This window comes from Streptomyces sp. NPDC001157, assembly GCF_053598255.1.
Window position 1 is genome coordinate 414,026 of record NZ_JBSFJW010000006.1, and the last position, 45,540, is coordinate 459,565.

46 protein-coding genes and 2 pseudogenes are annotated in these 45,540 nt (G+C 70.5%); 26 read left to right on the forward strand and 22 right to left on the reverse strand.

All coding sequences use genetic code 11. The features are described from left to right. Positions 1-626 precede the first annotated feature (626 nt). Positions 627-863 carry a hypothetical protein gene (locus ACWDAG_RS14505; protein WP_450695924.1) on the reverse strand — a complete coding sequence of 79 codons (237 nt, stop codon included), beginning with the start codon at positions 861-863 and terminating at the stop codon, positions 627-629. Between ACWDAG_RS14505 and pstS the strand changes: the two genes are divergently transcribed. Further along, positions 838-1,764, forward strand: coding sequence for a phosphate ABC transporter substrate-binding protein PstS (gene pstS, locus ACWDAG_RS14510; protein ID WP_450695925.1), 927 nt, complete (start codon positions 838-840; stop codon positions 1,762-1,764). The two genes, ACWDAG_RS14505 and pstS, sit on opposite strands and share 26 nt — an antisense overlap. 20 nt (positions 1,765-1,784) lie before the next feature. Here pstS and ACWDAG_RS14515 read toward each other — a convergent pair whose 3' ends face one another. After that, complete coding sequence (locus ACWDAG_RS14515; RefSeq protein ID WP_450695926.1) at positions 1,785-2,351, reverse strand: TetR/AcrR family transcriptional regulator; 567 nt, start codon at positions 2,349-2,351, stop codon at positions 1,785-1,787. Positions 2,352-2,437: 86 nt separating this feature from the next. On the opposite strand from ACWDAG_RS14515, the gene ACWDAG_RS14520 reads away from it, so the two are divergent. The 3 genes from ACWDAG_RS14520 to ACWDAG_RS14530 are packed head-to-tail and all read left to right on the forward strand — an operon-like array spanning position 2,438 to position 3,890. Further along, positions 2,438-3,361 carry an SDR family oxidoreductase gene (locus ACWDAG_RS14520; RefSeq protein ID WP_450695927.1) on the forward strand — a complete coding sequence of 308 codons (924 nt, stop codon included), beginning with the start codon at positions 2,438-2,440 and terminating at the stop codon, positions 3,359-3,361. Positions 3,362-3,396: 35 nt separating this feature from the next. Further along, on the forward strand, positions 3,397-3,621 hold the full coding sequence (locus ACWDAG_RS14525; RefSeq protein WP_450695928.1) for an alpha/beta fold hydrolase: 225 nt from the start codon (positions 3,397-3,399) through the stop codon (positions 3,619-3,621). A gap of 2 nt (positions 3,622-3,623) precedes the next feature. Then, on the forward strand, positions 3,624-3,890 hold the full coding sequence (locus ACWDAG_RS14530; protein ID WP_450695929.1) for a hypothetical protein: 267 nt from the start codon (positions 3,624-3,626) through the stop codon (positions 3,888-3,890). Between the two features lie 153 nt (positions 3,891-4,043). Here the strand turns inward: ACWDAG_RS14530 and ACWDAG_RS14535 are convergent, their stop codons facing one another. Then, complete coding sequence (locus ACWDAG_RS14535) at positions 4,044-4,919, reverse strand: phosphotransferase family protein (protein WP_450695981.1); 876 nt, start codon at positions 4,917-4,919, stop codon at positions 4,044-4,046. A gap of 323 nt (positions 4,920-5,242) precedes the next feature. Further along, complete coding sequence (locus ACWDAG_RS14540; RefSeq protein WP_450695930.1) at positions 5,243-5,944, reverse strand: hypothetical protein; 702 nt, start codon at positions 5,942-5,944, stop codon at positions 5,243-5,245. 37 nt (positions 5,945-5,981) lie between these two features. On the opposite strand from ACWDAG_RS14540, the gene ACWDAG_RS14545 reads away from it, so the two are divergent. Then, entirely contained in the window at positions 5,982-6,491 is a 510-nt protein-coding gene (locus ACWDAG_RS14545) for a CGNR zinc finger domain-containing protein (RefSeq protein WP_450695931.1), read from the forward strand. 19 nt (positions 6,492-6,510) lie between these two features. Here ACWDAG_RS14545 and ACWDAG_RS14550 read toward each other — a convergent pair whose 3' ends face one another. Then, on the reverse strand, positions 6,511-7,332 hold the full coding sequence (locus ACWDAG_RS14550) for an NAD(P)H-binding protein (protein WP_450695932.1): 822 nt from the start codon (positions 7,330-7,332) through the stop codon (positions 6,511-6,513). Between the two features lie 87 nt (positions 7,333-7,419). On the opposite strand from ACWDAG_RS14550, the gene ACWDAG_RS14555 reads away from it, so the two are divergent. Then, entirely contained in the window at positions 7,420-7,842 is a 423-nt protein-coding gene (locus tag ACWDAG_RS14555) for a winged helix-turn-helix transcriptional regulator (RefSeq protein WP_450695933.1), read from the forward strand. 9 nt (positions 7,843-7,851) lie between these two features. On the opposite strand, the gene ACWDAG_RS14560 is transcribed toward ACWDAG_RS14555, so the two are convergent. After that, positions 7,852-8,454, reverse strand: a complete 603-nt coding sequence (locus ACWDAG_RS14560; RefSeq protein ID WP_450695934.1) for a methyltransferase family protein — start codon at positions 8,452-8,454, stop codon at positions 7,852-7,854. A gap of 96 nt (positions 8,455-8,550) precedes the next feature. Further along, complete coding sequence (locus tag ACWDAG_RS14565; protein WP_450695935.1) at positions 8,551-9,222, reverse strand: enoyl-CoA hydratase-related protein; 672 nt, start codon at positions 9,220-9,222, stop codon at positions 8,551-8,553. Positions 9,223-9,365: 143 nt separating this feature from the next. On the opposite strand from ACWDAG_RS14565, the gene ACWDAG_RS14570 reads away from it, so the two are divergent. The 4 genes from ACWDAG_RS14570 to ACWDAG_RS14585 all read left to right on the forward strand — a co-directional run bounded on the left by ACWDAG_RS14570 (position 9,366) and on the right by ACWDAG_RS14585 (position 13,910). Beyond that, entirely contained in the window at positions 9,366-10,202 is an 837-nt protein-coding gene (locus ACWDAG_RS14570; RefSeq protein WP_450695936.1) for a DUF2182 domain-containing protein, read from the forward strand. Between the two features lie 209 nt (positions 10,203-10,411). After that, a complete protein-coding gene (locus tag ACWDAG_RS14575; protein WP_450695937.1) occupies positions 10,412-11,602 on the forward strand; it encodes a permease in 1,191 nt (396 codons plus the stop codon). Between the two features lie 118 nt (positions 11,603-11,720). Then, positions 11,721-12,956 (forward strand): alpha/beta hydrolase family protein, encoded by a 1,236-nt coding sequence (locus ACWDAG_RS14580; protein WP_450695938.1) that lies wholly within the window; start codon positions 11,721-11,723, stop codon positions 12,954-12,956. A gap of 132 nt (positions 12,957-13,088) precedes the next feature. Then, entirely contained in the window at positions 13,089-13,910 is an 822-nt protein-coding gene (locus tag ACWDAG_RS14585) for an SAM-dependent methyltransferase (RefSeq protein WP_450695939.1), read from the forward strand. 22 nt (positions 13,911-13,932) lie between these two features. Here the strand turns inward: ACWDAG_RS14585 and ACWDAG_RS14590 are convergent, their stop codons facing one another. The 3 genes from ACWDAG_RS14590 to ACWDAG_RS14600 all read right to left on the reverse strand — a co-directional run bounded on the left by ACWDAG_RS14590 (position 13,933) and on the right by ACWDAG_RS14600 (position 17,104). Continuing rightward, positions 13,933-14,889 carry a hypothetical protein gene (locus ACWDAG_RS14590; protein WP_450695940.1) on the reverse strand — a complete coding sequence of 319 codons (957 nt, stop codon included), beginning with the start codon at positions 14,887-14,889 and terminating at the stop codon, positions 13,933-13,935. 139 nt (positions 14,890-15,028) lie between these two features. After that, positions 15,029-16,027 carry a type I glyceraldehyde-3-phosphate dehydrogenase gene (gene gap, locus ACWDAG_RS14595; RefSeq protein ID WP_266951612.1) on the reverse strand — a complete coding sequence of 333 codons (999 nt, stop codon included), beginning with the start codon at positions 16,025-16,027 and terminating at the stop codon, positions 15,029-15,031. 120 nt (positions 16,028-16,147) lie between these two features. Then, positions 16,148-17,104, reverse strand: coding sequence for a GlxA family transcriptional regulator (locus ACWDAG_RS14600; RefSeq protein ID WP_450695941.1), 957 nt, complete (start codon positions 17,102-17,104; stop codon positions 16,148-16,150). A gap of 260 nt (positions 17,105-17,364) precedes the next feature. Between ACWDAG_RS14600 and ACWDAG_RS14605 the strand changes: the two genes are divergently transcribed. Beyond that, on the forward strand, positions 17,365-17,532 hold the full coding sequence (locus ACWDAG_RS14605; RefSeq protein ID WP_450695942.1) for a hypothetical protein: 168 nt from the start codon (positions 17,365-17,367) through the stop codon (positions 17,530-17,532). A 21-nt stretch (positions 17,533-17,553) separates the two neighbouring features. Here the strand turns inward: ACWDAG_RS14605 and ACWDAG_RS14610 are convergent, their stop codons facing one another. Next, the gene (locus ACWDAG_RS14610; protein ID WP_450695943.1) at positions 17,554-18,549 is read right to left on the reverse strand and encodes a Gfo/Idh/MocA family protein; all 996 of its coding nucleotides are present in this window, start codon (positions 18,547-18,549) and stop codon (positions 17,554-17,556) included. Positions 18,550-18,632: 83 nt separating this feature from the next. On the opposite strand from ACWDAG_RS14610, the gene rox reads away from it, so the two are divergent. Further along, positions 18,633-20,060, forward strand: coding sequence for a rifampin monooxygenase (gene rox / locus ACWDAG_RS14615; protein ID WP_450695944.1), 1,428 nt, complete (start codon positions 18,633-18,635; stop codon positions 20,058-20,060). A 478-nt stretch (positions 20,061-20,538) separates the two neighbouring features. After that, on the forward strand, positions 20,539-22,716 hold the full coding sequence (locus ACWDAG_RS14620; protein WP_450695945.1) for an MMPL family transporter: 2,178 nt from the start codon (positions 20,539-20,541) through the stop codon (positions 22,714-22,716). A gap of 52 nt (positions 22,717-22,768) precedes the next feature. On the opposite strand, the gene ACWDAG_RS14625 is transcribed toward ACWDAG_RS14620, so the two are convergent. Further along, entirely contained in the window at positions 22,769-23,749 is a 981-nt protein-coding gene (locus ACWDAG_RS14625; RefSeq protein WP_450695946.1) for a threonine ammonia-lyase, read from the reverse strand. Between the two features lie 117 nt (positions 23,750-23,866). Here ACWDAG_RS14625 and ACWDAG_RS14630 point away from each other — a divergent pair. Next, a pseudogene (locus ACWDAG_RS14630) lies at positions 23,867-24,313 on the forward strand (MmyB family transcriptional regulator); the annotation flags it as partial. A gap of 26 nt (positions 24,314-24,339) precedes the next feature. Here ACWDAG_RS14630 and rph read toward each other — a convergent pair. The 4 genes from rph to ACWDAG_RS14650 all read right to left on the reverse strand — a co-directional run bounded on the left by rph (position 24,340) and on the right by ACWDAG_RS14650 (position 29,371). After that, positions 24,340-26,937: a rifamycin-inactivating phosphotransferase gene (rph, locus tag ACWDAG_RS14635; RefSeq protein WP_450695947.1), complete on the reverse strand. Its 2,598-nt coding sequence runs from the start codon at positions 26,935-26,937 to the stop codon at positions 24,340-24,342. Between the two features lie 876 nt (positions 26,938-27,813). Next, positions 27,814-28,236, reverse strand: a complete 423-nt coding sequence (locus ACWDAG_RS14640; protein ID WP_450695948.1) for an arsenate reductase ArsC — start codon at positions 28,234-28,236, stop codon at positions 27,814-27,816. 26 nt (positions 28,237-28,262) lie between these two features. Next, positions 28,263-29,000 carry an aquaporin gene (locus ACWDAG_RS14645; RefSeq protein ID WP_450695949.1) on the reverse strand — a complete coding sequence of 246 codons (738 nt, stop codon included), beginning with the start codon at positions 28,998-29,000 and terminating at the stop codon, positions 28,263-28,265. Beyond that, a complete protein-coding gene (locus ACWDAG_RS14650) occupies positions 28,997-29,371 on the reverse strand; it encodes an ArsR/SmtB family transcription factor (RefSeq protein WP_450695950.1) in 375 nt (124 codons plus the stop codon). The genes ACWDAG_RS14645 and ACWDAG_RS14650 overlap by 4 nt, the downstream gene beginning before the upstream one ends. Before the next feature lie 104 nt (positions 29,372-29,475). Here ACWDAG_RS14650 and arsM point away from each other — a divergent pair, with 104 nt between their 5' ends. Beyond that, on the forward strand, positions 29,476-30,372 hold the full coding sequence (gene arsM, locus ACWDAG_RS14655) for an arsenite methyltransferase (protein WP_450695951.1): 897 nt from the start codon (positions 29,476-29,478) through the stop codon (positions 30,370-30,372). 79 nt (positions 30,373-30,451) lie between these two features. On the opposite strand, the gene ACWDAG_RS14660 is transcribed toward arsM, so the two are convergent. The 3 genes from ACWDAG_RS14660 to htpG all read right to left on the reverse strand — a co-directional run bounded on the left by ACWDAG_RS14660 (position 30,452) and on the right by htpG (position 34,112). Next, positions 30,452-31,426 (reverse strand): sugar kinase, encoded by a 975-nt coding sequence (locus ACWDAG_RS14660; protein ID WP_450695952.1) that lies wholly within the window; start codon positions 31,424-31,426, stop codon positions 30,452-30,454. Then, complete coding sequence (locus ACWDAG_RS14665) at positions 31,423-32,043, reverse strand: bifunctional 4-hydroxy-2-oxoglutarate aldolase/2-dehydro-3-deoxy-phosphogluconate aldolase (protein WP_450695953.1); 621 nt, start codon at positions 32,041-32,043, stop codon at positions 31,423-31,425. Before ACWDAG_RS14665 ends, ACWDAG_RS14660 begins: the two co-directional genes overlap by 4 nt. Positions 32,044-32,207: 164 nt before the next feature. Then, positions 32,208-34,112, reverse strand: coding sequence for a molecular chaperone HtpG (gene htpG / locus ACWDAG_RS14670; protein WP_450695954.1), 1,905 nt, complete (start codon positions 34,110-34,112; stop codon positions 32,208-32,210). Positions 34,113-34,321: 209 nt separating this feature from the next. Between htpG and ACWDAG_RS14675 the strand changes: the two genes are divergently transcribed. From ACWDAG_RS14675 to ACWDAG_RS14710, 8 genes are all read left to right on the forward strand, one after another. After that, on the forward strand, positions 34,322-35,680 hold the full coding sequence (locus tag ACWDAG_RS14675; RefSeq protein ID WP_450695955.1) for an RICIN domain-containing protein: 1,359 nt from the start codon (positions 34,322-34,324) through the stop codon (positions 35,678-35,680). A gap of 71 nt (positions 35,681-35,751) precedes the next feature. Next, positions 35,752-36,918, forward strand: a complete 1,167-nt coding sequence (locus ACWDAG_RS14680; RefSeq protein ID WP_450695956.1) for a sensor histidine kinase — start codon at positions 35,752-35,754, stop codon at positions 36,916-36,918. Then, complete coding sequence (locus ACWDAG_RS14685) at positions 36,915-37,574, forward strand: response regulator (RefSeq protein WP_450695957.1); 660 nt, start codon at positions 36,915-36,917, stop codon at positions 37,572-37,574. The genes ACWDAG_RS14680 and ACWDAG_RS14685 overlap by 4 nt, the downstream gene beginning before the upstream one ends. A 114-nt stretch (positions 37,575-37,688) precedes the next feature. After that, entirely contained in the window at positions 37,689-38,327 is a 639-nt protein-coding gene (locus ACWDAG_RS14690) for a GOLPH3/VPS74 family protein (RefSeq protein ID WP_450695958.1), read from the forward strand. Between the two features lie 30 nt (positions 38,328-38,357). Continuing rightward, positions 38,358-39,914 carry a carboxylesterase/lipase family protein gene (locus ACWDAG_RS14695; RefSeq protein ID WP_450695959.1) on the forward strand — a complete coding sequence of 519 codons (1,557 nt, stop codon included), beginning with the start codon at positions 38,358-38,360 and terminating at the stop codon, positions 39,912-39,914. Between the two features lie 388 nt (positions 39,915-40,302). After that, complete coding sequence (locus ACWDAG_RS14700) at positions 40,303-40,431, forward strand: hypothetical protein (protein WP_450695960.1); 129 nt, start codon at positions 40,303-40,305, stop codon at positions 40,429-40,431. A 135-nt stretch (positions 40,432-40,566) separates the two neighbouring features. Then, complete coding sequence (locus tag ACWDAG_RS14705) at positions 40,567-41,937, forward strand: pentapeptide repeat-containing protein (RefSeq protein ID WP_450695961.1); 1,371 nt, start codon at positions 40,567-40,569, stop codon at positions 41,935-41,937. 132 nt (positions 41,938-42,069) lie between these two features. Beyond that, complete coding sequence (locus tag ACWDAG_RS14710; RefSeq protein ID WP_450695962.1) at positions 42,070-42,465, forward strand: VOC family protein; 396 nt, start codon at positions 42,070-42,072, stop codon at positions 42,463-42,465. Positions 42,466-42,475: 10 nt separating this feature from the next. Here ACWDAG_RS14710 and ACWDAG_RS14715 read toward each other — a convergent pair. Both ACWDAG_RS14715 and ACWDAG_RS14720 read right to left on the reverse strand, forming a co-directional pair. After that, a pseudogene (locus tag ACWDAG_RS14715) lies at positions 42,476-42,614 on the reverse strand (IS982 family transposase); the annotation flags it as partial. Between the two features lie 194 nt (positions 42,615-42,808). After that, a complete protein-coding gene (locus tag ACWDAG_RS14720) occupies positions 42,809-43,219 on the reverse strand; it encodes a VOC family protein (RefSeq protein WP_099933139.1) in 411 nt (136 codons plus the stop codon). Between the two features lie 39 nt (positions 43,220-43,258). On the opposite strand from ACWDAG_RS14720, the gene ACWDAG_RS14725 reads away from it, so the two are divergent. After that, a complete protein-coding gene (locus ACWDAG_RS14725; RefSeq protein ID WP_450695963.1) occupies positions 43,259-43,513 on the forward strand; it encodes a hypothetical protein in 255 nt (84 codons plus the stop codon). Here the strand turns inward: ACWDAG_RS14725 and ACWDAG_RS14730 are convergent. Beyond that, positions 43,495-44,163, reverse strand: coding sequence for a type III effector protein (locus ACWDAG_RS14730; RefSeq protein ID WP_450695964.1), 669 nt, complete (start codon positions 44,161-44,163; stop codon positions 43,495-43,497). The two genes, ACWDAG_RS14725 and ACWDAG_RS14730, sit on opposite strands and share 19 nt — an antisense overlap. Positions 44,164-44,292: 129 nt before the next feature. On the opposite strand from ACWDAG_RS14730, the gene ACWDAG_RS14735 reads away from it, so the two are divergent. Continuing rightward, complete coding sequence (locus ACWDAG_RS14735; RefSeq protein ID WP_450695965.1) at positions 44,293-44,724, forward strand: Hsp20/alpha crystallin family protein; 432 nt, start codon at positions 44,293-44,295, stop codon at positions 44,722-44,724. Between the two features lie 221 nt (positions 44,725-44,945). Next, positions 44,946-45,380, forward strand: coding sequence for a DUF2267 domain-containing protein (locus tag ACWDAG_RS14740; RefSeq protein WP_450695966.1), 435 nt, complete (start codon positions 44,946-44,948; stop codon positions 45,378-45,380). The last annotated feature ends 160 nt before the right edge of the window (positions 45,381-45,540 follow it).

The following is a 45,540-nucleotide window of genomic DNA, read 5'->3' on the forward strand; positions in this document are numbered from 1 at the left end:
GGCTGCTGAGGATGGGCAGGCTGCTCCGGATACGCAGGCTTCCCCGGATGTTCCGGATAGGCGGGCGGTGCCGGGGACGGCGGGTGCGGGGTGGTGAGGTCCTGGGCGTAGGCGGTTCCCGCGTTCGACAGCGCGGCAGCGCCAAGTGCGGCAGCCATGACAGCTGGCGTCAGAACGGATCGCCATCGCGGCGATTTCGTCATCTTCTCCACTCTCCTCGACTCGGTTCGGGGCTTCGTGACGGCCGGTCAGTACCAAGAGCCGGATAGTGGAATGATCAGAAAATCGGAGACATGAATAACGCTCTGGCGGCCATAAGCCACCGGATGGTGTAGCGCGGGAGGCCAGTTGGCCCGGTGGCCGCGAGAGTTCGAGCCGGGACGGATTCATGAGCCGCCACATTCAGAAGCCGGCGGTCGCCACTCCACCCGATCCGCACCTCGGCGGCATGACACCGCCCCCGCAATCAGCTCCAGCCCGAGGAGACCATTACCGAAGATGTCCGCTTTGGTGCGTATAGTTCCTCGAAGGTGCGGGCCGTGACCGCCACCTGACCCACGGTCATCAACCCCTCCGCTGCGCCGATTCCGGCCGCCCACAGGCAAGGAGCACCGAAGAGTGAAGCCTCAGCGGAAGAGCAGGCTGCGCACGCTCGCGGTCGGCTCGGCGGTTGTCTCCGGCGCCTTGCTCCTGACGGCCTGCGGCTCCAGCGACAGCTCCGGGACGTCCAGCGGATCGTCCAGGACCGCCGCGCCGACCACCACGGCCGCCAGCGGCGTCAAGTGCGGCAAGGCGGCCCATGTGTCGGCTTCCGGCTCGACTGCGCAGGAGTTCGCGATGAAGTTCTGGATCAAGAACTTCACGCGAGCCTGCCCCGGCACTCGGATCAGCTACGAGGGCAACGGCTCCGGCGCCGGCCAGACCGATTTCCTGCAGGGCAAAACCGCCTTCGCGGGTTCCGACTCCGCACTGAGCGCCGCCCAGTTCACCCAGTCCAAGAGCGTCTGTTCCAACGGCGGCCAGGCCGTCCACCTACCGACACTCGGCGGCCCGATCGCCATCGCTTACAACCTGCCGGGAGTCAGGAAACTGATCCTGGACGCCTCCACGCTCGCCAAGGTCTTCGACTCCCGGATCACGAAGTGGAACGATCCGGCGATCGCGAAACTCAACCCCGCCGCCAAGCTGCCGTCGACGTCGATCCGGGCGTCTCACCGCTCCGACTCCTCCGGCACGACGGACAACTTCACCTCCTACCTGAGCGCCGCCGCACCGAGCTCCTGGCCGCACGGGCACAGCAAGGAGTGGCAGGCCCAGGGCGGCCAGTCGGCCAAGAAGTCCTCGGGCCTCGTCGATCAGGTGAAGAAGACGGTGGGTTCGATCGGCTATGTCGAGCTGTCGTACGCGATCGCCCGAGGCATTCCCACGGTCTCGATCGACACCGGCGCCAAGACTCCCGTCGACGCCAGTGTTTTCACGGCCTCCAAGGCGATCTCGACGGCCAAGATCGTCGGCACCGGTGACGACCTCGTGCTCAAGCTCGACTACGCGACCAAGACCCCGGGCGCGTACCCGATCGACATGGTCACGTACGAGATCGTCTGCAACAAGGGCAACAAGCCGGCCACGTGGCCCGCAACGAAGGCGTTCCTGACGTACATCGCCGGCGTGCAGGGCCAGCAGGACCTGAGCTTCGAGGGCTACGCGACGCTGCCGGCCACCATCGTGAACCAGGTGCGCAGCAAGATCAACGGTCTGTCCTGACCCGACGAGACCGTCAGGCTTCAGCCGCCCGCGGTCACGGCCTTGAGCTCTTTCAGTGACTCCCGCATGAACTGCGCCATCGCGCATTCCTCGGCCGCCTCTACCCAGCGCTCGAAGCCGATCTTGAAGACGGCGACCCCCGCTTCGGCGGTCAGGCTTGCGGCCGGCTCCGGCACGCCGCGTCGGCCCAGGGCATCGGCGAGGGCGGCCGCCAGTGAGGCGAGCTTGATCAGCTCGCGCTCCTGGAGTACGGCGTTCGCCACGATGACGGCGTGTCGCCGCCGGGAGTGTCCGTGGCGGCCGACGAACACGGCGGAGACCGCTTCGAGGCCCGCCGCGACCGCGTCGATCGGGGGCGCGGACTGCGGAGCCTCGGCGACCGCGTTCACAAACAGCTCCTGCAACGCACTGGAACCGCCGAACAGCACCTCGCGCTTGTCGGCGTAGTGCCGGAAGAAGGTCCGCTCGGTGAGGCCGGCCCGTTTGGCGATCTCCGCCACCGTGGTCTGTTCGTAGCCGCGCTCGCCGTAGAGCTCCAACGCCGCTTCCGCCAGGCGTTCGCGCGCGTTCGGCTCCCATCTACCCATGAGCAGATCCTACGTGATGACAGCCCCTGACATCACATGCTAGCGTCGATGACAGTCACTGACATCGACAGTTTTGGGGCTCTCCCATGCGCATCTTCGTAACCGGCGCGTCCGGCTGGATCGGCTCCGCCCTCGTTCCCGAACTCCTGGACGCCGGGCATCAGGTCGTCGGGCTCGCCCGATCCGACGCCTCTGCCGCCGCTCTCACCGCCGCCGGGGCGGACGTGGTCCGCGGCACCGTCGACGACCTCGACGTCCTGGCCGGCGCCGCCGCCGCGTCGGACGGGGTGGTCCACCTCGCCTTCAAGCACGACCTGGCCTTCTCCGGCGACTTCCAGGCCGCCGCCGAAGCGGACCGCCGCGCCGTCGACACCCTCGGCGAGGCGCTGTCCGGCACCGACCGTCCCTTTGTCCTCGCCTCCGGGCTGGCCGGCCTCAAGCCGGGGCAGGTGTCGACCGAGCGGGACATGCCCGCGGTCGAGGGCTCGCCGGTGTCCATACGTTCGGCCACCGCCTCGGCGGTGCTCGCGCTTGCCTCGCGCGGAGTGCGCTCATCCGTGGTGCGGCTGTCTCCGACCTGCCACGGCGACGGAGACAACGGGTTCATGGCGACCCTGGTCGCCATCGCCCGGGAAAAGGGGGTCTCCGGCCATGTCGGCGACGGCGCCAACCGCTGGCCGGCCGTCCACCGTCTCGATGCCGCACGGCTGTTCCGCCTGGCAGTCGAGAAGGCCCCCGCGGGCGCGGTGCTGCACGGTGTCGCGGAGGAAGGCGTCCCGATCCGCGACATCGCCGAGGTGATCGGCCGTCACCTCGATGTGCCGGTGTCCTCGGTTGCCCCCGAGGCCGCGGTGGAACACTTCGCCTGGCTGGGCGGCTTCCTGGCACTCGACGTCCCGGCGTCCAGCACCCGGACCCGCGAACTGCTGAACTGGCAGCCCACCGGCCCCGGCCTCCTCGATGACCTCGACAAGGGCCACTATTTCCACGCCCCCGCCACCGCCTCCTGACCAAGCGGCCGTACAACCGGGCCGGGGACTCGACGATGTTGCTGCGCTACGGCCATGCCGAGACGTTCGCGGCCCACGGACGCCGCGTGATCATGCCGGATCTCCGTGGGCACGGGCAGAGCGCCAAGCCTGATGACGCTGCCTGCCGTCCGCCCGACGTACTGGCCGAGGACGGCCTCGCGCTCCTCGGCTCCTCGGCCATCTCGCGCTGGACGACTACGACCTCGGGGGATATTCACTCGGGGCACGCGTGGTGGTGAGGATGCTGGTGCGCGGTGCGACACCGGGTCGGGCGGTGGTCGCAGGCCAAGGGCTGCGTCAGGTGCTCGGCCTCGGCGGGGCGGAATCATTTCTGCGGCGGGTGTTCGCCGGGCCGGGTTCGTTCGAGCCGGGCACGCCGGAGGAGCAGGCCGGGCAGTGGCTCCGGTCCGGTGGCGCGGATCCGGTCGCCCTGCTGCACGTACTGGATTCGGTCGTCGCCACGCCGATGGACCGCTCGGCCGCATCCAGGCGCCGACGCTGGTGGTGATCGGCGCCGATGACGAACGCGCCGCCCCATCCGACCAGTTGGCCGCGGCGCTGCCGCTTGGCACCGGCGCGGTGATCCTGTAGTTCCTCGCTGACCATTGAGCGGCATACCCGACGGGAGGACGGGCAGAACGGGGCGGGATGCCAAGGGCGTTCAGGTGCGGATCAGTTCCAGCGCCTGTTTCAGGTTGTGCTCGGCGATGCCCGCCATGGACGACCGGTCGGGGAAGTCGCCGTCGAGGAGCCGCAGCGGTCCCGCCGTCAGCGAGAGCCGCTGGGCCAGCAGGTAGAGCGCGAGCCGGTCCTCGTCCAGTCCGTCGGCCGTCAACGTCCCGTAGGCGTCGTGCAGGCGGATCCGCAGAAAGACGTGCTCCCACTCGACATCGAAGTACATGGTGCCCTCGATGTCGATCAACACCGGGTTTCCGTCCGGGTCCACCAGCACATGATCCGCGCCCAGTTCGCCGTGTACGACCGCGTACTGCGAGCGTGGCCGGACCGCCGCCGCCAGGCCCAGCAGCCGCTCCTCCAGTCGCTCGCGGGCTGCTGCGATCCGCGGGTCTCGCGATGCCGCCTCGGCGAGGTCCCGCAGGGCCCGCTCCAGTACGACGCCCTCGCACGACGTCCCGCGTGACGTTCCGCCTGCTTCGATTACGGCCACCTTCCCGTAGCCGGGAGCCCGATGACGGCGCATCGCCTCCAACGCCTCCCCCAGGCGGGTCATGACCGGGGCAGCCGCTCCGGGATCGCGTGCGAGCAGTTCCTCCAGGCTCTCGCCCGGGACGTCCTCGACGATCGCCAGGTCGGCAGGACAGTGGGCACCGTCGCGGTCGACCAGTCGGATCGCCGGGACGCGGACGCCGAGCGCGTCCAGCCGCGCGTGCGCAGCCTCGAACAGGTCGAGTCCGAGACCGGGTGAGAACGGGTCGGTGAGGTCCTCGTCGCCCTCGGCCGTCGGCCAGTAGTTCTCGGCGTCGTCCCACAGGTAGGCGATCGCCGTCGTTGCGTCGTCCATCACCAGGCGGTACACGCCCTTCTTGCTGCCGCCCGCGATCCGCTGGGTGGCCTCCAGCCGCCGCCCGGCGCCGAGCGCGTCCCGCGCCGCACTCGCCAACTGCTCCCGCGTCGCCGCCCCGAGCCCCACGTCCTGAACCGCCCCTTCGTCACGACAATCCGCGCACCTTACGCGAGCAGGGATGCGCGGGCGACGGGTTTGTTTCGCCGGCGGTGGCCGCGGACCTGCCGAGGCACCGACCGGGCAGAAGTACGATCCCTCAACACCGGTTTGCGGCTTCCTGTTCGGCGAGTTCGGCCCCTCTGATTCCGGCCCCTCGGTGACGAGTTGGAGCCGGATCAGAGCGCGCGTAGCAGCCAGGTCAGTTTCAGTTCGCGGGCGGTCAGGCGGGCCGTCTCGCGGAGCTGGTCGGCCTCGGCTCCGGGGGGCAGTTCGCCGGCGAGGGTGAGGGCCGCCGCTGCGGTCTGCGGACGGGCACCGAGGGATGCCCGCAGGTAGTAGGAGCGACGCAGCAGCGTGATGCCCTGCTCGGGATCCTGCTCCAGGAGTTGGGCGCCGATGTGGCGGGTGGCGTACGACTCGAGCAGCGCGTCATCCCGTTCCCGGGCCTGAGCCAGCGCCTGTCGGTAGGCCGGTCCGGCCGCGTCGGGATCGTCGTCGATGTTCTCCGTGAGCACCCCGAGCCAGAACGTTGACCAACCGGCCAGTCGTGCGTCGGCCGTGGCGGCGGTGAAGGCCTCCCGGGCCTGTTGCAGATCTTCGGAGCGTGGGTTCAGGTCGAACAGCAACCGGGCGTAGCGCACCTGTGCATCGAGATATCCGGCGAGCACCGGGTCGTACGGTACGAGCGCCTCGACCGCCTCTTCGGCCGCCGCGGCGCCCTCCAGCCGCCACCAGTGGCGGTCCACCAGGATCTCGGCCCGCTCCGCGCGTGCGTCGGTGGGCAGCACGGAGAGCGCCTCGTCCCACCGGCCCATGCGGTGCAGCATTCGCGCGACGGCGACTCCACGATCCATCATGTAGGCGGCATCAGTAGTCATGGTGCCTACTCTTCAAGCAGGGGAGGTAGGTGGTCAAGTGCGTTACGTCGACTACATCGGGAATCTGACGCGGCTGGCGGTCGAGATCGTCAACGGCGACGTTCCGAGCGGGCTGCGCCAGGAGATGTTCCGCCAGCACCGGATCGCGGAGCCGGACGACCGGCGCCTCGCTGCCTTCCTGCCCGGACTGCGCGATGCCGTGGAGGCCGCCTCCCAGGGTGGGCCGATCGCCTCCGTGAACACCCTGTTGGAACGGCACCCACCGCTGATCCGGGTCGACGACCACGACGGGGAAGGCGCTGCGCACCTGCACTTCGCTCCGGACGGCGAGGATGCCGTGAGCTGGCTGGGGCGGAGCTGCGCCGCCGCTCTCGCGCACGTCGTCTGCGGGGACCCGGCGGTGACGATCGGCCGCTGCCGTGCCGCTGCCTGCGGCCGCTTCTACGTCGACGACTCCCGCAACCGCACCCGGCGCTTCTGCTCGAACGCCTGCGCAAGCCGGACCACCGTCGCCGCCTACCGCGCGCGCCGCAAGGCCACGGGCTGAGCAAAAGTGGCGCTTGTCGCTAAAGGCTTGCTTCCGGTCTTGTGGCGGTTGTGGCTGCGGCGGCCGTGGTCAGTGGGTCGCGGGCCGGGCGGCCGAGGAGGTCCGTGAGGTCGGGGGTGGTGCCGTTCAGGAAGCCGTGCCGGATGGCCGTGGCTATCGAGGCGAGCATGGGTGGCTGGAACGGCAGCAGCCCCGGTGTCTCGTCAAGGAGTCTGCGCCGGTATTCGCCCAGGCTGATGGCACGGTGCGGGACCCCGAGCCGTTCCGCCACCTGCCCCGCCGTGACCGGCGTGCCGACCAGGTCGTAGACGCGACCGCTGTGCGGTGCCGGATCCGACGCGACGATCGCCGCGGCATCGGCGAGATCCTCTCGCGCGACGGCGGCCAGGGCGCCGTCCCCGAACGCCGTCTCCACACCGTTGCCCGCCCACATGAGCAGACCGCCGAAGAGTTCGGCGTAGAGACCGTTGCGCAGGATGGTCCACGGCAGACCGCTTGCCCGGACAAGGCGTTCGGTCGCCCGGTGCGCGAGGGCGAAACCGAGGTGGTCGCCGGCCCCGGTCAGGCTCGTGTAGACGATGTGCTGGACGCCGTCCCGGACGGCGGCGTCGAGCACTGCCCCATGCCGTCCGACGACCTGGTCGTCCTCGCCGTAACCGGCGGAGATCAGCACCAGGGTCGACACACCGGCGAGGTCGAGGCCCCCATGGTCGTCGAAGTCGAGGCGTCGCATCCCCGCGCCCGGCGTGCGGCTGCCGCCGCTCGCGAGGACACCACGAGCACGCAGGGCCGCAAGAGTGGCCGCGCCGAGGTTCCCGTTCGCTCCGGTCACCAAGATCATGTCAGTCACAGTCTTCCGTCGTGGTTCTCATCCGTAACTAAGCTTGATCCTTGACCGCACAACCACCGCCCACAAGAAGGCAGTTCGATGTCACTCACGCACACCGGGGTAACCACGACCCCTGCCGACCTCGAGCCCTGCGGGCGCGAGGACCACCCCGACTGCGGCATCCGCGACGTCCTGGACCGCATCGGGGACAAGTGGTCGGTGCTCGTGATCGTCGAACTCGCGGGTGGTCCGCGGCGGTTCCGCGAACTGCAGCGCGCCATCGACGGCATCTCCCAGCGCATGCTCACCCTCACCGTGCGCAGGCTCGAACGCGACGGCCTCGTACTGCGCACCGTCTACCCGAGTGTCCCGGCCCAGGTCGACTACCGTCTGACCGAGACGGGGACCGGCCTGACCCACTTGGTCAAGGCGCTCGCCGACTGGTCCCTCGCACATCGTGCCGTCATCGCCGACGCACGGCACGCGTACGACCGGGCCCACCCCGACCACGACATCCGCTGACGAGAGCCGTCATCGGCGCATGTGAGGGATCAGCGCCGGGACCCGCGCCCGGTAGGCGTCGTAGGAAGTGCCGAACTGGCCGGCCATGAGGCCGTCTTCGATCCGGACGCGGCGCAGCAGCCACGGTATGGAGACCACCATCAAGGCGATCCAGACTCCGAAGCCGCACGCGAGCATGGAGCCCAGGATCAGGGCGAGGAGGCCGGTGTAGATGGGGTGGCGGACCAGCCGGTAGGGCCCGTCGGTGCGCAGCTCGTGGTGGTCCCGGACCATCGGGACGCCGGCCCACATCGTGCCCAGGACCCATCGGGCCCACAGCAGCAACGCGGTGGAGGCGACGGCGAGCAGAGCGCCCAGGAGGGCGAGTTCGGGCTGCCAGAACTGGAGATGGCGCCAGAAATCCCGCGAGTGACGGAGCAGCGTGGACAAGGCAAGGGCGCCCGCGATCAGGAGAATCCGGCGAGGCAACGCACGCCGAAGCCCGTGCACCCAGCCGCGCAGGCCGGCCTGGCGCTTCACGCCGAAGTAGACGGCGCCGACGATCCAGGCCGCGACGAAGACCAGGACGCAGACACCGGTGAGAGCCACGAGCGCCGAGTGGAGTGAACCCATGCCTCAAGCCTGCTCCGCGCACCCAGTGGATCACCACCACCCACGGGTCGATGGAGAGACCTCCACCCACGGGCTGAGGCGGCTGAGCCCGTGCGGTCAGCCCAGGGGGTTGGCCGTGTCGCGCAGGGCGGCGAGGGCTGGTGCGTACATACGGGTCCTGATGGTGGCGAGGGTGTCGCCCGCCTTGGCGGTCAGGGGCTGGGCGAGGGCGAGGGCCGTCGTCCGTACGGCGTCCTCGGCGACGGCGTGGTCGACGATGCCGGCGGCCAGGGCGTCGTGGCCGCCGTAGCGGCGGGCGGTGACCATGGCCTCGTGGGCGGTCCGCGGCGCGAGGCGGGACTGGATGAGGGCGGACATGCCGGGCGTGAAGGGGATGTTGATGTCGGCCTCGGGCAGGCACCAGAAGCCACGGTCGGCGCGCATCACACGGAAGTCGTGGGCCAGGGAGAACATGGCTCCGGCGGCGAAGGTGTGCCCCTGCAGCGCGGCCACGGTGACCACCGGCAGGGACAGCAGCCGGGCGAAGAGCGCGTGCACGGAGACGACGTAGTCCTGGTGCTGGTCTGTGTGCGCGAACAGCCAGTCCAGGTCGAGGCCGTTGGAGTAGAACTTGCCCGTGGCAGCGGTCACCAGCGCGCGGGGCCCCTCCGCCTTCTCCACCTCGTCCAGGGCGGCGTCGACGGCGGAGATCCAGTCGGGGTGGAAGCGGTTCTCGCCGTCGCCGAGGTCGAGGACGTAGACGTCGTCGTGGCGGTCGAGTACGGGCATGGCGGCTCCCTCGGGCACTCACCTTTACTACCGACAGGTAACTTATGCCGTGTGCCGTAGAACCTGCAAGGGCCGGCACGACGGGCGCTGGCGCCTCCGACGGCGGCGTGCTCTCCTGGAAGTGCCTGCAGAAGAGCACGCCGATGCCTCACATCCGCACTTCCGCCCTCGCATCCGCCCGGTCACCCGCGCCGACCGGACCGGGCGGAGGCCTGCTGCCGACGCGGGATCTGGCGGTCGCCTGGCTTCTGGTCGTCCTGATCACCATCCCCGCCTGGGCGCTGACCATCGGGCAGGCCCGGGACATGGGGGTCGAGCCCGGCACGATGGGGATGGCGCTGCCGCTGTTCCTGCTGCTGTGGGTGACGATGATGGCGGCCATGATGCTGCCGTCCATGGCACCGGTGGCCATCACCTGGGTGAGGGGCATCGGCCGGCAGTCCTCCGGCTGGACGCGAGCCGTGCGCACCGTCGAGTTCGTCGGCGGGTATCTGTTGGTGTGGACCGCGTTCGGACTGCTCGCCTACGCGGCCCTGGCCCTCACCGGCCGCCTGGTGGACGACCATCCGACCGCCGGACGCTGGATCGGCTCGGTGGCGTTCCTGCTTGCCGGCCTGTATCAGCTCGGCCCCCTCAAGTACGTCTGTCTGCGGCACTGCCGCGACCCCCTGAGCCACCTGGTGCGCTACTCCGGATTCCGCCGGCCGGCCCGAGACCTTCGGGTGGGCGTCCATCACGGCACGTACTGCGTCGGCTGCTGCGCGGGGCTGATGGTCGTCCTGATCCCGCTCGGCGTGATGAACGTGGCGGCGATGGCCGGGCTGGCCGTGGTGATCTTCGTCGAGAAACTGTGGTCCCGTGGTCCGCTGCTCGTGCGGGCCGTGGGTGTCGCCTTCCTCGTGCTCGCCGTACTCGCCTTGTTCCAGGACTGGCTGCTGCCGGGGCTGCACGGGTCGATGCCGTCGACGGACGGCATGTGACTCACCTGCCCCTCGAAGGGCGTACGGCCCGTCAGGCGCCCGTCGGCAGCCGAAGAAGCCCGCTTGTCTCCTTCCGTACTGGCCGAGTTGTCCACGACCAGTACGACCTGGGCCATTTCCGACGATGATGGCGGCGAGCGTCGTCCGTTACATGTCGGCATACCGCGGTACGTCATTCCGGACCCGACGAAAAGAGAAGCAGGTGCCCTGTGGAAGCGATCGGCCACGCGTTGTCCATTGCCGGGTCGATGACCTGGGAGGTCACTTGGGCGCTGATCCTCGGTTTCGCCTTGTCGGCCGTGGTGCAGGCGGTGGTGCGCCGGTCGACGGTCGTGCGGCTGCTGGGTGACGACCGGACGCGCACCCTCGCCCTGGCGGCCGGGCTGGGGGCGGCCTCGTCGTCCTGCTCGTACGCGGCCGTGGCCCTGGCCCGTTCGCTGTTCCGCAAGGGCGCGAACTTCACGGCGGCGATGGCGTTCGAGATCGCCTCCACCAATCTGGTCGTGGAACTCGGCGTGATCCTCGCGTTGCTCATGGGCTGGCAGTTCACGGCCGCCGAGTTCGTCGGCGGACCGATCATGATCGTCGTACTCGCCGTGCTGTTCCGCCTGTTCCTGCGCGAGCGGCTGCTGCGCCGGGCGCGGGAGCAGGCCGAGCGCGGGATCGCGGGGTCGATGGAGGGCCACGCGGCCATGGACATGTCGGTGCGGACGGAGGGCGGCTTCGCTCGACGCCTGTTCTCCCGGGCCGGCTTCACGTCCGTGTCGCACATCTTCGTCATGGAGTGGGCGGCGATCCTGCGGGACCTGGTGGCGGGGCTGCTGATCGCGGGGGCGATCGCGGCCTGGGTGCCGGACGAGTTCTGGCGCACGTTCTTCCTGGCGGACCATCCGCTCGCCGCCAAACTGATCGGCCCGCTGGTCGGACCGCTGGTGGCCATCGCCACGTTCGTCTGCTCGATCGGCAACGTGCCGCTGGCCGTGGTGCTGTGGAAGGGCGGCATCAGCTTCGGCGGGGTGATCGCCTTCATCTACGCCGACCTGCTGATCCTCCCCATCCTGAACATCTACCGGAAGTACTACGGCGCCCGGACGGCCGTCTTCCTCCTGGGCACCTTCTTCACCGCGATGGCCGTCGCCGGATACATCGTCGAGTTCGTGTTCGGCGGGCTCGGCCTGATCCCCGACCAGGCCGATGCCACGATCCCCGAGGAGGGGATCACCTGGAACTACACGACCTGGCTCAACCTCGTCTTCCTGCTGCTGGCCGCGACCCTGCTCGTACGGTTCTGGCGCACCGGCGGCCCGGCCATGCTGCGGATGATGGGCGGCTCACCCGACACCGGGGAGCAGGAGCACGGACACGGGCACACCCATACCCAGGCCCCGCGCGAGATGTGAGAAGGGCCTGTGGGATAACCCCCATGCGCATCGACCGGTCTGCCGGATGGTCGGCAACCGGGCCGCTCCATGAGTCTGTACGTGGTCATTTCACCCGTACAGGCAAGGGAGTTCAGGCATGCAGACCCGTCGCGCCGTCATGCAGTCGGCCATTGCAGCACTCGCGGTGTCCGCCGTCCCGGCACGAGCGGCGGCCGCCGAGCCGCGGGCGGCCGGGCCGGTCCGGCTGAGGTTGCCCGCGCCCAGCGGCCCGTATCCCGTGGGGACGGTCGCGCTGCGCCTCGTCGATACCTCGCGTGCCGATCCCTGGGTCGCGTCGCAGCCGTACCGGGAACTCATGATCAGCATCCGCTATCCGGCCCGGACCGTCCGCGGGTGTCCGGTCGCACCGCAGATGCTTCCCGGCGAGGCCACCGGATTCGCGGCCCTCAACAACCTCACCGATGTGCCGAGCAGCCGGGTCGACTGGGCGGCCACCCGCACGCACGCTCACGAAGGCGCCCCGGCCGATCGAACCGGTGGTCCGTTCCCGGTCGTCTGCTACTCCCCCGGTGCCGGGGACCCGCGCTCCCTGGGCACCACCCTCTGCGACGACCTCGCCTCCCGGGGCTACGCCGTGGTGACCCTCGATCACACCTATGACGCCTCCGCCGTCCAGTTCCCCGACGGCCGCGTCGAACACTCGGTTCTGCCCGCGGAGTTCGACAAGGCGTACCCGGACCAGCAGCGCATCACCGCCCTGTTGAAGAAGACCATGGCCGTACGCGTGGCCGACACCCGCTTCCTCCTCGACGCACTGCCGGGGGCGTTGCCCCAAGTCCTGTGCGGCAGGCTGGACTTCGGCCGCATCGGCATGTTCGGCCAGTCGGCAGGCGGCTTCACCGCCCTGCAGGCCATGCACGACGACCCGCGCCTCGCCGCAGCGGCCAACCTGGACGGTGTGCTCGCATACGTCCAGGACGACGGCACCCCCGGCAACCTCTCCACCGTCGCCGCCGACGGCCTCGACCGCCCCTTCCTGCTGATCGGCAAGGACGGCAACGACCTCGGCACGGTGCCGTCCTGGCAGGCCCTGTGGCGGAACAGCCGCGGCCGGCACCGGGGCCTGAGCCTGCGGGGCGCGCAACACGCCACGTACACCGACGCCGAAGCGATCGTCCCGCAGATCGCCCGGCGGCTCGGCCTGCCCCGCAAGACCGTCGTGGAGAACATCGGCACCATCGCCCCGCGGCATGCGATCACCGCCCAACGGGCCTACGTCGCCGCCTTCTTCGACCGCTGGCTGCGCGGCCGGGACGACGACGGGCTGTGGGACGGGACGTCCGGCTGCCGTACGGAAGCACGGTACTTCTGAGAGCTGAGCGGCGGCTGTCGAGATCCGGGAATCGGTGGCCTGAACCGATACACCCCGCTACGTTGTCGCTTGCCCGCAGGCGCGACGGGGCGGTGGTCGAGGGGGCCGCCGGTCCAGGACGAGGAGCGTGTCATGACCGAGGAAGCGGCCACCGACCGTGAGGCCGTGCTCGCGCGGCTGGACCTGACCACCCCGCATTCGGCACGGGTGTGGAACTACTGGCTGGGCGGCAAGGACAACTACGCCCCCGACCGCGCCATGGGCGACCAAGTCCTGGAGTACTTCCCGGAGATCGTCGACTCCGCCCGGGCCGACCGGGCGTTCCTGGGCCGTGCGGTGCGCCATCTGGTCGGCGAGGCGGGCATCCGCCAGTTCCTCGACCTGGGCACCGGCCTGCCCACCGCTGACAACACGCACGAGGTCGCCCAGCGGCTGGCCCCCGCGACCCGGATCGTCTACGTGGACAACGACCCACTGGTCCTGGTGCACGCCCAGGCCCTGCTCACCAGCAGTCCCGAGGGCGTCACGGACTATCTGGACGGCGACGTCCACGAACCCGGCCCGATCCTCGAAGGCGCCGCCCGGACGCTGAACTTCACCCAGCCGGTGGCGCTCATGCTGCTGGGCATCATGCAGTTCGTGAGCGACGACGAGCAGGCGTACGAGATCGTCGACCGGCTCGTCGCCGCCCTGCCGTCCGGCAGCTATCTGGCGCTCGCCCATCCCACGGCCGAGGTCCACACGGAAGCCATGACGGCGGCCGTGGCCAGCTGGAACGAGCAGGGCTCGGCGCCGATGAGACTCCGCAGCCGCGAGCAGTTGCTGCGCTTCTTCGACGGTCTGGAACTGCTGGAGCCGGGCGTGGTGTCGTGCTCTCGCTGGCGCGCACAGCAGCCCGAGGTCGGCGAGATCGTCGACGTGACGCAGTTCTGCGGGGTGGCGCGCAAGCCCTGAGGCGGCCTTTCAGGGCCGGTCGTCACGACCGGCCGTCGAGGATGTCGTGGGCCTTGCGGACGGCGTCGCGGTTCCAGCGGCGCTGCTTCTCCAGCTTCGGCCGGTTCTCGGCGATGAGCTGGTCCTGGATGCGTACGTCGACGGCGTGCACGGCGTGTACATAGCCGGTCCGCTGCTTGCAGCGGGCGTCGGCCGTTGCCGTCTGCTTCTCCAGGGCCGAGGGTGCGCCGGGTTGGGGCCGCACGGAGATGCGTGCCTCCAGCTCCGCGCGCTGACGGTCCTCGCCGATCTCGGCGTCCCTGGGTGTGGCGTAGTGGTATCCCGCTTTGCGCATGCAGGCCGCCCACGCCTTGTCCGCCTGCTTCCAGACGGGGTCCTTCATGCCCTGCTGAAGGCTCCTGGACTCCAGTTCCAGCACCGGGTCCCGGCGGTCCTGCGGGTTGCCGCCGTAGATCGCACGGTCCGCCTCGCCGAGACAGCCGCGGCGCGGGATGCGGTGGCCGTGGACGGACTTCGGATCGTCTCCGAAGAACTCGCCGGTGAGCGCGAGGTATTGGGAGAGGGACCACTTCTTCGCGGGGTAGCGGCGCTCGTACTCGGCCCGGGCCGCCTGATAGCCGTAGCGCGCGGCCTGACGGGGGTCCTGGATGCCGTAGCGGAAGTCGTCGTCGGCGAATGCGACGGCCGTGAACACACCTGTGCCCGCCGGGCGTTGGGGCCAGTCGGGCAGGGGGTCGATGTCGAGGTCCTTCAGGTCCTCGAACCCGAGGCGGACCATGCACTGCTTGGCGAGCGTCCAGCGGGCGGTGCCGACGGTGTGTCCGTCGTCGGACAGGTCGTACGCGGCCAGCGGCAGGAACCGCGGGTCGTTCGACGAGGTGGGGTGGGCCTCGGGTGCTGGCGAGCCGGACGGCTGTCCGCACCCCGCGAGGGCGAGGGCCGCGGCCAGGGTCAGTAAGAGGGGGGTGGCTGGGCGCATCGGGCCAGCTCATCAGGGGCCTGCGAGGGCAGGCCGTGGTGGAGGCCACAGTTCCGGGTCACAGCCGCATCACAGGTATCGCATACCCGGACGTGCCCGGCCGCCCTCACCCGGCCGAGGCGAGGGCGGCGGGCGCCGGTCAGCCGGCCGCGAGGAGCTCCAGCGTGTCGATCACCCGGTTGGAGAAGCCCCACTCGTTGTCGTACCAGGCGACCACCTTGATGTGGCGGCCGTCGACGCGGGTGAGGGCCGAGTCGAAGATGGAGGAGGCCGGGTTGCCGGTGATGTCGGACGACACCAGCGGGTCGTCGGAGTACTCGAGGACGCCGGCCAGCGGGCCCTCGGCAGCGGCACGGTAGGCCGCCAGTACGTCGTCCCGGGTGACGTCGCGGGCGACCGTGGTGTTGAGCTCGACGATCGAGCCCACCGGAACGGGTACGCGGATCGAGTCGCCGGACAGCTTGCCGTCCAGGCCGGGCAGCACCAGGCCGATCGCCTTGGCGGCGCCCGTCGTGGTGGGCACGATGTTGATGCCGGCGGCGCGGGCGCGGCGCGCATCCCGGTGCGGGCCGTCCTGGAGGTTCTGCTCCTGCGTGTAGGCGTGCACCGTGGTCATGAAGCCGTGCTCGATACCCGCGAGTTCGTCGAGGACGGCGGCGAGCGGGGCGAGCGCGTTGGTCGTGCAGGAGGCGTTCGAGACGATGGTGTGCAGCTCGGGATCGTACGCATCGGTGTTGACGCCGTAGGCGAGGGTGACGTCGGCGCCGTCCGACGGTGCGCTGACGAGGACCTTCCTCGCGCCCGCGTCGAGGTGCGCGCGGGCGGCCTTGGCCGAGGTGAAGCGGCCGGTGGACTCCAGGGCCACGTCGACGCCGAGCTCGGCCCAGGGCAGCTGTGCCGGGTCGCGTTCGGCGAGGACCTTGATGCGCCGGCCGTCGACGACGAGGGTGTCGCCGTCGACGGTCACCGGGCGGCCGAGGCGGCCGGCCGTGGAGTCGTAGGCGAGGAGCCGGGCGAGGGTGGCAGGCTCGGTGAGGTCGTTCACGGCGACGATCTCGATGGTGCTGTCGCGTTCCAGCAGGGCGCGCAGGACGTTCCGTCCGATGCGACCGAATCCGTTGATGGCGACGCGAGTCATGAATACCCCTTGGTGTCTCTGCGGCTCGTCTGGGTTCACCACCAGCCTCGCGTGCACGGCCCGCGGCCGACCGTGGCGTGAGCGCCATGGTTCGAAAGGATCGCGCCAGCCACCGGGGGGCTATTCGCCTCGGGTGAAGGTGCGCCGGTACTCGCTCGGTGTGGTCCCGAGGATGCGCTGGAAGTGCATGCGCAGATTGGCGCCGGTGCCCAGGCCCACGTCATTGGCGATCTGCTCGACGCTGCGCTCGGAGCGTTCGAGCAACTCACGGGCCAGGTCGATGCGGGCGCGCATGACCCACTGCATCGGCGTGTATCCGGTGTCCTCGACGAAGCGCCGCGAGAAGGTGCGCGGTGAGACCGCGGCGTGCTCGGCGAGGGTGTCGAGGCTGAGGGGTTCGTCGAGCCGGTGCAGGGCCCACTCGCGGGTGGCGGCGAAGCGCTCGCCGAGCGGCTCGGGCACGCTGCGCGGCACGTACTGCGCCTGGCCGCCGCTGCGGTAGGGGGCCGCGACCAGGCGCCGGGCCGCGTGGTTGGAGGCGGCCACGCCGAGGTCGCCGCGCAGGATGTGCAGGCACAGGTCGATGCCGGAGGCGGCGCCGGCCGAGGTGAGCACGCTGCCCTCGTCGACGAACAGGACGTTCTCGTCGACCTGGACCAGCGGATGCTTCTCCGCGAGGGCCCGCGTGTAGTGCCAGTGCGTCGTGGCGCGTTTGCCGTCGAGCAGGCCGGTGGCGGCGAGCGCGAAGGCACCCGTGGAGATGGCGGCGAGGCGCGCGCCCCGCTCATGGGCGGCGATGAGCGCGTCGACGACGGCCGGCGGCGGGTCCTCCCGGTCGGGGAACCGGTAGCCCGGCACGAACACGATGTCGGCCCAGGCGAGCGCGTCGAGCCCGTCCGCGACGTGGTACGCCAGCCCGTCGCCGCCGGTCACCAGCCCGGGTGCCGCCCCGCACACCCGCACCTCGTACGGCATGCTCGCGCGGGTCGTGAACACCTGCGCGGGAATGCCGACATCGAGTGGCTTCGCGCCTTCGAGGACCAGGACGGCGACGCGGTGGAGGCGGGAGGTCGGCACGGGATCAGGGTACGAGGGGTGCGGGGCAGGCCTGATCATCTGCGTCGGCGGGGTCGTACGACTGCACGGGGACATGGCGGACAACCAGCTCTCCTTCGAGGTGAACGGCTGCGGAAGCGTGCAGCGCCGTATTCATCTGCCCGGCGCGGGCCAGGGCGACGGGTGCGGGTGGACCGCGCGAACTGCGCGTCCACGGGGCATGACCGGCGGGGAGGAGAACCCTCAAGGAGGGCGTCGACATCGCGGGCGGGGCGAGCACCGTGCAGCGGTACCTCGCAGCGGGACTCATCGACGAGTTGCCACTGCACGTCGTGCCCGCCCTCCTCGAAGACGCACTGCGGCTCTCCGAGGGTCTGGGCGCCGTGCGGCGCAAGCCCGAACCCGTCCGCGTGGTCGACACGCCGACACGCCCCTCGCCACCCACTTGAAGTACCGCCTGGTGAGGTGACTTACTCGCCCGGGTAGCGGACTCCGATGCTCGCGCGTACGGCGTCCAGGGTCGCCATGACCGCGAGTGTGCCGTCCAGGGGGACGTACGGCGACTCGGTGAGGCCGGCGCGCAGGCAGCGGGCGACCTCCAGTGCCTCGTGGGTGTAGCCGTTGCCCGGGGAGTCCGGCAGGCGGATCTCCTCGGGCTCATGGCCCTGGCGGTGCAGGGCGAAGCCGCCCGCGTGGAAGAAGTCGCGGGCGAACTCTATGCGGCCGAGGGTGCCGTTGACCGAGGCATGCTGTGCCGTCTGGGTGCCCAGGGAGCAGGAGAGCACCGCGACGGCCCCGCTGCCGTAACCGAGCAGGATGCCGGTGTTGTCGTCGACTCCTTGCGGGTTCAGGTGCGCCCAGGCCGAGACGGCGTCGGGGGCGCCCAGCAGCAGGTGGGCGAAGGAGACGGGGTAGACGCCGAGGTCGAGCACGGCGCCGCCGCCCTGGGCCGGGTCGTGCAGGCGGTGTGTGGCGTCGTAGGGCAGGGCGATGCTGAAGTCGGCGTGGACGGAGCGGACTTCACCGATCGCACCGTCGGCGATCAGCTCCCGCATGCGCAGCACGGCGGGGTTGACGTACGTCCACATCGCCTCCATGAGGAAGACGTTCTGCTTGCGGGCGATCGTCACCAGGTCCTGCGCCTGGGCGAGGTTGAGGGTGAGCGGCTTCTCGCACAGCACGGCCTTTCCGGCCTCCAGGCAGAGCGCGGCCGCCGCGCGATGGGCCGAGTGCGGGGTGGCGACGTACACGACGTCCACCTCGGGATCCACGGCCAGGTCCTGCCAGCTGCCGTGAGCGCGGGCTATGCCGTGCCGGTCGGCGAATCTGTGGGCGGCGTCGGCGCTACGGGAGCCCACGGCGACGAGTTCGGCGTCGTCGGGGATCAGGCGCAGATCCTCGGCGAAGGAGTGGGCGATGCCACCGGTGGCGAGGACACCCCAGCGGACGGGGCGTGTTCCTGTCATGGGCTTGTGCCCTTCCGTAGTGCGTGAGTATGTGCCTGCCGTTGTACCTGCCACTCTGAATCGAAAGCACACAGGGGGGGTTCATGATCGACGTGATCATTGCCGGGGGCGGCCCGACCGGCTTGATGCTGGCGGGCGAGTTGCGGCTGCACCGCGTACACGTGGTCGTGCTGGAGAAGGAGACGGAGCCGGCCCGGTATGTGCGCGCCCTCGGTCTGCATGTGCGCAGTATCGAGGTGATGGACCAGCGCGGTCTGCTGGAGCGGTTCCTCGCGCACGGACGGCGCCACGACAGGGTCGGCGGCTTCGCCGCCATCGACAAGCCCTGGTCCGGCAGGCTGGACTCCGCGCATGCCTACCTTCTCGGCATCCCCCAGCCCACCACCGACCGTCTGCTGGCGGAGCACGCGATCGAGCTCGGCGCCGAGATCCGGCGCGGCTGCGAGCTGGTCGGGCTGAGCCAGGACGAGGACGGGGTGACTGCTGAACTGGCCGACGGCACCCGGCTGCGCTCGCGGTACCTCGTCGGCTGCGACGGTGGCCGCAGCACGGTGCGGAAGCTGCTCGGCGTCGGCTTCCCCGGCGAGCCCAGCAGGGTCGAGACACTGCTGGGTGAGATGGAGGTGGCCGCGCCGCCGGAGGAGGTGGCCGCCGTGACGGCCGAAGTCCGCAGGACCCAGAAGCGGTTCGGCGTCGGGCCCTTCGGGGACGGAGTGTTCCGCGTCGTCGTGCCCGCCGAGGGGTTGGCCGCGGACCGTGCGGTCGCGCCGAGCTTCGAGGAGTTCAAGCAACGTCTGCGCGCGGTCGCCGGCACCGACCTCGGGGTGCACTCACCGCGCTGGCTGTCCCGCTTCGGCGACGCCACCCGGCAGGCCGAGCGCTACCGGGTGGGCCGGGTGCTGCTGGCGGGCGACGCGGCGCACATCCATCCGCCGACCGGCGGCCAGGGTCTCAACCTCGGCATCCAGGACGCGTTCAACCTCGGCTGGAAACTTGCCGCCGAGGTGGGCGGCTGGGCACCGGAGGGGCTGCTGGACAGCTACCACGCCGAACGCCACCCGGTGGCCGCCGACGTGCTGGACAACACCCGCGCGCAGATGGAGCTGATGTCCACGGAGCCCGGCCCGCAGGCCGTGCGCCGGCTGCTGTCGCAGCTGATGGACTTCGAGGAGGTGAACCGGTACCTGATCGAGAAGATCACCGCGATCGGGATCCACTACGACTTCGGCGAGGGCCACGAACTCCTCGGCCGGCGCCTGCGGGACGTACAACTGAAGCGGGGGCGCCTCTACGAGCTGATGCACGGCGGCCGCGGGCTGCTGCTCGACCGGACCGGCCGGCTCTCGGTGGCGGGCTGGGCGGACCGGGTCGACCACGTCGTCGACCACAGCGAGGAGCTGGAGGTACCCGCGGTCCTGCTGCGGCCGGACGGTCATGTGGCGTGGGTCGGTGACGATCAGCGGGATCTGCTCGGCCGACTGCCCAAGTGGTTCGGTGCGGCCGTGAGGTGAGCGCGGCCGCCGCCGCGGACGGAGGCGATCCCGGCTTGAGGAAGGCGAGTCCTACCGTCCTTCCTGGTCCGTCCCGGCGGAGATCCTTTCCGCCGCCACCGCCAGAGCCGACTAGTTCGACCATGTCACCGCCGCCCGAGTCCGCGGGCAGCTCGACACCCTTGTGGCGGCCGTACAGAAGGGCGGTGCCGCTTCGGCCTGAAGTGCTGGACGGGGTGTGGCACAAAGCCGTGAGCTCGGCATCTCCTGGGCCCGGCCGCGGCGTTGAGCAGGCCGGACGGGCAACGGGCCGAAAAGCGTGGGGAATTGGCCGACCCGCCACCACCGATCCTTGAGGGGCCGATGTGCGCCGATCACTACCATAGGAGCCCAAGACAACCATTCGACCGGCTCGTTGGATGCGCGCCGGTCGGGGTCGCCGATGCCAGGGACCGCTCCCCGGGCTGCGGTGATCTTCCTATCCAGGAGGACCTTCCGCATGTTCCGACGTATTGGCACCACGGTCGTCCGACATCCCGTCTGGACGATCGTGGCATGGCTGATCGCGGCGGTGGCGATCGTCGCCACCGCGCCGAGCCTGCCCTCGAACAGTGACGAGAGCAGCTTTCTGCCGAAGAGTTACGAGTCGATCAAAGCGGCGGATCTCCAGGAGAGGGCGTTCCCCAGCGCCTTCACCCCGTCCGCGATCGCGCTGTACCAGCGCACCGACGGCGGCAGGCTGACCGCCGAGGACAAGCAGGATGTCGCCCGGATCACCACCGAGCTGGGCAAGAAGCACATCGACCAGGTGCAGAAGGTCGTCCCCGGCCAGCCGTCCAAGGACGGCAGGTATGACCTGACCCTGGTCCAGATGGACAGCAAGAACGCCGGCCAGCCCAAACAGGCCGACGCGGCAAAGGTGTTACGCGAGGACGTCAAGGCGCTGGCCAAGGGCACGCATCTCGACGTCAAGCTCGGCGGCTCCGCCGCACAAGCCCTCGACCAGCAGGACTCGTCCAAGCGCGGTCAGGCCCTGATCGGTATCGGCACCTTCGTGATCATTCTGGTGACCCTGCTGATCATCTTCCGGGCACCGATCCTGGCCGTACTCCCCCTGGTCCTGATCGGCCTGGTGTCGGCGATCGCCAACGGGCTGATCGCGTACGCCACCAAGCTGTTCGACCTGCAGGCCAACAGCTCGATCTCGTCGATCCTGATCGTGGTCCTGTTCGGCGTGGGTACGGACTACTTCCTGTTCCTGATGTTCCGCTACCGGGAACGTCTGCGCGCCGGCGACGAACCCAAGCAGGCCATGGTCAACGCGGTCGCCCGGGTCGGCGAGGCCATCGCCTCGGCCGCCGGAGCGGTCGTCATCGCCTTCCTCGCGCTGGCGCTGTCCACGCTGGGCTTCCTCAAGCAGATGGGCCCGGCGCTCGCCATCGCGGTCGCCGCCACCCTGGTCGCGGGCCTGACCCTGATCCCGGCCGTGGTGTCACTCATCGGGCCGAAGGTCTTCTGGCCCTCGAAGTCCTGGCAGCGGGAGCCGGACAACGCCCGGTTCGCCGCACTCGGCCGGGGTGTGCAGCGCCGCCCGGCGCTCACCGCGGTGGCATCCGGCCTGGTCCTGATCGCGCTGACGCTCGGGACGTTCGGCTACAAGGCCACGTTCGACCTGGCGTCGGGCTCTATGCCCAAGACCAAGGAGTCCATGGTCGTCCAGGACGAGATGCAGAAGGCGTACTCGGCGGGCGCCGCCGCCCCCACCGACGTCTATCTGTCCAGCACCGACGGCAAGCCCCTCGACAAGGCCGGCTTCAGCGCCTACGCGTCGAAGCTCGGGGCCGTGGACGGCGTGGCGAGCGCCCGGATGTCCCAGGTGAGCAAGGACGGCTCGACCGCCGACTTCACCGTCACGCTGAAGTACGAGGCCTCGACGGACAAGGCGATCGACGCCGTGGGCAAGGTGCGTGACATCGCACACGCCGACGCCCCCGACGGCACCGAGGCCCTCGTCGGCGGCATGTCCTCGATCTACAAGGACATCAACACCGCGGTCAACCACGACTACCGGACGGTCTTTCCCGTAGCCGCCGCCCTGATCATGGTCATCCTGGGGCTGCTGCTGCGCAGCGTGGTCGCCCCCTGGTATCTGATCGCCTCCGTGGGTCTGGGCTTCGGCGCGACCCTCGGCGCCACCGTGTGGATCTTCCAGGAGGGGCAGGGGCACTCCGGTCTGATGTTCATGCTCCCGGTGATCATGTATCTCTTCGTGGTCGCCATCGGCACCGACTACAACATCCTCATGATCGCCCGGCTGCGCGAGGAGGCCCGGGAGGGTCGCGACCCGCGTGAGGCGGCCGGCATGGCGCTGCGGCACGCCGGGCCGACGGTGGCCGCCGCGGGCTTCATCCTGGCGGCGACCTTCGCCACGATGATGCTGGCGGGCAACGCGCTGCTCACGGAGATGGGTTTCGCGGTCTCCTTCGGCATCGCGGTCGCGGCCTTCGTGATGGCGATGTTCTTCACTCCGAGCCTCACCGCGCTCATCGGCCACGCGGCGTGGTGGCCGGGGCACGGGGACCGGGCGGAGCCGGGCACCGGAACCAACGGTTCCGAACCGTCCGACGTACATGGCCGGAACTCGGTCGCACACGACCCTGCGGGACGCCGCAGCTAGCGGTCGGAGTTGTGAGAGGGCACGTCTGCCGGGCTCCACGGCTCGGCAGACGTCAACTCCCGTGGCGGGGAGCCGCACCGATCCAGCGGTGATAGGCGTCCACGTCGACATTGCTGCCGCACACGATGGTGACCACGTGTCGGCCCGCGAAGCGATCACGGTCTTCGAGGAGAGCCGCGATGCCGAGCGCCGCCGACGGTTCGACGACGAGCCCGGCGTGGTCGAAGAGCATCCGCATACCAGCCATGATCGACACCTCCTCGACCAGTACGGCGTCGTCGGCGACCAGCAGGAGGTCGTCCAGGACGGCCGGGATGGGGTAGCGGCCGGCGACGCCGTCCGCGATGGTGTCGGCCGAGTCGGTGGTGACGACGCACCGGCTGCGCCACGAACGGGTCATCGCCGGTGCGCCCTGCGGCTGGACGCAGATCACCTCGGCTTCGGGCGCGAGGGCCTTCACCACATGCCCCACACCGGTGGCCAGCGCTCCGCCGCCGAGAGCAATCAGGACGGCGTCGAACGAGGGCATCGCCTCCACCAGTTCCAGGCCGATGGTCGCCGCGCCCTCGCAGGTCTCGAGATCCAGGCTGTCCTCGAGCAACCGGATGCCGTCGTGGCACGCGATGGCCGCAGCCCGCTCGCGGGCCAACTCGTGGTCGCCGTCCACCAGTTCCAGCGTGGCGCCCAGGGCGCGGATGCCATCGAGCTTGGCCGCGGTCGCGAAGCGGGAGGCCACGACGGTGACGTCGAGCCCGCGGCCGCGACCGGACCAGGCGAGGGCCTGGCCGAGGTTGCCCGCGCTGGCGCACACCACGGCGCGCGAACCGTTGCCGGCGAGCAGGCCGGCGACCACCTCGGTGCCACGGGCCTTGAAGCTGCGGACCGGGTTCGCCGTTTCCAGTTTGATGCTCACCGTGCAGCCGAGGGCGGACCCCAGTGCCTCGCAGCGGTACAGCGGAGTGTCGAGAAAAACGGGGTCGATCATCCGGCGGGCGGCCCTGATCCGAGCGGTGTCGAGGCGCGTCTCCTGCATGACACGGCAGGGTAGCGCCGCCGCGGTCCTCGCTTTCCGTCACATCAGCGCCGGGCCGGCGCCAGCACACTCAGACCGAACATCAAGACGCCCAGGGGGAGATGGACCGCCGGGACCCTGTACGCCCCCTTGTTCGCCGGTGGGCGCAAGCCTCCGGTGCACATCGCCCGGTTCCAGTTCCTCGATCGCCGCGCCCCCGGGTTCTTCGGCCTCCACCGGGAGGAGTCGATGAACAACACCGTCGCCCTGCTGCGCACCGAAGCGGGACGCAACCCGCACGACAAGGCCCTGACCGATCTCATCGGCGAACTCGTCACCCGCAGCGAGGACTTCCGCACCGCCTGGGCCCAACACAACGTGCGCCTGCACTACACCGGCCTCAAGCACCTCCACCATCCCGTCGTCGGCGAGCTCACCCTCGCCGAGTCCTGGCCGCGCGTCGCAGTCGACGGCACCCGAGGGCCGATCCGGTTCTCCCGCACGCCGGGCATCAGCGTGTGGCAATGGGCCGAGCCCCGGATCCAGGTCGTCGACCGGGATCCGGGGCGGCCCGAACGCTTCCGGGATCCTTCACATCGACTGAGGGGGCGTCAGGGCAGGATCTCGATGTACCCGTCGGTTCCGTGCACGCGGATCAGCTGCCCGTCCCGGATCAGCCGGGTGGCCTGCTCCACGCCGACGACGGCCGGCAAGCCGTACTCGCGGGCGATCACCGCGCCATGGGTCATCAGACCGCCCACCTCCGTGACCAGGCCCGCGATGCCGACGAACAGCGGTGACCAGCTGGGGTCCGTGAAGGGCGTGACCAGGATGTCGCCCGCTTCGAGCTCGGCCTGTGCCATGTCCAGGATGACGCGGGCCCTTCCCTCGACGGTCCCGGCGGAAACCGGCAGGCCGATCAGGGCACCGGCCGGCGCGTCGTCGCGCCGGTAGGCCCCGTTGACGGCCTCACCGTCCGAGGTGAGCACCCGGGGCGGTGTGAGCGCGTGGTAGGACCGGAACGCCTCCTTGCGCTGCTGGATGAGCTGGTGATCCACCTGGTGCGAGCGCACGACGTCGTGGAGTTCCTGGAACGTGAGGTAGAAGACGTCCTCCTTGTCGGGGAGCACGCCTGCCTGCACAAGCCGCTCGGCCTCCGTCAGCAGGGCCTGCTTGTAGATGAAGTAGCGGCTGATGATGCCGTACTTCGGGTACTCCCGGTACCCGATGAAGGTGCGGACCTGGTCGATCATCCGCTTCGTCTCGTCGGCTTTCCGGTCCCCGTCCGGCAGGGCCCGGAGGCGTGACAGAATCTCCCGTTCCTTCTGTCGCGCCTTCTGCCGCCCCTGCTCGAAGCGCCGCTCGGCAGCGCCCTGTTCGAAGTTCCTGACGTTGTCGAGGATCACGGGCACGAGTGTGCTGGGGCGTTCGCGCCAACGCGGCCTCGTGATGTCGATCTCGCCGACGCAGCGCATGCCGTACCGGTCGAGGTAGGCCTCGATGGCGTCGCGCGCTTCACCCCCGCCCGCGAGCTTCCCCAGCTCGTCCAGGAAGCCCTCGTCCTCGACACCCCGCAGGAACGCCACCACCTCCGGATGCGGGCGGATCACGTCGGCGACGTCGAGCAGCTCCAGTCCCATCTCCGAGGTGACGTTGTCGGGGGCGGACAGCGTGAGCGTGTCGGCTGCGTTCTTCTCGCCCAGCCATTCCTCAAGCTTGTCGTTGAGCCACCACGTGGCCTCCATCCCCGCCATGATCGCCTGCATGTTCAGCGGATCGCTGAGGACTCGCTTGTGCTCCTCGAAGGCCTCCAGCAGGAAGTCGAACAGCGCCGGTCCGGACCTGGAACGGATGTCGCGCTCCAGGGCGGCGACGGACGCCCGGCTGCGCTCGATCAGCTCGCCGACGATCGCCGGATCGGCCTCGGTCGGGGTGGACGCACCACCGGCCGGCGGCCCCACGGGGCCCGCATCCGGCAGCGACGGGACGAAATCACCGCGCTCCAGGACGGTTTCCAGGGCGTCCCTGATCAGCGGATCACCTCTGCCCACCAGCTCCAGGAGGCCGGCGCGGCTCGCGGGCGAGGCCAGGCGCCGGGTGGCATCGACGAACAGCCGCCCGCCGGCCTCGATCATCGGCGCCATGGCCGTCAGCTGCCACACGGAGATCCCCAGGGGCTTCATGGGATCGGTCATCATCTGCTGATGGCCGACGGAGAGGTAGACGTGGTTCTCCTCGTCGCAGCGCTCCGGGACGGGGAACAGCGTGGTGATCGGCCGGCTCTGAACGATCCGGAACCCGTCGTCGACCAGGCACCATTCGATGTCCTGCGGGCGACCGAAGTGCGCCTCGATCCGTCGCCCGAGGCTCACGAGTTGCACGACCTGCGCATCCGTCAGCGCCGGCTGTTCCTGCCGCTGCGAGTCGATCGCCACCTCCTGCGTGCCGCCCGCCGGCAGGGCGTGAACTGCACGCTGTTTGGCGGCGATCGTCTTGGCGACGACTTCGCCGTCCCGCACCTTGAAGACGTCCGGGTTCACCAGGCCGGAGACCAGGGCCTCGCCGAGACCGAAGCCGGCGTCCACGGTGGCCACCTTCCGGTTGCCCGTGACCGGGTCGGCCGTGAACAGGATGCCGGCCGCATCCGGGAAGACCATCTGCTGCACGACCACGGCCATGTGGACGGTCCGGTGGTCGATGCCGTTCCGCCGGCGGTAGGTCACGGCCCGCTCGGTGAACAGCGAGGCCCAGCACCGGCTGACGTGCTGCAGGATCGCCGTCGGCCCCACGACGTTCAGGTAGGTGTCCTGCTGGCCCGCGAACGAGGCCGTCGGCAGGTCTTCCGCCGTCGCGCTGGACCGCACGGCGTAGGCGGCCTGCTCGCCGAGCCGGCCGAGCGCGCGGGTGATCTCCGCCGCGAGATCGGCCGGGACGGCGATCTCTTCGATGGTCCGGCGGATCTGCGCGCTGAGCGTGCGGATCGCCTCCCGGTCGTCCGGGTCGGTGCGTGAGAGCTCATCCAGCCGGTCGTCGATCGACGGTGCCTCCACGATGATCCGGCGGAACGCGTCGGTCGTCACGCAGAACCCGGCCGGTACGCGGACGCCTTCGATCCGCAACAGCGCACCCAAGTGGGCGCCCTTGCCGCCGACAACCGCGCCCCTCGTCTCGTCGACCTCTTGAAGGTCCAGCACGTACTCCGTGCTCATCCCTGAGTGCCCCCCATTTCCGCAGGTTGTGCCACCGGCCGACGATTCTGCACCGCGACCGGGGCCTTGCGGCAAGCCCCCCAGTGCGCTATAAGTTGAGAGTGGCAAGGAGAGGTCTCTCCTTGCCTTTGCTTTTTTGACGCAACGCTTCCAGGGCCTCCTCCCCGTTGTGGAGTCCTCTGCGTTGTGGAGTCCTCTGCGGAGACTGGAACTGTACGCCCGGGAACACGCCAAGCTCGGACGCTTGCGGCAGCTCGCCGAGGACGACCCGCTCACCCCGCGAGTCACGCCGACCCTTCCCGCCCAACAGACCGCCGAGGCACGCCGGTTGCGGCGAGGAGATCGATGTCGTCTCGACCGGCTCCACCCAGCAGGGCGGCCTTGAGGGTGCCCGGGAACTGATGGCGCGTTCTCGCCGGCACACGCCGTCCTCGCCGGAGCGGACAATGTCGCGATGGGCGTGCTGGGGGCCTTCGTTGACGCCGGCATCTCCATGCCGGGAGACATCTCGGTGGGCGGCTACGACAACGCGACCTTCGTCTCGTTCGGTCCGATCTCTCCGTCCGGCGTCGACCGTGCCGACCGTGCATCGGCGACAACGCCGCCCGCCTCATGCTCGAGCGGATCGCCGACCACAACAAGCCCACGGCCCGGATCACACCGTCGCCCGCGCTGGTGCCGCGCCGGTGCACACTGCCGTCCTCGCCGAGGAGCCGGGCGCGACAGGCCGGGTGCGTTCGCAGGACTGCTGGGTGCGACTTCTCATTCGGCAGTGCAGCGCCCTGTCCGCCGGGCTCGATCAGACCAGTGGACCCGGCGTTCCGACGGCCGCCGAACGCCACCTGGCCGGTCGCACCTGACCGTGCCGCGCGGCAATCACCCGGAGACCGGAATCCCCAGCTCGCCGAGCAGGCCGCGGACCCGCTGTTCGACGGCGTCACGGATCGGCCGGACGGCCTCGACGCCCTGGCCGGCCGGGTCGTCGAGCTGCCAGTCCAGGTATCGCTTGCCGGGGAAGACGGGGCAGGCGTCGCCGCACCCCATGGTGATCACCACGTCGGAGGACTGCACCGCCTCCGTGGTGAGAACCTTCGGCGTCTCGGCGGAGATGTCGATGCCGACCTCCTTCATCGCGTCCACGACCGCCGGGTTGACGGAGTCCGCGGGTGCGGAGCCGGCCGAGCGGACCTCGACCCTGTCGCCGGCGAGGTGCGTGAGGAAGGCGGCACCCATCTGGGAGCGGCCGGCGTTGTGGACGCAGACGAACAGGACCGACGGGCGCGGGCTGGTGGTGCTCATGGCGGGTGTCTCTCTCAGGAGTGTGGTCAGGAGGAGGCGGGCTCGGGTTCGCTGCTCGGGACGCCGATCTCGCGTCGTGCGGGGGCCGTCTTCGGGGCGTAGACCGCGGCCACGACAGCGAGCCCGAGCGCGGCGCCCAGCAGCTGGGCGGCGACGAACGGGGCGACGGAGGCGGGCGCGATACCGGCGAAGGTGTCGCTGAAGGCGCGTCCGATGGTCACCGCGGGGTTCGCGAAGGACGTGGAGGAGGTGAACCAGTAGGCGGCCCCGATGTAGGAGGCCACCGCCGGCGGAGCAAGTGCGGTGCGACCGGTCCGGCCCAGGCCGAGGATCAGCAGGATCAGGCCGGCCGTGGCCACGACCTCGCCGAGCCACAGGTGGCCGGCGGCCCGGTCGTGGGTGGAGAACTTCACCAGCGGCTCGGCGAACATCGCGTCGGCCAGGATCGCTCCACCGATCGCACCCACGGTCTGGGCCGGCACGTACGCGGCGAGGTCCCGCAGGGGGAAGCCGTCCAGGTCACGGCGGCCGGTGAACCAGACGGCCAGGCTGACGGCCGGGTTGAAGTGCGCGCCGGAGACCGGCCCCAGCAGCAGGATGAGCACGCCCAGGCCGAAGACGGTGGCGAGGGAGTTGGCGAGGAGCTGTACGCCGACGTCACGGGAGAGTGCGGTGGCCTGGATGCCGGAGCCGACCACCACCGCCACCAGCGCTCCGGTGCCGATCGCCTCTGCGGCGACACGGCGGCCGAGCGGGGCGTTCACGCGGTGACTCCGGCGGGCTGCGTGGTGGCCAGGAAGGCGGCGAGCTTGTCCAGGACGCCGGGCAGCACCCAGTAGTACACCCAGGTCCCGCGGCGCTCGCAGTCGATGAGCCCGGCCTGGCGCAGCAGCTTGAGGTGGTGGGAGATCGTCGGCTGGGACAGGTCGAAGGCCGGGGTCAGCTCGCACACGCAGACCTCCCCGCCCGCTCCGCGTGACGCGATCATCGACATCAGGCGCAGCCGCACCGGGTCGCCCAGGGCCTTGAACACCTTCGCCAGCTCGGCCGCCTGATCATCGTCCAGCGGCGCGGCGGACAGGCCCGGGCAGCAGGCGGCGTCCTGGTCGATCACCTCAAGCTCTTGCTTCGACATGCATCTATGTTGACATTCTTCGATTCAAGGCGCAAGGTTGAATCGAAGAACGTCAATACAGGCCGTTCCGGGCCATGCTGTGGCCCGTCATCTGGGAGTGGGACATGAGCGAGCAGAGCACCGACCTGCGCGAGACCGTCCGCCGGCGGTACGCGGCTGCGGCCGTCAAGGTCACCGAGGGCGGCACCGCCTGTTGCGGGCCCCAGCCGGTCGAGGTCGACGAGAACTTCGGCTCCACCCTGTACGCCGCCGACGAACGCGACGCACTGCCCGCCGAGGCCGTCGCCGCCTCCCTCGGCTGCGGCAACCCCACCGCCGTCGCCGAACTCCGCGAAGGCGAACGCGTCCTCGATCTCGGCTCAGGCGGCGGCATCGACGTCCTGCTCTCCGCCCGCCGCGTGGGGCCCACCGGCAAGGCGTACGGGCTGGACATGACCGACGAGATGCTCGCCCTGGCTCTCGCCAACGCGGCGAACGCGGGGGCGACGAACGTGGAGTTCCTCAAGGGCACCATCGAGGCCATCCCGCTGCCCGCGCGCACCATCGACGTGGTGATCTCCAACTGCGTGATCAACCTGTCCGTGGACAAGCCCGCGGTGTTCGCCGAGACCTTCCGCGTCCTCAGGCCCGGCGGCCGGATCGGCGTCTCCGATGTCGTCGCCGACGACAGCCTCACCGCCGAACAGCGGGCCGAGCGCGGCGACTACGTGGGCTGCGTCGCAGGCGCCCTGTCGTTCGCGGAGTACCGCGCCGGCCTCGAAGCCGCAGGATTCACCGCCGTCGAGATCACCCCGACACACCCGGTCGCCGACGGCATGCACTCCGCGATCATCCGCGCCATCAAGCCGTCCCATGCCGACGAGGCCGCCACCGTCCAGGCCGCATCGGATGAGGCGTGCTGCGGCGTCAGCGCCTGCTGCACGTCGGCGGAGGCCTCCTCGGATCCCAGGCTCACCGTCGCCGAGGCCAAGGCGGCGTCCGGCTGCGGCTGCCAGAGCTGACACACGCTCCGCACGACCGCAAAGCTCGCCAAGTCCCCTGGCTGAGGTTCCGACCGCGCCGCTGCGGAACCGAACCGGGTCAGCGGACAGTGGTGCCGTCGGGTTCGTCGAGCAAGGAGAGTTCCTCCGGTGTCGGCAGCCCCTCCCAGTCGCCCCGGGTGCCGACGGCGAACGCCGCGGTGGTGACGGCTCGCTGCAGGCGGGCCGGGATGTCGGCGCCCTGGAGGAGTCCCGACAGGTATCCCGCCACGAACGCGTCACCCGCACCGACCAGATCGACCGCGTCCACCTTCCGTGCCGCACGGTCGGTGGTGCCGTCGGTGGTGAAACTGGTCGCTCCCCGTGCGCCACGTTTGATGACGACTTCCCCGACGCCCGCGGCCAGGAGGCCGTGCACGCCCTCGGGTTCGGGGGCGGCGGGCTGTTCCAGCACCAGCGGCAGCTCGTCCTCGGAGGCGATCAGCAGGTCGGTGTGGGCCAGTATCGGTCCGAGGATCGTCCGGGCGCGGTCGGCGGTCCACAGCCGGGAGCGGTAGTTGACGTCGAGGCAGACAGTGGTGCCCGCCTCGCGGGCGGTCGTGGCGGCAGCCAGGGCGGCTTCGGCCGCGGTCGGGCCGAGTGCCGGGGTGATGCCGGTCAGGTGCAGGATCCGGGTCCCGGGGTCCAGCGCGGGGAGGACGTCGGCCGGCGAGATCGCCGAACCGGCGGATCCCGCGCGGTAATAGCTGACGCGGGTCAGCGTGCCCAGTCGGGGTTCGGTCAGCAGGAGTCCCGTCGGGCGGCCGCTGTCGTCGGTGACGGCGTGGCCGGTGTCGACTCCCTCGGCGCGCAGGGTGCGCAGCACCAGGGCGCCGAGTTCGTCCGCGCCGACGCGGCCGGCCCAGCGCACCCGGTGTCCGAGCCGGGCGAGGCCGATGGCGACGTTGGACTCGGCTCCCGCGACGGACAGTCCGAGGTCTCCGCCCAGCCGCAGCGGGCCGTGGGCCCGCAGGGCGGCCATCGTCTCGCCGAAGGTGACCACCTCGGGGGCTGCCTGGCCGGGCGGTGTGGTCATTGGGTCTCCCCGGTGACCGCGGCGCGGAACGCCGCCGCCCGGCTGCGGAGTTGACCGAGGTCACCGCCGTCGGCGGCGTCCCCGATCAGTGGCGAGCCGACGCCGACGGCCGTCGCACCCCGTGCCAGGTAGTCGCGTGCGGCAGTCGCATCGACTCCCCCGACGGGTACGAACGGGACCTCGGGGAAAGGCCCTCGCAGTGCGGACAGGTAATCGGGTCCGCCGAGTGAGGCGGGGAAGAGCTTGATCGCGCAGGCGCCCCGGGCGAGGGCGAGTTCGATCTCGCTCGGCGTCAGTGCTCCCATCAGCACGGGTACGCCGCAGGAGTCCAGCCCGTCCACCAGCGCCGGGGTCACGAGGTAGGACGCACCGGCGTCCACGGCACGGGTGGCGTCCTCGGCCGAGCGCACGGTCCCGGCGCCGACCAGGGCGTCGGAGCCCAGCTCGGCGCGCGCCTGCCTGATCACCGTCAGGGCGTCTCTGGTGGTCAGCGAGACCTCGACGACGGCGATGCCGTCCTCGGCGAGGGTGGCTACGGTGCGCAGGGCCGCGGCGGGCTCCTTGCCGCGGACGATCGCCAACAGGCGGTGGGTTCGCAGCGATTCCACCAGGTTCATGGGAGCGGGATCTCCTTGGACGTGAGGTGCGGTGGCCTGACGGCCTGTCACCATTCGTTGAACGCCCAGTCGGCTTCTCTCCATACGGGGTTGCGCCGGTGGTGGGGCAGGCACTCGGCACGGACCGGCCGTGCCGAGTGCCTCCGCAAGAGGTGCTGCTTCCGTCAGCGCAGGCCGCGCTCCAGCCGCTCCGCGACCAGCTTCACGAAGCGCGCGGGCTCCTTGGGCTGGCCACCCTCCGCGAGGACGGCCAGACCGTGCAACAGCTCGGCCGTCTCCACGAGTTCGGCGCGGTCCTCGCGCTCCTGGTACGCCTGGTTCAGGCCCTCGACGAGCGGATGTGCGGGGTTGAGCTCAAGGATCCGCTTGGTGGTCGGGACCTCCTGGCCCATGGCCCGGTACATGTTCTCCAGCGCCGGAGTCAGGTCGTGGGCGTCGGAGACGACACAGGCCGGGGAGACGGTCAGGCGCGTCGACAGGCGGACGTCCTTCACCTCCTCGGCGAGCTGCTCCTTCAGCCAGCCCAGCAGACCGGCGTAGGCCTCGGTCTGCTTCTCCCGCTCGGCCTCGGCCTGTTCGTCGCCCTCGACGTCGAGGTCGATCTCGCCCTTCGCGACGGACCGCAGCGTCTTGCCCTCGAACTCGCCCACGGCGTCGACCCACACCTCGTCGACAGGGTCGGTGAGCAGCAGGACCTCGACGCCGCGCGCCCGGAACGCCTCCATGTGCGGGGAGTTCTCGAGGCTCTGCCGGGACTCGCCGGTCATGTAGTAGATGTCGTTCTGGCCGTCCTTCATCCGCTCCACGTACTGCTGGAGGGTGGTCGCCTCGTCCTCGGCGTGCGTGCTGGCGAAGGACGCGACGGCGAGCAGGGCGTCGCGGTTGTCGGGATCGCCGAACAGCCCCTCCTTCAGTACGGCGCCGAACTCCCGCCAGAACGTGGCGTAGTTGTCGGGGTTCTTGGCCTTCATCTCCTTGACCGACGACAGGACCTTCTTGGTCAGCCGGCGCTGGATCATCCGGATGTGCCGGTCCTGCTGGAGGATCTCGCGGGAGACGTTGAGCGAGAGGTCCTGCGCGTCGACGACGCCCTTGACGAAGCGGAGGTACGGCGGCAGCAGCGCCTCGCAGTCGTCCATGATCAGCACGCGCTTGACGTAGAGCTGGAGGCCGCGCCGGAAGTCCCGCGTGAACAGGTCGTGCGGGGCGTGCGCGGGCAGGAAGAGCAGGGCCTGGTACTCGAAGGTGCCCTCGGCCTGCAGGCGGATGGTCTCCAGGGGGTCGCGCCAGTCGTGGCTGACGTGCTTGTACAGCTCGTGGTACTCGTCGTCGGAGACCTCGTCGCGCGAGCGGGCCCACAGGGCCTTCATCGAGTTCAGCGTCTCGGGCTCGGGCGTGTCCTCGCCGTCGCCGCCCGGCTGCGGGACCAGCCGGATCGGCCAGGTGATGAAGTCGGAGTACCGCTTGACGATCTCCTTGATCTTCCAGGTGGAGGTGTAGTCGTGCAGCTGGTTCTCGGAGTCGGCCGGCTTGAGGTGGAGGGTGACGGCGGTTCCCTGCGGTGCGTCGTCGACGCTCTCCAGGGTGTAGGTGCCCTCGCCGCGTGAGGACCAGCGGGTGCCGCCGGCCTCCCCGGCGCGCCGGGTCACCAGGGTCATCTCGTCGGCCACCATGAAACCGGAGTAGAAGCCGACGCCGAACTGTCCGATGAGCCCCTCGGCCCCGGCGGCGTCCTGGGCCTCCTTCAGCTCCTTGAGGAAGGCGGCCGTGCCGGAGTTGGCGATGGTGCCGATGAGGTTGCCGACCTCGTCGTACGACATCCCGATGCCGTTGTCCCGCACGGTGAGCGTACGGGCGTCCGGATCGACTTCGATCTCGATGTGCAGGTCGGAGGTGTCGACGTCGAGGCTTTCCTCCCGCAGCGCGGCAAGCCGCAGCTTGTCGAGCGCGTCGGAGGCGTTGGAGACGAGTTCCCGCAGGAAGACGTCCTTGTTCGAGTAGACCGAGTGGATCATCAGCTGGAGCAGCTGACGGGCCTCTACTTGGAACTCAAACGTTTCGGTCGGCATGGTTGGCGTGTCCTCGCAGGTCCCTAAAGTGCCAGGTCAGGTGAGATTCACTGTAAGACATCGCAGGCGACGAGCTGAGGTCCAGCCTGTCAAAAGCCTGCATGCCAGCAGCAATTCGCCCACACCATCTGGCACACCACACGTGTCACCCGGTATGTCATGCCTCGGTCATCATCGGCATGCCCATGCCGGAGTGAAGGGAATACCCCGTGCGCCTGCGCCCCCTGCGCGTCCTGTGCTGTTCCGCGGCCCTCGCCCTGTCCACACCCGCCCTGCTTCCCGGCACGGCTTCGGCGGCGGTCCCCACCTCCTCGGTCTACCTGCAGAACTTCACCACCGGCCGCAACGCCGCCGACGCCGGCGGCACCGTCGCCGCGCACAATCCCAAGGGCAACGAGGACCACCAGCAGTGGACCCCGGTCGCGGTCAGCGGCGGCTACCAGCTGCAGAACGCCGACGAGTCCGGCAAATGTCTCGGCCGCAGCGGTACCTCCGCCGTCACCGCTTCCTGCGGCACGGACGGCACGACATGGACGATCACCTCCGGCGCCGACAGCGCGTACGCCATCACCGCCCCCGGCACCTCGCAGTACCTCACCGGCTCCGCCTCCGACGCCGCGGCCGTACAGCTCGGTTCCTCGGGGGACCTCGCCCGCTGGTACCTCACCCCGGTCGGCTACGCCACCGCGGCGATGCCCTCCGCCGACACCCGCACCCTGGACCAGGTCACCTTCCTGACCGCGCACAACGCCTTCGCCAACGGTGTCGACGGCAACTTCGCCACGTTCCCCGTCAGCTGGTTCCCCAACCAGAACTACGGCATCAGCCGTCAACTGGCCGACGGCGTACGCGGCTTCATGCTCGACGACTACACCGTCTCCGGACAGGCCGTGCTGTGCCACAACAGCTGCGACGGCGTCAGCAACCCTGTCCCGCTCGCCGCCGACCTGCAACGCATCGTCGACTTCCTGAAGGCCAACCCCGGCCAGTTCGCCACCGTCTTCCTGGAGGACTACGCCTCCTCCGACGTCCTGAAGTCCTCCCTCGCCTCCGTGAGCGGCCTCTCCGACGTGCTGTACCGGCCGGACCAGGAGGGCGTGGCCGCCAAGGGCTGGCCGACCATGGCCGAACTGGCCGCCCGCGGCAAGCAGCTGCTGATCTTCAGCGACCGGACCCGGGCGAGCGACACCGGAAGCGGCCAGAGCACCCGCGACACCTTCGGGGTGATGTACGAGCGCGAGTGGGCCGTGGAGAACTACTGGTCCATGGGCGGCGGGATCGGCGCCTCGGACTGGTCCTGCTACAGCCGCTGGGACACGCGCCCCCTCACCACGGACTCGTCCGCCTTCCACCCGCTGTTCGTGATGAACCACTTCCGCGACTACACGATCGGCTCCACGGCACAGACCGACAACGGCAAGCTCCTCAACCGTGCGCAGAACTTCTGCACACCCGCCGCCCGCAAGAAGCCCAACTACCTCGCCGTGGACCGCTACGACCTCGGCTCCCCGAGCCCGCTCAGCACGGTGGGCAGCCTCAACACCTACATCCTCGCGCCGGGGCAGTGACCACCAGCACCACGACACCCTCGCGGCGGCAGGGCGACCGTGAGGGACTCGCTGCTCGATAGGGTCGGGGCGTGGACCGCAGCAGCAGACAGCCGCCGGACGACGCGTTCGGCCGGGAAGCAGAAGGCGGGTTGTCAGCCCGGGCGGCGCGGGCCCTGTGGTGGGGGTCGGCCGGTCTGGTGCTCGGTGTTCTCGGTACGTCGGTGCTCGTCGCGGGCGCGGATCGCGGCCGGCGTCCAGCCGTGGCCATGGCTCTGGTCCTTGCGCTGGTCTGCGCCCTGAGGTGGCAGGCGCGCGCCCCGGTCGCCGTACTGGCCGTGAATGCGGCGGCAGGGCTAGCCGTGTGGGCGCTGCTGCCCGCGGTGTCCTTGACGGGGGCACTGCTGGCGGCGCAGGTCACGCTGTGCGTGCTGTCGGCCACCAGGCCGCGGAGCGTGTCGGTGCGGGCGCTCGCGGCGATGTGCCTGCCGGCGCCGCTGGCGTTCACGGCGGGCGGCCCGGCGGGAGTGGCGGTCTATCTGCTGGCGGTGGTCCTGGCGTGGACCGCGGGACAGTGGCGCAGGGCGCAGCAGTCACGAGCGCGGGCGGAGATGCGCCGGGCCGTGGTAGAGGAGCGGGCGCGGATCGCGCGCGAGGTGCATGACGTCGTGGCGCACACCCTGTCGGTGATGGTGATTCAGGCGGGCGCCGCCGATGATGTGTTCGCCCAGCGACCCGAACAGGCCCGGCAGGCACTGCGGGCCATCGAGACGAGCGCCCGTTCGGCGCTGGGTGAACTGCGCCTGCTGCTAAGGGCGTTCGGGCCCGAGGAGGCGGAGGGCGAGAACCGGGAGCAGCGGGAGCCGGGACCCTCGCTCGCGCGCCTGGACGAGCTGGCCGACACCGTGCGCGCGACCGGGATGACCGTGCACGTGCGCCGCGAGGGCGCCACGGACGGGCTGCCGGCCGCGGTGGACCTGGCCGCCTACCGGATCGTCCAGGAGGCCCTGACCAACACGCTGCGCCACGCGGGCGGCGCCGACGAGGTCAGCGTGCGCGTAACGGCCGAAGGGGAGAGCCTGGAGGTCACCGTGGTCGACAACGGCCGTACTGCACAAGGCCGTTCGCAGGGAGCGGGACGCGGTCTGGTGGGGATGAAGGAGCGGGCGCGGCTCGTGGGCGGCAGTCTGCGCGCCGGTCCGCTGGCCGGAGGCGGCTTCGAGGTGGCGGCGCGGCTGCCGGTGGAGGGTGCGTCATGATGCTGCGGGTGGTGGTGGCCGACGACCAGGCCCTGGTCCGTACCGGGTTCCGCATGATCATCGACGCTCGGGACGACTTGGAGGTGGTCGGTGAGGCGTCCGACGGCCGGGAGGCGGTGCGGCTGACGCGGGAACTGGTGCCCGACGTGGTGCTGATGGACGTACGCATGCCCGTCCTGGACGGCATCGAGGCGACCCGGCAGATCGCGGAGTCGGGCAGCCGGGCGCGGGTGCTCGTGCTGACCACCTGGGACGTGGACGCGCACGTGGTCGCCGCGCTGCGGGCCGGGGCTAGCGGGTTCCTGCTCAAGGACATCCGCCCGGCCGAACTGGTCGACGCGATCCGCCTCACCGCGCGCGGCGACGCGCTGCTCGCGCCCGCCGTGCTGGGCCGCGTCCTGGACCGGTTCCTGCGTACCGTGCCCGACCCAGCGCCGCCACCCTCCCTGCAAGGCCTCTCCCCCCGCGAACGGGAGGTCCTCACCCTGATCGGGCAGGCGCTGTCGAACGCGGAGATCGCCGAGCGGCTGCGTCTTTCGGAGGCCACCGTCAAGAACCACGTCACCGCGGTGCTGCGCAAACTGGGCCTGCGCGACCGCGTCCAGGCCGTCGTGGCCGCCTACGACCACGGCCTCGTGGAGCCACGCCGCCGCTGACGGCGCCGTCTCCTCCTCAAGGAGGAGACCGGGAGGCTGTCCTCCCCTGTTCCCAGTGCCGGTCCGTTCCCGTGGCCGATCCGTGGCCGGGACACCGGGCCCTAGCGTCGAAGGGTGAACGACGACCTGGCCTGCCTCATGTATCTGCTCGCCCACGGCGACCGGGCCGACGGCCCGTACGACCGTTCCCGTACGGAGCTGCTGGTCCGGGCCGCCGCCCTGATCGACCTCGCGCTGCGCGGCCGGCTGAGGGAGGACGGCGGCACGGTCACCGTGTCCGGTACGGAACCGACCGGCGACCCCGTCCTGGACGGCGTTCTGCGGGACGCCTCCGCCCGGCACGGCTGGAAGCACCTCGTGCGCCGCCACCGCAGGCGGACCCTGAGGGAGGTGGAGGACCGGCTCGCCGCGGCGGGACTGCTCACCGTGAAGGCGCCCCGCACCCGCTTCGGCACCCGGCGGTCGACCGTGACGGACCCCGCCGTGCCCGCCGTACTGCGCGCCCGCGTGTCCGCGGCGCTGCAGGGGGACGGTCCCGTACGGGAGCTCCCCGCCGCCGACGCCGCACTGCTGGCGCTGGCCGCGGCGGGCGGCCTCCGCTCGATCGTGTCACGGCAGGACCAGCGGGCCTTCCAGGCCCGTATCGACGCCTGCACGAGGTCGCTCGCCGCCCTCGCGCCCGGCCTGGAGAAAGCCGTACGAACCCTGCCGATGACCATGATCGCCGCACAGGGCGGCATGGGCGGCAGCTGACCCGGCGACGAAGAGACGAACGGGGAGACCATGAGCACGCACCGCGTCCTGACCACCCTGGGCTGCGCCCTGGCCGCCGTACTGGCGACGGCCGGATCCGCGGCACCACCGCCCCAGCCCGCGACCGCGACGGCCGTACGCACCCACGACGGCCCGGTGCGGGGCGTCGCGCACGACGGCTACCGCACCTTCGAGGGCATCCCCTACGCGGCACCCCCGGTCGGCAGGCTGCGTTGGGCGCCGCCCCACCGTGCGGCCCCTTGGAGCGGGGTACGGGACGCGACCGGGCCCGCGAGCGCCTGCCCGCAACCGGCCGGCGAGGTGCCCGGGGGCAGCACCGACGAGGACTGCCTCCACCTGAACGTCACGACACCCGACGGTGCGGCACCGGCGCACCCCCGGCCGGTGATCGTATGGCTGCACGGCGGCGGCTTCACCACCGGAGCGGGCAGCTCGTACGACGCCCACCGCATGGCGACCCGCGGCGACGTCGTGGTCGTCACCGTCAACTACCGCCTCGGGGCCCTCGGCTTCCTCGCGCACCGTGGGCTGCCCGGCTCCGGCACCTTCGGCCTGGCCGACCAGCAGGCGGCGCTGCGCTGGGTGCGCGCCGAGATCGGCGCCTTCGGTGGCGACGCACACAATGTGACGCTGGCCGGCGAGTCGGCGGGCGGCTACAGCGTCTGCGCCCAGCTCGCCTCACCCGCCGCCGCGGGGCTCTTCGACCGGGCGATCATCGAGAGCGGCCCGTGCACCGGTCGCCCCGACCGGCCGTTCGCGCCGTCCTCCGTGCCGCTGTCCACGGCGCGCGCCGCGGGCGCGGACCTCGCTGCGAAGGTCGGCTGCGGCTCCGCCCATGACGCGTTGGCCTGCCTGCGGCGCGTGCACGTCTCCCGTCTCCTCGCGGCCCAGGGCACCGATCAACAGCCCGCCTACGCAACCCCGTTGCTGCCCTACGACCCCGCGGCGGCGATCACCGCCGGCCGCCTCCACCATGTCCCCGTGCTCATCGGCAACAACCACGACGAGGGCAACGGCTGGGCCGCCGGCATCGTCCAGGCCGGTAACCCCGTCACCCCCGACACCTGGCCAGACATCGCGGCCACCTTCTTCCCCGCCCCGGGGCAGGCGAAGGCGATCGTCCGCGAGTACCCGGTGCACCGCACCGACGGGGGCCCGGTGTTCGGCGCGGTCATCGGCGACGCCGACTTCGCCTGTCCGACGGCGCGCACCGACGGTCTGCTCGCCGCCCAAGTGCCCGTCTGGCGCTACGAGTTCGCCGACGAGCACGCTCCGCCGCTCACCCCGGGCACGCCGCCCTTCCCGCTCGGCGCACCGCACGCGAGCGAACTTCCCTACCTGTTCGACCTCGGCGGCCGCCCCCGCGAACTGACCGCGGCACAGCACCGGCTGGCCGACACCATGATCGACTACTGGACCCGCTTCGCCGGCACCGCCGACCCCAACGGCCCGTCGTCGCCGCGCTGGCCCCGGCGGACGGTGCTGTCCCTGGCCCCGGACCACATCGTTCCCACCCGCACGACACAGACCCGCCACCACTGCGCGTTCTGGAACGCCCTCGACTGACCACGCAGACGAGGGCGGTGCGACCTGCCCTGCGGCCGGAGAAGCGTGCAGGTGCAGACCTGTCACCGGGAGAAGCACGCCTGCCCCTGCACGCCGGGGCCCGCATGCCTCCCCCAAGAGGGCGGGCCCTGTGACCCTCCTTGCGGGTCACCTCCTCCAGCGGATCATGGACCTGAAGCGTCACAGGGGACGGCGGACGGTCACGAGATCAACACGCTTGTGACGACGGGTACTTGACGTCGCCACGAGTCGGCCGGGGCACCTTGACGCGAAAGCCGACCGGACTCGACCCCTGGGGCTGGGGCGTGGCCGTCATCAAGAACGGCATCCTCCAGTGCACCATCGACCAACAGCCGTACCACCATGGCCACTTGGCCACGGACACCGTGTGGCTCCACCAATTCAACGGCGACTTCAGCGGCGGCGCGGACAGGAGCCCGTCCTCACCGGGCCGGCCATCGTCGACAAGTCCGACATCGCCGCCATCGAGAAGTACGCCTCGAAGGGCACCCGGTAAGAATCCAGCACCGTGCACGGCCGCACACCGAGCCGGCGGTGAGCACACCGCCGGCCTCGGGCCGTCTGTCCATGCGCTGCTGTTCCTGATCTCAGCGCCGCCAGCGGCTGCGGAGAGGTGTGGAATGCTGCGGTCATGAACACCGCAAGCCGACCGGTCGACGCGGAAGACGTCAGGCAGGAGATCCTCGACGAGGCCGCGGGAGGCCGGCCGTACCTACTGCGCGATGCCCGCGTCACCGGGGCCTTGCTGCTGGACGGCGCCGAGATCAGGCGGTCCGTGCGGTTCGAGGAGTGCCGGTTCGACGAGGCCGTCAGCCTGGAGGGGGCGACTACGCTCGGGGTGAGTCTCGTCGACTGCACGCTGCCCGGCTTCCGGGCGCCAACCGCACAGTTCGGCGGGCGACTTGACCTGCGCCGCTCGACCATCGGCGGGGACGGGGGCAACGCTCTCGAACTCGTGCACGCGGACATCGCGGGAGCGCTGCGACTCGACGGGGCACGGCTCATCGCGCCCGGGCGGCTGGCGGTGGATGCCGGCGGCCTGGTGATCCGGGGTGGTGTGTTCTGCGAGGACGGGTTCGTCGCCGAGGGCGAAGTCAGCTTCCCCGGGGCCGAGTTGCCCGGCGGGCTGTGGATGCGCGGGGCGCGGATCACGGTGGGCGCGCCGGACGCGTTCGCCTTCCACGGGGACATGCTCAAGGCGTCGACCGTGCGGCTGTCACGGGGGTTCAAGGCCGACGGCAGGGTGCGGCTGCGCAGCGTACGGATAGAGGACCTGCTGACCTTCGACGATGCCGAACTGCTCGGCTCCGGCACGTCGTTGATGTGCGTGGGGATGCAGGCCGGTGCGCTCGACCTGCGGTTCAGATACAGGCCCGCGGGCGGCGTGAACCTGCGCACCGCGCACGCGGACCGCATCCAGGACCACCCGTCGACCTGGCCGAAGACGCTGGGCCTGGACGGGCTGACGTACGGCTGGCTGGGCGACACGGCGCCCACCCGGCGCGAGGACGTCGAGAACCGGCTGGCGTGGCTGCGCCACCAGCCCGTGTACGTCCCGCAGCCGTACGAGCAACTCGCCTCCCACTACCGCAGATGCGGGCACGAGGACGAGGCTCGGCGGGTGCTGCTCGTACGGGAGCGGCGCCGACGGGCGACGCTGAGCCCGGCGGGCAGAGCCTGGGGCTGGCTCCTCGACTCCACGGTCGGATACGGCTACCGCCCTTGGATGGCCGGGATCTGGCTGGCGCTGCTCACCCTCGTCGGCTCGCTCGTGTTCTCGGCGCACAGGCCCGTGCCGAACACGAAGGGCGAGGGCACTCCGTTCTACCCGGTCGTCTACACCTTCGACCTGCTGGTCCCGATCGGCGGCCTCGGTCAGCGCGACCACTGGCACTGGGCGCAGGGCGGTGTGCAGGGCCTGGCGTACGCGCTGATCGCGATCGGCTGGGTTCTGACGACCGCGGTGGTGGCCGGCGTGACACGGACGCTCAGCAGGAACTGAGCGGCTCGGGTGAAGTCGGCTGCTGGTTGGCCAGATGATCGATTCCAAGGGTTCGTGGTCGTGGTGATTCCGGACGGGAGGGGCGGCGCGGCCCATAGGCTGGGCCCTCCGTCCGCACACGCTGGGGGAGTAATGACCAGTAGGTTCACCGAGTTGGTTGTCGACTGCCACGATCCGGAGCGGCTCGCGGCCTTCTGGTGCGCGGTCCTGGGCTTCAAGGTGATCGACCGGAGCGAGGACAAGGTCGAGATCGGTTCCTGGGAGCCGACCGTCGAGGAGGTCCGGGCCCGCCAGATGCCGCCCACGCTGCTCTTTGTCCGAGTGCCCGAGGGCAAGACCATGAAGAACCGGCTCCACCTGGACGTCAGCCCGATCGACGGCAGTACCGACGACGAGGTAGCCAGGCTGGTCGGCCTTGGCGCCACCAAGGCGGACGTGGGCCAGGCCCCTGGCCGGAGCTGGGTGGTCATGGCCGACCCCGAAGGCAACGAGTTCGACGTCCTGCGCACCCTGGCACCGTCCAACTAGACGATCCGGGCGGCCGCTTCGGTTCGCCCTTGCGCGGTCGGCCGCGGCAGTCGGATGCCGTGCTCGTGCTCGGCCGGCTGGTACTCGAAGTCGCGGATGAAGTAGTTCTTGTTGCCGATCAAGGTCTGTCCGGGCCGGGCGGCGAGGAGTTGTCGATCAGCTTCGTGAGTTGCACGAACTGCCGGCTCGGCGGGATCTGACCCGCTGCACCCGGCAGCGGGCGGAGTGCTTCCGTGGGCGGAGCCCTGGAGCTGGCAGGAGGCGAGCGCGGCGGCCCTGCTCGCCACCGCGCAGCCCGGAGTTGAACGACATCGCCGGTCTGGCGCCGGGCGATGTGCACCGCTCAGTCGCGCTTGGGCCAGACCGGGCCCTGGTCGGTCCAGGTGACGCCCTTGTTGCGGCACAGGCAGAAGGGGTGGCCGATCGGGTCGGTGTAGATCTGCCAGCCGTAGCCCTCGGGGCCGATGAAGTCCTGCCTCAGCGTCGCGCCGAGATCGAGGACGCGGCGCTGCTCGGACTCGATCTCGTCCACTTCGAAGTCGAGGTGGAACTGCTTGGGGTGCTCGGTGTCGGGCCACTGCGGAGCGCGGTAGTCGTCCACCCGGATGAATGCCAGCTCGATCTCGCCGAACTGGATACCGGCCCACTCCTCGGAGCTGCCTTCCTTGATCGGACGGCCCGTCACCTCGGAGTAGAAAGCCGCCAGCTTCATCGTGTCCGGGCAGTCGATGATGAAATCGGTGAGTCGCAGCATCCCGCGATCTTGCCACAAGCCCACACCCGACTTCGAGACATGGCCTGCGCGGCTCCGCTGCGCAGCGATGCCACGGCCGTCGCCGGAACGGACCCCCGCATCGAGGGCACTTGGGCGAGCGCGGTCATCGCCGTCTGCCCGCAGGTCCCCTCCAGGCCTTTGGCGGCCTTCCCGGTCGGCGCGGCAGCGGCGACGACCGCCCCTGCGTCGCCGCCCCGCACTGTTGGTGCAGGCCAGAGCCTTGATCAGCGTTACAGCCCAGTCGAGGTCGCCGACTACCGCTTCGAACGCTGAGGGGCTGCCGGGTTCGTGGCGGAGTTCGTGAGGGCATCGAGCTGGGCCGCGAGGTCGGGGTGGTCGGGGGTGAGGTGGGGGCGGGTGGCGTTGAGGGGGTCTATGAGGACGGCGGGGTCGTCGTGGGCGAGGGCCGCGTGAAGTTGGCTGAGCGGGTTGCGGGCCGCGGTGGGCAGGTCGGTGAGGGCGCTGATCTGGCCGGCGATGCGGCGCAGGTCGGCTGCGTTTGCCCGGGCCCAGGCGGCGGTGGTGCGTTCGGCGGCGCGGCGCTCGCGGGTGGCTTGGACGCGTTGTTCACCGGTGGTTCCTGCTGGGCCGGGCCGGCCCCGCAGGTAACGGCGTTCTGCGGCCTGGCGGCTGGAGACGCCGAGGGGGTGGGCGAGTTCGGCCCAGCTGGCACCCGCCTCGCGAGCGGTTTCGATCAGGCCGGTTTCCCATTCGGCGAGCTGCTCGCGTACCTGCCGCAGCAGGAGAAGGGAGGCCAGGGCCGTCTCCGGGGCGACCTCGTGGGTGTCTGCTGTGCCGCGGTCCTCGTGCCGGGCGGCCTGCAGGGCGTCGTCCATGGCGTGCAGAGCTGCCGCGGCGGCGAGGAAGGACACCGGGCCCGGCGCGCCGCTGCTGGACGATACCGGCTGGTCAGCCTGGGTCATGAACACCTCCTCGGTGTGAGTCATCCTTTGGACGACACCACGTTTGTCATCCAATGGACGACATGCTACAACGGATTCAGCGAGGCGCATTGGCAGCCACTGCCTGAACCTTCCTGGAGGTGTTTTCCGATGTTGATGCGCACTGACCCCTTCCGTGAGCTCGACCGGCTGGCCCAGCAGCTGATGGGCCCGGGCACCTGGTCGCGGCCGTCCCCGATGCCGATGGACGCGTACCGCGAGGGTGACGAGTACGTGGTGGCCTTCGACCTCCCCGGCGTCAGCGCGGACGCGATCGACATCGACGTCGAACGGAACATGCTGACCGTCAAGGCCGAGCGCCGGCCCGTGACGAAGGCCGACGACGTACAGATGGAGCTGTCGGAACGGCCGCTCGGCGTCTTCTCACGCCAGATCGTGCTGGCCGACACGCTGGACACCGAGCACATCCAGGCCGACTACGACGCAGGCGTGCTCACCCTGCGCATCCCGATCGCCGAGCGCGCCAAGCCGCGCAAGATCACCATCGGCGTCGGATCCGGCCGCAAGGAGATCTCCGGCTGATCCGTCGGCCGAGGGCTGAACAACGGCGGCTGAACAACGGCGGAGGACAGGTACCTGATCTCCCCCCGGGGCCTGTCCTCCGTACCCCGTGAGCCGAGGAAGGCAGCGGCCGCGGGCTACGACCTGCTCTTCGGCCGCTGTCAGCCACCTGACCACCCACCCACCGGTGACCGCACACCGGTCACCACGACCCCGGTGACAGAAAGGCAACCACCGCAGTGATGTCCGAGCACAGCGCACCGCTCCAGCAGCCCAATGGAAGAGCGTACGAACACATGCTGGAGAAGGTCCGCTATGACGGCGCCTACCCCACCCGCGAGAAGGCCGAGGAAGCCGTCCGCCTCGTCCTCGCCGGGCTGGGACGCCAGCTGACCGGCGACGAGCGCGTCGAACTCGCCGCCCGCCTCCCCGTGGAAGCCGCACGCATCCTCACCGCACAGATCCCCGACACCCGGCCACTGACCGGCTGGGCCTTCGTCAAGGACCTCGCCGCCCGCACCGGCGCTTCCCTCGCCACCACCCGCTGGGACACCGGATCCGTCTTCTCCGCCGTCGCGGCCTACGCCGGCCCCGATCTCATCACCCGCATCCTGCGCCAGCTCCCCTCCGGCTACGCGCTGCTGTTCGGCCGCGCCGAACTCGCCCGAGCCGCATAGGCGGGCCGCGCCTTCCGCTGCCACGGCACGCCGGTGACCGGACGCGCTGCGCGGGCTCTGCAGCCCCCGGGCACCGCCACCCCGGAACGATTCCCCGCGCAGGACCGCCTCGCGGACGGCGCGCAGTTCATCGCGGGCCGCCTGACGAAGGGCACCTCCG

Coding starts and splice junctions, on each gene's coding strand:
- pstS (WP_450695925.1), top strand. CDS start 838: ATGAAGTTCTGGATCAAGAACTTCACGCGAGCCTGCCCCGGCACTCGG.
- ACWDAG_RS14515 (WP_450695926.1), bottom strand. CDS start 2,351: ATGGGTAGATGGGAGCCGAACGCGCGCGAACGCCTGGCGGAAGCGGCG.
- ACWDAG_RS14520 (WP_450695927.1), top strand. CDS start 2,438: ATGCGCATCTTCGTAACCGGCGCGTCCGGCTGGATCGGCTCCGCCCTC.
- ACWDAG_RS14525 (WP_450695928.1), top strand. CDS start 3,397: ATGTTGCTGCGCTACGGCCATGCCGAGACGTTCGCGGCCCACGGACGC.
- ACWDAG_RS14530 (WP_450695929.1), top strand. CDS start 3,624: ATGCTGGTGCGCGGTGCGACACCGGGTCGGGCGGTGGTCGCAGGCCAA.
- ACWDAG_RS14540 (WP_450695930.1), bottom strand. CDS start 5,944: ATGACTACTGATGCCGCCTACATGATGGATCGTGGAGTCGCCGTCGCG.
- ACWDAG_RS14550 (WP_450695932.1), bottom strand. CDS start 7,332: ATGATCTTGGTGACCGGAGCGAACGGGAACCTCGGCGCGGCCACTCTT.
- ACWDAG_RS14555 (WP_450695933.1), top strand. CDS start 7,420: ATGTCACTCACGCACACCGGGGTAACCACGACCCCTGCCGACCTCGAG.
- ACWDAG_RS14560 (WP_450695934.1), bottom strand. CDS start 8,454: ATGGGTTCACTCCACTCGGCGCTCGTGGCTCTCACCGGTGTCTGCGTC.
- ACWDAG_RS14565 (WP_450695935.1), bottom strand. CDS start 9,222: ATGCCCGTACTCGACCGCCACGACGACGTCTACGTCCTCGACCTCGGC.
- ACWDAG_RS14570 (WP_450695936.1), top strand. CDS start 9,366: ATGCCTCACATCCGCACTTCCGCCCTCGCATCCGCCCGGTCACCCGCG.
- ACWDAG_RS14580 (WP_450695938.1), top strand. CDS start 11,721: ATGCAGACCCGTCGCGCCGTCATGCAGTCGGCCATTGCAGCACTCGCG.
- ACWDAG_RS14585 (WP_450695939.1), top strand. CDS start 13,089: ATGACCGAGGAAGCGGCCACCGACCGTGAGGCCGTGCTCGCGCGGCTG.
- ACWDAG_RS14590 (WP_450695940.1), bottom strand. CDS start 14,889: ATGCGCCCAGCCACCCCCCTCTTACTGACCCTGGCCGCGGCCCTCGCC.
- gap (WP_266951612.1), bottom strand. CDS start 16,027: ATGACTCGCGTCGCCATCAACGGATTCGGTCGCATCGGACGGAACGTC.
- ACWDAG_RS14610 (WP_450695943.1), bottom strand. CDS start 18,549: ATGACAGGAACACGCCCCGTCCGCTGGGGTGTCCTCGCCACCGGTGGC.
- rox (WP_450695944.1), top strand. CDS start 18,633: ATGATCGACGTGATCATTGCCGGGGGCGGCCCGACCGGCTTGATGCTG.
- ACWDAG_RS14620 (WP_450695945.1), top strand. CDS start 20,539: ATGTTCCGACGTATTGGCACCACGGTCGTCCGACATCCCGTCTGGACG.
- ACWDAG_RS14625 (WP_450695946.1), bottom strand. CDS start 23,749: ATGCAGGAGACGCGCCTCGACACCGCTCGGATCAGGGCCGCCCGCCGG.
- rph (WP_450695947.1), bottom strand. CDS start 26,937: ATGAGCACGGAGTACGTGCTGGACCTTCAAGAGGTCGACGAGACGAGG.
- ACWDAG_RS14640 (WP_450695948.1), bottom strand. CDS start 28,236: ATGAGCACCACCAGCCCGCGCCCGTCGGTCCTGTTCGTCTGCGTCCAC.
- ACWDAG_RS14650 (WP_450695950.1), bottom strand. CDS start 29,371: ATGTCGAAGCAAGAGCTTGAGGTGATCGACCAGGACGCCGCCTGCTGC.
- arsM (WP_450695951.1), top strand. CDS start 29,476: ATGAGCGAGCAGAGCACCGACCTGCGCGAGACCGTCCGCCGGCGGTAC.
- ACWDAG_RS14660 (WP_450695952.1), bottom strand. CDS start 31,426: ATGACCACACCGCCCGGCCAGGCAGCCCCCGAGGTGGTCACCTTCGGC.
- ACWDAG_RS14665 (WP_450695953.1), bottom strand. CDS start 32,043: ATGAACCTGGTGGAATCGCTGCGAACCCACCGCCTGTTGGCGATCGTC.
- htpG (WP_450695954.1), bottom strand. CDS start 34,112: ATGCCGACCGAAACGTTTGAGTTCCAAGTAGAGGCCCGTCAGCTGCTC.
- ACWDAG_RS14685 (WP_450695957.1), top strand. CDS start 36,915: ATGATGCTGCGGGTGGTGGTGGCCGACGACCAGGCCCTGGTCCGTACC.
- ACWDAG_RS14695 (WP_450695959.1), top strand. CDS start 38,358: ATGAGCACGCACCGCGTCCTGACCACCCTGGGCTGCGCCCTGGCCGCC.
- ACWDAG_RS14705 (WP_450695961.1), top strand. CDS start 40,567: ATGAACACCGCAAGCCGACCGGTCGACGCGGAAGACGTCAGGCAGGAG.
- ACWDAG_RS14710 (WP_450695962.1), top strand. CDS start 42,070: ATGACCAGTAGGTTCACCGAGTTGGTTGTCGACTGCCACGATCCGGAG.
- ACWDAG_RS14720 (WP_099933139.1), bottom strand. CDS start 43,219: ATGCTGCGACTCACCGATTTCATCATCGACTGCCCGGACACGATGAAG.
- ACWDAG_RS14725 (WP_450695963.1), top strand. CDS start 43,259: ATGGCCTGCGCGGCTCCGCTGCGCAGCGATGCCACGGCCGTCGCCGGA.
- ACWDAG_RS14730 (WP_450695964.1), bottom strand. CDS start 44,163: ATGACCCAGGCTGACCAGCCGGTATCGTCCAGCAGCGGCGCGCCGGGC.
- ACWDAG_RS14735 (WP_450695965.1), top strand. CDS start 44,293: ATGTTGATGCGCACTGACCCCTTCCGTGAGCTCGACCGGCTGGCCCAG.
- ACWDAG_RS14740 (WP_450695966.1), top strand. CDS start 44,946: ATGTCCGAGCACAGCGCACCGCTCCAGCAGCCCAATGGAAGAGCGTAC.